The sequence below is a fragment of the Magnetococcales bacterium genome, assembly GCA_015228935.1.
In the GTDB taxonomy this organism is placed as follows: domain Bacteria; phylum Pseudomonadota; class Magnetococcia; order Magnetococcales; family DC0425bin3; genus HA3dbin3.
Map to the genome: position 1 here is coordinate 1 of JADGCO010000036.1, position 41,012 is coordinate 41,012.

The window sequence follows — 41,012 nt, forward strand, 5'->3', positions numbered from 1 at the left end:
TGAAAAGTAGCTTATCCGCGATGGTCGTTTGTCGGATTCACGCTGAACCAGTACAATCCGTTCCCAGGGCATCGTTGATCATGGCATGAGAGTCGTCATCATTGGCTGCCAGTTGCCATTTCAGGATGGGGTCTATCTGGTCGCGATTGTGCCACCGAGTCAGGATATCTTGCAAACGGGCATCATCAATGTGTTCCACGCGCAACGCAATCTGATCACCAAATTTTGCCAAGGCATCCATGCATTGCTGCCAATTCAACAGCCAATTCTGGTGACCAGATCCGATCAAGAGTGACTTGCCTTGTCGCAACAGCACCAGTGAGTCGATTCCGGTATCCGGCAACCCGGAAGACAAATCATGAAGATGCAGGAAATCGAACAAAGCCTCTTCTTGTTGTTGTTGATTCGGAGAGTTTCTGTTTTCTCGCCAATGACGTTCCACACAAGCCTGGAATTGACCCGGATGTGTCGGCATCTTCTCACGATGAAAGTTGAAAATCGCCGGATAGTCCTGTTCACAAGTCAAATAAGGCCATGCCACTGAAAGATGGCGCAGAAAACCAATCCAGTCCCATTCCAGATAATGGAGATCGGTGCCATCAATTTCACCCCAGATCAGGGTTTTTTTTATGTAAAGCAAAACTCCACCCCAAGAGGCATCAGAAACGTTCGTACAGGACGCCGGATTGGGCTTTTTCCACCTGACATGGATATGCAAACCATCCGCATGGCCAAAAATCTGATCGTGACCCGAAAGATCAAAACTCGCGATATCTTTCTGACGAACTGGCATTATTTTTTATCCAATTTCTGCTTGAACCAATTTGAATTGGGATTCCGTGAATCCGTGCTTTTTGGCACGTGCGAGAAGCTCTTTTCTCAACAGCACCGCCCAGGTCGCCCTCCACGTCCTCCATAGCGGGCTTCCTGTCGTTCCTGGACAAAAGCCGCAAGGGTCATGACAGGTTGCTCTGGGTGGTGTTGCCGTTGGTGTTGCACATAATTTTCATAGTCTGGCATTCCGACGACAAGGCGGGCCGCCTTGCTGAACAGGGCCCAGTAGTGGCGCAGGCGTTGGCGCATTTCCCTGTTTATCCGCAAGCCAACTGTGGATTTTCCGGGAGTTCCCGGGTTGTTGGTTGGGCACTGCGGCGTGCCAGGATGCAAGACCGGATGCCAAAACCCAGGATGATCAAGACCACGGACATGAACAAAATGGCCAGGGAGACATCGACCCGGTCGTTGAAGATGATCTGGTGCATTTGATCCAGGGATTTGGCCGGGGCCAGAATTTCATTCCTGGCCAGATAATCCTGAAACCGTGCGGCATGGGCCAGGAAACCGATTCTGGGATTGGGATGGAAAATTTTTTGCCAGGCGGCGGTCAGGGTACTGATCAGGAGCCAGAGGGTGGGCAGGGCGGTCACCCAGGCATAACGATCCTGTTTCATCTTGAAAAGCACCACCGTGGCGAAAATCAGGGCAATACTGGCGAGCATTTGATTGGCAATCCCGAACAGGGGCCACAAGGTGTTGATGCCGCCGAAGGGATCCACCACCCCCTGATGGAGAAAATATCCCCAGGCACTCACACAAAGGAACGTGGCCAGCAGGTTGCCGGTCCAGGAGCCGGTCTGTTTGAGGGGCTTGAAAAAAAATCCAAGCAAGTCCTGCAACATGAAACGGCCTGCCCGGGTTCCGGCATCGACCGCAGTCAGGATGAACAGGGCCTCGAAAAGGATGGCAAAGTGGTACCAGAATCCCATCATCTCCTTGCCGCCAAAAAGCTGGGAGAAGATGGCGGCCATGCCCACGGCCAGGGTGGGGGCACCGCCGGTTCGGGAGAGAATGGTTGTTTCGCCGACATCGGTGGCGGTTTGCTGGATCATTTCGGGAGTGACGACAAATCCCCATTGACCGATGGCCTGGGCGGCATTCTGGACGGTGGGTCCCAGGATGGCGGTGGGGCTGTTCATGGAAAAATAGATGCCGGGTTCGATACAGCCGGCGGCCACCAGGGCCATGATGGCGACAAAGGCTTCCATGAGCATGCCGCCATAACCGATAAAACGGGCGTGGAGTTCATTTTCCAACATTTTGGGGGTGGTGCCCGAGGCAATGAGTGAATGAAAACCGGAAACCGCCCCGCAAGCGATGGTGATGAATAAAAACGGAAAGAGGGTACCGGACCAGACCGGGCCGGTGCCATCGGTAAATTGGGTGAAGGCCGGCATTTTCATGGGGGGAGCCACCAGGATGATGGCGATGGCCAAGCCGAAGATGGTGCCGATTTTGAGAAAGGTGGAGAGGTAATCCCGGGGTGCCAGGAGCAGCCAGACCGGCAACACCGAGGCAAAAAAGCCGTAGGCAATCAGCATCCAGGTCAAATCCTGGGCACTGAAGGTAAAGAGCGGTGCCCAGGTTGGACTCTGCATGACCCAGCCTCCGATCACGATGGAGGCCATGAGCAACACGAAACCCAGGAGGGAAACCTCGCCGATGCAACCGGGGCGCAGGAAACGCAGATAGACGCCCATGAACAGGGCGATGGGGATGGTGGCGGCGACTGTGAAGGTTCCCCAGGGACTTTCGGCCAGCGCCTTGACCACAATCAGGGCCAGGACCGCCAGCAGGATCACCATGATCATGAAGGTGCCAAACAGGGCGATGATCCCCGGCACTTCACCCATTTCCGTTTTGATCAATTCCCCGAGGGAACGCCCGTCCCGGCGCATGGAGATGAAGAGAATCATGAAATCCTGGACCGCACCGGCCAGAACGACACCGAAAAGCAGCCACATCATGCCCGGATAGTAGCCCATTTGTGACGCGAGAACCGGACCAACCAGGGGACCGGCCCCGGCAATGGCGGCAAAATGATGGCCGAAAAGGACATATTTGTTGGTGGGGACAAAATCCAGGCCGTCATTTTTACGGATGGCAGGGGTCAGGCGCAGAGGATCGAGGCGCATGACCCGATTGGCGATGAAAAGACTGTAATATCGATAGCTGACCAGATAGACCGCCAGGGCGGCGACGACGATCCAGAGTGCATTGATGGTTTCGCCGCGATGCAGGGCGATGGTGCCCAGGGCAAAGGCACCTGCCAGTCCCAACAAAATCCAGGGCAACTGCCCCAGTACACGCATGGACATGGATCTATTCATGACAGGAATCGGTTCATGGAAAGGACTACTTTCCAACGATACCAAGCTGTTTGATGGCAGCCGTGGTGATGGTCAGATTGTAGAGAATACTGGAGACCTCTTTCAGGAATTGCATGATTTCGACCTGATCGGTCTTGAGTGGCACGACGACAGTATCTCCAGGTGTCACGTCCGGACTGCCCATGTTGAACCACGCTGAACCAAAAATGCTGTTATCGTTTTTGGGAATGACCTGACCGTTGGCCTTGACGATATACAGGCCATCCTTGTCGGCATTGCTGCTGAAACCACCACTCAGGCTGATGTAATCTTCGGGTGACTTGCCTTGGCGGTATTGGTGGGAGGTGGGATAGTTGACCTCACCCAATACGGTCACTTCGCTGCTTCTCGGGGGCAGCAAAATCTGGTCACCATCCCGCAATCGGATGGAGACATTGGCTTTTTTATTAAAATCCCAGAAGAAGGAGTCGGCCACGGGTGCCTTGTCATCGGCCGCTCCCTCCAGGATGGCTGGCAGGTCAATGGCCAATCGACCCTGGGGATGGGTCTCTTTCAATTGTGCCATCATGATACCCAGAACAGCCGGATCGACGGCCATGCCTTGATTTTTTTCGGTATTGAAGTTGGATCTGGCGTGGATCATGGTAAATTTGACAATTTCCATTTCCAGACGATTGGCCAGGGCTTCCATCTCTTTGCGTTCTCTTTCTTTCAGGTCTTCCCGCAGGAATATGGCCCCTTCCGGGAACGCAAACTCGGTCAGGTTGCCGGCACGTTCGATCAATTGCTTGAGTGTTTCCCCTTTTTTGACTGGATAGGTACCGGGGAAACGAACCTCTCCCTGGATGGAGACACGCATGGTTCCTGACCAGTTGGGGACCGGCTTGATGGTCAGGGTATCGAAAGGATGCAATTCCAGGTCGGCGGCAGGATTTCCTGACAAAACATCGTTCAGGACGACGCGCAAATGTTCCATTTCCCGGTTTTTGTTATCGACGACGTAGAAGCGTGTGATTTCTGCTTCCAGGGTATAGGCCGGTTCAGCCATCCAGCCACCGGCCCGAATCAGGTCGCTGATGCGCATGTTTTCTTCCAGGGGATAGCGACCGGGAAAGCGGACCATGCCCGAGACGCCGACGATTCGGGAGGGTTGGGAAAAGGTGGCTTGGGCCTGGAGTTGTTCGAGGACGGGCTTCAGCAATCCTTCGCGGGTGCGCCGCGACCAACTGTAAAAGTGGTCGGCCAATTCCGGGGAGTTGGTGGGCACTTTGAGGAAAGAAAATTTTTCCTTGGCATCTTCTTTTGGCATGCCACCGGTCATGAAGGCTGGCAGGTCTGTGACGGTCTGGCGGAACTGCTTGAAGCGTTCACGTTGGTTGAATTGACCAAAAATGGCGTTCTGGGGCAGTTCTTCCTTTGCTGCGTCCGAGGCGGTTGCTGCCGAACCGGTTCCTCCACCCTGGAGAACATTGGCTGGAGAGCTGGTGGATTCCTGGGTACCGGGCTGCTGGAGTTGTCGATTGTTGATCATGCCTTGGCGGCCAAAATATCCTCCGGCATTGCGACCCGAAAAATCGGCACCACCGGCCATCAGTGCTTGCGAAAGGGATTTTTCATCGTCACTCGTATTGCTTTCCTTTGGATAAAAACTGTTACCGGAACCGCGCATTTTTTTGGCCGAGTTGGCATTGAAGAACTCTTCGGCGCGGGTGGGAGGGGCATTGGCCGGGGCAGTGAAAGGATTGTTTTTTTGTTCTTTTTCAGGGATGCGATCCGGGCCGCCTCCCTGGCCGGGTATTTTCAGGTCACGAAAGAACAATCCTTTTCGGCTTTGACCGGGCGCATATTCTTCAAAATAGTTGCTGCTGGCAAACACGATGAGTTTGTCTTCGGCGCGCACGAGAATGTCGCTGGGTGAACCTTCATTGCCAAGAATATCCCGCAACCGGATTGAAATCGGGGCGATACGGCCATCCTTGTCCAGGACCCGGACCAGGAGGGCATAATCGAGATCGGTTCCTGGCAAGGTTTCGGCGGCTGAGCGGAGCAATTCTGAAACATGCATGCCTTGGGCATGGGGATAGATACCGGGGAAGCGGACGTTGCCTTCGATGGCGACGACGGGTTCCAATTGATCGGATGCCGTTTGGCGGCGCAGTTCGGTGATCCAGGGTTCCAGGGTTTTGGCCCGATCTTCATTCAACCCCAGGACCAGGATTTCATCCCGGGATTGGAGAGGGATATTATAGGTGGATTTGGGGTCGGCGAGGGCTTGGTCCAACCGGGTGGAGAAAATTTTCCAGCGATGACTGCCGCCAACTTCGCGGCGAATGAGGACGTACCCGAGGTCGGGATTTTCCTGGAGGAGACGGGGGGAGGGGATGATGTCGGTCAGGCGCACGCCTGCTCGCCATTCGTAGGGACCTGAACGTTCGACATGACCGGTCAAAGTGACCACATCATCCATTTTTTCAAGAACGGACTGGATGCGGATGGTATCGCCATTTTGGACCCGGGTTTTGGTCAACCCGTTTTGGCCGAGATCCAGGGCCAGCACGCGGCGTCCTTTGCCTTCTTGAATACGTTCCAGTTGCACGCCTTTTTTATGGGCTGATGGGAGAAAGCCACCGGCAATTTTCAAGACATCCTGGACGGTTTTTTCATTTTTCAGTTCGAAGATTCCAGGCCGGTGAACCTCGCCTTCGATTCCGACCGTGGGACCGATGGATGGTACGAAGATGACATCGCCATCCACCAATCGAGTATCATGACTGGCATCGCCCCGCATGAGCAGGTCGTACAAGTCCAGTGTTGTCACGACCTGGTCACCACGTTTCAGTTGGATGTTACGCAACGATCCCATGGGCGTGACACCACCGCTGGCGAACAAGGCGTTGATCATGGTGGAGAGGGCATTGACGGTGAAGGAACCGGGGCGTCGGACATCACCCAGGACAAACACACGCATGGAACGCAAGGTTCCCATGGAGACATGGCTCAATTCGTACCCGATCAGTTGGGATTTGATGCGTTCGGCAAACAAACTGTTGAGTTCAAGAAAAGTGACCCCTGCCACGGGTATGAGGCCGATTCCAGGAAAGTTGACCATCCCTTCGCGATTGACCTTGAGGTTATGGCTCTGAAATGCTTTCCCCGACATCTGAATCTGGATTGAATCGCCTGGTCCGACCACGTAGTTGGTTGGAATGGGAATACTTGTTACCGGGGCAAAGGACGACGGTGTTCCATCGAAGAGATCGTAGCCAAACTGCCTGAGTGCCTGGGGGGTGGAAGGACGAGATTCTCGGAAAGCATGTGTGGACTCAGGGTGGATTTCTGCACCTTTGTTTCTTCCGGATCTGATGACAGGTCCCGGCTCAGGGATTGGCAGACGAGCTGGGTGAACCCTGTTCAGAGCGCTTTCTTGAGGAATGGGAATCTTGTCAGTTTTTGTTTCCTTGCCTTGGTCACCGCTGGTTGGTTGACCCGGATCCATGTCACCGTCCATATTGGACGACCCACCACCACCACCTTCTGCTCCAGTGGAGGGAAAATCAAGCAAACCGCCGGAGGATTTTTTTCCTCCTCCTCGCAGAATGTTCAGCAAGCCTGCGCCCACATCCCTATCATCCTCGGCCATCATTTCCCGCGGAGGAAAAAGCGTGACCAGGGCCACAATCATCAGGATGATTCCATAAAGTCTGCTGTGCATGTCGGACCATTTTCTTTGTCAGGACGAAACCCTGGACGCTACCAGAATTTAACCTGCCTGCCAAGGTTTCTTTTCCTGCCAGGATCAAAACCCTCCCTGAATGCCCATGCTGATCAGACCATACTGGCGATTGAATCGGGAGGATGTGTATTTGTTGTAGGAAAACGGCACTTCGCTGAGGAGCTGATGCTCCATCATTTGGGTCCTGAGAAAGAAGCCGATACTTTTGAAAGGTTTATAGCCAAATTCCGTTGAGATGATCGTGTTGGAGTCATAATAGGGAATGCCGGAATTTTTCAGGTCTTCATCCATTTGGCGGTTGACTCTTTCGTATCGGGCACCGGCGCGAAATCTCCATCTGTCGGTAAACCACAGATATGTTCCGCCAAAATGGTGGTAGGTAGCTTTGTAACGCATGTTCAACATGTCAGGTCCCGGATATTTGGGTTCCAGGTCCACGATATGAAAGCCGATCAGTTGACAAATGCCGGCATCGCCGGAGACCAACTGGCCGGTGAGTTCATATTTGGAGGGGGAATCCAGGCTGTATTCGCAATCCCTGCCCATGTTGGCAACAAATTTTTTGAATCCAATCTGACTGGTGCCACCGCCGATAAACAGGGAAAATGAATCTCTGGGGCCGATATTCCAGGTTCCGATCAGGTCCAGTTGAGTTTGCTCATCACCCGGTTTTTCCAGGCGGACATTACGCACGGACGTTCCTTCCATGGCTGTTCCGTCCAAGGTGATGGAGGATGTTTTCCGGTTGACTTCCTTGGCCCAGTTTCCCCATTGCGTGAAGCGGATGCCCAGGGCTGGTAATTTTCCCAGGTTGATGGTCATCTGATACTGAATAGACCTTTGCCAACTGAGACCGTCCAGTGGATCCTGGGGCGTCTGTAATACGCGACTCCAGATCGAACCATCGATCCAGAGACGGCGTGTCAAAGCCAGACCGGCTGAGAGATGCCCTCCTTTGTAATCTCCCACATTGGTATTGGCATATTCCAGATCCTTGTCGCGCAGGTTGGCAAAATCGACCTTATTGTTCATCATATCCAGTGAAAGTTCAAATTCGCCATGCAGGGGAGGGTATCCACGTTGGGCCGTGAGGAATTCATCAAGCGGCGCTCCAATGGCCTGTAACGAACATTCGGTGCTTCCCCAGGCAAATATCAAGAAAGCGATACACCATCTTCCGGTCTTTCGTTCTGAAACAAATTTGGAGCGCAAAATCAACTGTCCCCTCTCTGGTGACATGTGGCGACGCCGTTCGCGGTCTTGATCAGGTTTTCGTCAAACAGCCCATCGGGGGGATATCATAATATTTTTATTCATGTATGGCACCCTCTTGTGGACACGAGGAGACCGGGCACCGAGAGCGTTGTCGATTGGCGATGGATCATGAAGAAAGTGTGGGACATGATGCTGCGCAGTTGCTTCAAAGAAAAAAGGAGTGTGCAAGATGCACACTCCTTTGCAAGAACAAACAGCAACTCGATGCAGTTTACTTCACAGTGAAGGAACCCTGAATCGTGTCAAACTTGCCGTCGCCGGTATCCGTCAATGAGCCGTTGCCAGTGGCATCGAACCCCATGGGGAGGCCAGCCAACTTGATCTGGTAGAAGTAGGAGCCTTGGGTAACGGCCGCATTCAGGACCGAAGCCAGGGTTGAGTTTGCATTATAGAGGCTGAAAATCTTGGCCTCCATTTTGGCTTCGTTGGTGCTGCCGGTGGCACCTGTCTCTGTTCCAGTGGTCACCGTTGCGCCTGACTGGTTGGTGAAACCATTGGAGCCAACGAGTACGCTGTCAAAGGCTGCGTTGGTTACGGTGAGGGTCGAAGCCGCCGTGGAATTTTGTTGGTAGTAGGTGACCGTAGCGGTACCGTTGGCAGGCAGGGTCAGCTTCAGGTTTTTGCCATCTGCTTCGTACTGCATGTCATAGGTAGCACTGATATAGCGTTCGGAAGCAGCTCTGGTTGCCGTCGTGCCATCTTTCAGCAGCAACGAAACCGTTGCAGTACCTCTGACGACAGGAATGTTGGTCAGGGCAAAGTTGATCGAGGGCGGAACGGCCTGTGCGCCTGGATCGCGCTGGTCACCCGGATATTTGACGGTGGTCAACTTGGCCAGGTTTTGGCCGTTGATCGTCGAGGTGGATGGAATGTTGACGGTAACCGTCGAGCCGCTGAATGTCGGCGCATCGGTGGACAACACAACGGTGCTGCCACCTGAGTTGACATCCCGGACGGACAACTTACCGGAGGCACCGTTCAGGAACACGGTGCTGCCTTTGACAGCCACATCACCCGCTGCGGCAGCGGCGGTGGCTGCTGCTGTTGAGGACTGTGTGGCTGTGCTGGCCAACACGGTCGAGTTGATGGCCGTGGTGGAGAGATTTTTGATCTGCGTCATCAGATCGGTGAGTGTTGAAGTTGCGGTCAGGGCTGCGGCTGCACTCAGATACTTGGCACCCTCGGTGCTTGTCGAGCCGAGCAGGGCACCGGCGGTTTGCCAGAGGATTTTTGCAGCACCTACCAGCTTCAAGGAAGTCGATGCCAACGTTGAGGTCAGATTCGGAGCGCTGGTACCGAGCGTCGTGCCGTAGGCCGTCGCGACGGAGGTGAGCGGGATGGCATTGACGCCAACGGTCAGATTCCGATTGATCACCTGATTGGCCACATCAGCCGCAGCCAGATACAGGGTATTCATCAAAGCCGGATTGGTTGGCACGGTGGGCAATGAACCCAGTTTGAGTTCCGTTCCAATGTCGGCGATGACCTTGGCCATGCTGCCAAAAGAGGCACTGGCGGCCTGGACCCGGCGCAACATTTCACCGGCGGCTTCCAGACCCAGGGCATATTCACCGGCTTGTTGTGCAGTCAGGCCCGTCACGGGTGTGGAGAAGGGATCGAAAGTGGCTGGGTTGGCAGCGACACCATCGACACCGAACCCGAAGTAGTCCAGTACCGCATCATCGACGGTTGTAATGGTTTGTTGGGTGATTGTTCCGCCGGTTCCCACGTTGGCAGCGGCAGCGGCAGCAATCAAGGAGGTGATGGCGTTGGCATTGACGGTCGCGCTGACGCTGGTCACCAGGGTGGTCAGATCCATGATCGGTGTATTACCGGTCACATCGTCGGTACCGCCGCTGAAGGCCAGCGTATAAGCGGTTGTTCCAGACGGAAGGGTTGTTTTAAAGCTGTACGTACCATGGCTCGGGGTCCCGCTGACCTTGCCGCCATTGTAGGTGATTGTCGAGCCATGCAGAGGCCCTTTGGCTGCGAAGCCGGACACTGTGGAATTTCCGGCAGCGGCGTCTCCCACCACCGGTGCAGCGGCTGACGTACTGCCACTGCTACCACCACCACACGCTGCGATTCCGACGGTCAGGATACCTGCCAGGGCGAGCAGAGTGCTCTTGTTGGCCAATGTTTTCATCCCCCACTGCTTCATGTCTTAAACTCCTCACAATCTTTTAATCAGGTTGATCCCATCCTTAGAGGGTTGTGTTTCCTAAGGGAAAGGGTAGAAGCCCATGTGGTCAACGTTGACCTTTTTTTGTGACGGCTCCTAAATGCGGACCAGTATACACCAATTTCCTAAAAAAACAATCCTGCCATTCCATTCTCTCCATCAGTTCCGCAGCAAGGTCGCACATTGCCAAAGTTGCCACTCCGTGTCAATCCAAAACAATTTCATGATGCGATAAATATATTTCAGGTCTCCTCCTCAAGGCCAAGATCACCGGTATGACCCTTTCCGGCAAGGTCAGGAGACGACCCGCTCCCCTGAAATACGGCCCCGCTCAAGAATCCGTGCGGCAACATGGTCCCGCGATTGCCTCTCGGGGCGACCCATTTTTCCAGATCGGGAAAATGGCGGGTACGTTTCCCCGAGTCAAGAGTGATTCCTTCCTCGGGCTTGAAAGTCATGACATCCACCAGTTGCTCGTCTCTTTGCAGACGCTGGATACGGACACCCTTGCCGCGCGACAGGAGCGGAAACTCATTGATGTCACAAATCAGCAGTCGCCGTCCGTGGGTGATGGATCCGACAAGGCTGCCGCGCACGGGGTGGATGGAGAGGAGTTCATCCCCATCACTGAATGACAAAACCTGCTTGCCGGTTTTTTGATTGGCGACAAAGTCGTTTCCCTTGATCCGGAATCCCTGTCCCAACCGCGTCGCAACAAAATACTCCTTTTCACTCTCAATCACGAGGACCCATCGTATGGCATCTCCGCCTTCAATATCAAAAATCACGGTCAACGGATCCCCAAACCCTTTTCCCGAAGGCAACCGGTCCACCAGGGTGGAGTAGATCTTGCCTGATCTGGCCACAAAGGTGACGGTATCATTCGAGAAGGCATTCACCTGCATCAACAAGTCGTCGTCGCCTTTGAACCTTTGTTTGTCAAGATCGGCATCGTGGCCTTTCAGGGTCTTTACCCAACCCATGAGTGACAAAACGACCGTTTGGGGTTCACGCTGAATCAAATCTTCTGGTCGCAGGTCGATTTCCGGGGGTACGCCACCGAGTTCGGTCCGGCGGGGATCGGCAAACTCCTTGCGGGTTTTCTGTACCTCCTGCTGCACGGCACCCCACATGCGCTGGTCATCGGTCAGCAGGGATCGCAGATGATTGGCGCGTTCTTCTTTTTCAGTGATCTCCTTGCGGATCGCCATCTCTTCAAGTCGGCGCAGAGAGCGCAACCTCAAATTGAGAATGGCCTCGGCCTGTTCCGCGTCCAGATGAAAACGGCGCATGAGAACCGGGGCGGGATCGTCATGCTCCTTGATGATGGCGATGACAGCGTCAATGTTCAGATGGACTGTCAAAAAAGCGGCCAGTTGATGCAGACGTTGCTGGATGCGCTCCAGTTCGTGTCGGCTGCGGCGGGTGATCACCTCAAACCGGTGATTCAACCAGGCCTGCAATACCCTTTTTAGATCAAGAACTTCTGGACGGGCCTCGGCGGTGATCACATTCAGGTTGACGGAGACCCGTACCTCAAGATCCGTGTTTTTGAACAGGTAGGCCATCACCTTTTCCGGTTCAATATTACGGACTTTCGGTTCCAGGACGATGCGCAACTGCGTGTCGGACTCGTCACGCACGTCGGCCAGAAACGGCGACTTTTTTTCGACGATCAACTGGGCAATACGCTCGATCAAGCGTGCCTTGGGAATCTGGTATGGAATTTCGCTGATCACGAGTCGCCAACCACCTCGTTGCAGTTTTTCCACGCTCCAGCGTGCCCGCAACCGCAAGGTACCTCGGCCTGTACGGTAGGTTTCGAGAATTTCCAACTGATCCGAAACCAGTACGCCACCAGTGGGAAAATCGGGACCCGGAACAAGCGCCACCAACTCTTCGATGGTGGCCTCGGGCTTGCGGATCAACAACAGGGCTGCCGCAAGAATTTCCCCAACGTTATGCGGGGGGATCGACGTGGACATACCCACGGCGATGCCTGTGGAACCATTGGCCAGCAGATTTGGAAACCGCGCTGGCAAGACGGTCGGTTCTTCCAGGGAGCCGTCGTAGGTGGGAACCAGGTTGACGGTCTCCTGGTCCAGATCTTCAAGCAAAGCTTGTGCCACTTTTGTCAGGCGCGCCTCGGTATAACGCATGGCCGCCGCGCCATCGCCATCGATATTGCCGAAATTTCCCTGCCCATCCACAAGTGGATAGCGGACTGCGAACTCCTGTGCCAGGCGTACCATGGCCTCATAGGCGGCCTGGTCTCCGTGGGGGTGAAACTTGCCGATCACGTCGCCCACCACCCGCGCCGACTTTTTGAATCCCGATCCCGGATCCAGATGCAGGGCACGCATGGCAAACAAAATCCGCCGATGAACCGGCTTCAGTCCATCCCGAACGTCCGGCAGAGAGCGGCTGATGATCGTGGAGAGGGCATAGGCGAGATAACGGTCCTCCAGTTCCGTCCGGATGGGGGTTTCCCTGATGATGCCGACTGGAGAGGACATGAAAGGAATCAATCTCCCTGTTTCATTCGATTTGCCGGATTATGACTCTGTGGCTTTGGAGCCGTTCTTGGCGGTTGCCCTATCGGCACCCTCTGTGGCTTTGGGTCCATTCTTGGCGGTTGCCTTGTCGGCACTCTCGCCGCCGCCGAAACGGGGTTGGAGAGCATGCTTTATGCGCAAAAGATCTTCCAATTCGTGGCAGAGCGGTTCATTGTCGCGCAGGTAACGTTTGGCGTTTTCCCTCCCCTGACCAATGCGTTCGCCCTTGTAGGCATACCAGGCACCGGATTTTTCCAGAATGTTTTCTTCCACGGCCATGTCCAGGACCTCCCCGGTCAGGGAAATTCCTTCGCCATAGGTGATGTCAAACTCTGCGGATCGGAAAGGGGGGGCCATTTTATTCTTGACCACCTTGACCTTGCAGCGGCTGCCGATCACATCCTCTTTTTCCTTGATTGAATTGATGCGCCGAATATCCAGGCGCACCGAAGCATAAAATTTAAGCGCATTGCCGCCGGTCGTGGTTTCGGGGCTGCCGAACATGACGCCGATTTTCATGCGAATCTGGTTGATGAATAAAACGATGGAGTTGGACCGGGAGATGCTGCCCGTCAACTTGCGGAGGGCCTGGGACATGAGCCTGGCCTGCAAGCCCATGTGGGAATCTCCCATATCCCCTTCCAGCTCGGCTTTGGGCGTCAGGGCAGCCACCGAATCCACCACCACCAGATCCACGGCCCCGGAGCGCACGAGCATGTCGGTGATTTCCAGGGCCTGTTCGCCGGTATCCGGCTGGGAGATCAACAACTCTTCCACTTTCACCCCCAGTTTCCGGGTATAGCCCGGGTCCAGGGCATGTTCAGCATCAACAAAGGCGGCCACCCCCCCCTTTTTCTGGATTTCTGCCACCACATGCAAGGCCAGGGTCGTCTTGCCGGAGGCCTCCGGTCCATACACCTCCACCACCCGGCCCCGTGGCAATCCTCCAACTCCAAGCGCAATATCCAAACCGAGGGAACCGGTGGAAATGACCGGCACATGGTCCTGGATCGCACCATCCATACGCATGATGGAGCCTTTGCCGAATTGCCGTTCAATCTGGGTCATGGCCGCTTCCAGCGCCTGGGCCTTGTTACCATCCAGAGTCATTCTCGTTCCCCTTGGTTGCCAGTCGGTGACAGCTTCATGTCTGCTGCCTGCGGTTTCCCACAAAGCCAGTCAGTATAGCATGATTCACGGCATCGTGAACAAGAAAATGCAGCAAGAAGCAATTTTTCAGGCTGGAAGGGAGGAGGGGGACAGGAAGGGAGCAGGGAGGCAGGAAAGGATCGGTTGCCCGAACATATTCTTTACGTGTACGATAATAGAATCAGGTGTAGCAGAAAGCCGGGATTTTGTTTCAAGCAGAGCGTCACCCCAGGTGATGTATCCTTGGCCTTGTCAGCCCGTTTCAATGTAATTTCAGTCGCGGGGATCATGAATCATGGAAATATCCGAACTGTTGGCCTTCAGTGTCAAAAACAAAGCTTCCGACCTTCATCTGTCGGCAGGCATGCCGCCCCTCATCCGGGTTGATGGCGATATCCGCCGTATCGATGTCCCGGTTCTGGAGCATGAACAGGTTCATGACATGATCTATGACATCATGAATGATCGGCAACGCAAAGAATATGAAGAACATTTGGAGGCCGATTTTTCTTTTGAAATTCCTGGCCTGGCTCGTTTTCGTGTCAATGCCTTCGTCCAGAACCGGGGTGCCGGCGGTGTGTTCCGGACCATTCCTTCCGAGATTCTCTCGCTGGAACAGTTGAATGCTCCGGCCATTTTCAAGGAGTTTGCCCAGACGCCCCGGGGCATGGTTCTGGTCACCGGTCCCACCGGCTCGGGTAAATCGACCACCCTGGCGGCCATCATCGACAACAAAAACAAAACCGAATACGGCCACATCCTCACCATCGAGGATCCCATCGAATTTGTCCACCAGTCCAACAAATGCCTGATCAATCAACGCGAGGTGCATCGGGATACCCAGAGTTTCACCAATGCTCTGCGTTCTGCTCTGCGTGAGGATCCGGATGTCATCCTGGTTGGCGAAATGCGCGATCTGGAAACCATTCGTCTCGCCCTGACTGCCGCCGAGACTGGTCACCTGGTCTTCGGTACCCTGCATACCACTTCGGCGGCCAAAACCATCGACCGTATCGTCGATGTCTTCCCGGCAGCAGAAAAAGACATGATCCGCACCATGCTTTCCGAATCCCTGCGGGCCGTCATTTCACAAAACCTGCTCAAGAAAAAAGGGGGCGGGCGGGTCGCCGTGCATGAAATCATGGTCGCCACCAGTGCCATCCGCAACCTGATCCGGGAAAACAAGGTTGCACAAATGTATTCAGCCATCCAGACCGGCAAGGCCGTCGGCATGCAAACATTGGAACAAGGTTTGCAAGACCTGTTGCAGAAGGGTCTCATCACCAAGGAAGCGGCCCGTGACAAGGCCAACGTCAAGGATGCGTTTAAATAGCCAGGATTGCAAACCCATGCGCAAAATGTACCCCGGTGTTCGACTTCTCCCTTTATTGATTGCAGCCAGCCTGGCTGGCTGCAATCAGACTTGGTTGTCATCGGCACCACCGCCACCACCGCCCATGCCGGTGGCGCAGCCCATGCCACCGGCATTCCAGGAGGTCGATCTGATCGACATGAGTCACAAGATTGCCGACTCCCTGGTCGGGGAACTGCGCAAAAACCACCCCTCGTTTCACCGCCAGAAACCCATTCTGGTCGCCAGTTTTGTGGACCGGGCCAATGTGGACAGCACCTCGGAACTGGGTCTCCTGGTCGCCGACCACATCTCCTCCCGCCTGACCCAACAGGGTTACGCTGTGGTGGAGCCGAAACTGCGCGAAGACATTTCCATCCGGGTCATGGAAGGGGAGTTTGTCCTCTCGCGGGATGTTGACAAGCTTTCCAATGAATACAGGGCTTTCGCTGTCGTGGTAGGCAGTTATACCCGCAGCCGGGATACCCTGGATTTTACGACCCGCATGATCCAGGTCAAAAACAAGCAGGTTCTGGCCTCCATCGATGCCAAAATGCCTCTGGGAACCACCTCCCGGGATCTCCTGGTTGAAACGGGCGGACCTGCCCTGAAAGTGGTGGATCGATGAAGCGCCCTGGCACCACGGTTGTGGTGGCTGGCATCCTGACCGGCACGCTGTTGGCAGGAGCCGGGTGTGCGTCGCGCCCGCCGCCGGAAACCATGCCCCTGGTCTCCCAGCCCATGACACAGCCCATGCCCCAGGATTTGACCGAGTCGGCCTATGCCGCTGTTGACATCATGGTCCAGGAACTGGAAGAGCGCATGATGCCTCAACAAACCATCCTGCCCGTCACCTTTGTCAATCTGGACAACCTGGAAGAGACCTCCTCCCTGGGGCGGCTCATTGCCAGGCAGATGGCCTCCCGGTTTACCCAGAGAGGGTACTCCATGATGGAGGTCAAGGTGCGCAAGGATCTTGTCATTCGCAAGGATGAGGGGGAGTTCATCCTCTCGCGTGAGATTGAAAAAATCGGCCAGGAACACAAAGCCAAGGCCCTGCTGGTCGGCAGCTATACGGTTGCCCAGAACCGGATTTTCGTGAATGCCCAGATCATTCGCCTCAAGGACAAGGTGGCCCTGGCATCCAGGGATTTCAGTCTGGGCATGGGATCGGATATTCGGCATTTGTTGGGAAAGCCACTTTAACCCATCGTTGCAAGGGATGATGATCGTGGAACGTGACAATGCGAATCGCTTCATGCTGGATGCCCTGAAAACCATGATGGAACAGGGTGGGTCGGATCTGTTCATCACCGTGGGCTTTCCCCCCGCCATCAAAAAACACGGGAAAATGACACCCATGGCTGACAAGGCTTTGACAGCCTCGCAGACCCAGGAGCTGGCACGTTCCATCATGACCGAAAAACAGATCAAGGAGTTCGATCTGTCCCGGGAGTGCAACTTTGCCATTCATCCCCAGGGAATCGGGCGGTTTCGGGTCAATGCCTTTGTCCAGCAGGGGCGGGTCGGCATGGTGTTGCGGACCATCACGACGGATATTCCAGATTTCGACAAGCTGGGTTTGCCTCCGGTGTTGAAGGAGGTTGTCCTGACCAAGACGGGGCTGGTTTTGATGGTGGGGGGAACGGGTTCGGGCAAATCCACTTCGCTGGCTGCCATGCTCGGGCATCGCAATGCCATGACCCATGGTCACATCATCACCATCGAGGATCCCATCGAATATGTCCATCCCCACCACAACTGCCTGATCACCCAGCGGGAAGTCGGTGTGGACACCGAGGATTGGCACGCCGCCTTGAAAAACACCCTGCGTCAGGCCCCGGATGTCATCCTGATCGGAGAAATCCGTGACAGCGAAACCATGGAACATGCCATCAATTTTGCCGAGACCGGCCATCTGGCCCTTTCGACCCTGCATGCCAACAGCGCCAACCAGGCCCTGGACCGCATCATCAACATGTTTCCCTCCGACAAACGCCAACAACTCCTGATGGATTTGTCTCTCAACCTCAAGGCGGTGGTTTCGCAGCGCCTGATCCCCAAAATAGGTGGGGGGCGTGTGGCGGCCATCGAAATTCTGCTCAAATCTCCCCTCATCTCCGATTTGATCTTCAAGGGGGAGGTCCATGGCATCAAGGAAATCATGTCCAAATCCAACGAACTGGGCATGATCACCTTTGACCAGTCCCTCTTCAACCTCTATGAAAAGGGGTTGATTACCTACGAAGACGCCTTGCGCTTCTCGGATTCGGCCAACGAACTGCGCCTCAAGATCAAGCTGGAGAGCAAAACAGCCAAAAACAAGGACCTCGGAGCCAACCTGGGCGGGTTGAGCCTCAAGCCCAAAGAAGAGGGGTGAGTGGATAGACGCTCATGGCCACAATCCTGATCGTGGATGATGATGGTCAAACAGTCGAGCAGGTCAGTCGCCTCATTGCCGACGCCGGGCATCAGCCCGATTTTTTGCTCGAAGCCCAGTATTTATTGCCCAAGCTGGAAGCCGAGCCGGTCGATCTGATCCTGCTTGATGTCAACATGCCGGAGGTGGATGGTCTGACCGTGTTGGAACGGCTTCGGGCGTGGTCCAGTCCGGATCGGGTTCCGGTGATCATGATCACCGGTGAGACTGAAGAGGATCTCATTGCCCGTTGTTTTGACCTTGGGGCCATCGACTTCGTTCACAAACCCGTCCAACCCATTGAGCTGCTCTCCCGCATCAAGATTGCCCTGAACACCAAGGCCTACATCAACGAAATTTCCGCCCGCAAGGCCGCCCTGCAACAGGCCAATGAGTTCAACGAGGCAGTCCTCGACAGCATCGAGGATGGACTTTGTGTCATCAATGGCAAGGATTTTCTCCTGCATCACTCCAACCGGGTCTTTGCCGAACGGGCTGCGCTGCCCACAGCGCGCATTACGGGACGCAAATGTCAGGAAGTCATGGCAGGGAAAGGTTCCCTGTGTCCCATCTGTCAGGGACCCACGGCAGAGCGGTGTCCGGTCCGCTTGGCCATCCATGCCACCACCACCCAGACGGATGAGCATCTCCACTATGCCCCTGACGGCAAGCGCATCTATACCAAGATCATCACCACCCTCATTCAAGGCACCCACCAGAATCCGGAACGGATTCTTTATATTTCCCGGGATGTGACGGCGCGTCGCGAAGGCGAGGAACGTCTCAAACACATGGCTTTCCATGATCCGCTGACCGGTTTGCCGAATCGGCAGTTGTTTCTGGATCGCCTGGAGCAGGCCATCATCCAGGGACGGCGGCATCGGCAATGGGTGGCTGTTCTCTACTTCGACCTGGATCGTTTCAAGGCTATCAACGACACCCTCGGGCATGCCATTGGCGATCTGCTTTTGCAACAGGTGGCCCGGCGGCTGGTCTCCTGTGTCCGGGAGAGTGACACCGTGGCCCGGCTCGGTGGTGATGAATTCACCGCCATCCTGACCAATGTGACCCGATCCGCCGACATTCTGCAAATTTCCCAGAACATGCTGAATTCACTCAGCCAGAAATTTATTCTGGAAGAACACGAACTGACCGTGACCACGAGTATCGGCATCAGTTTCTTTCCCATGGACGGAGAAGAACCCAGCGAGTTGGTCAAAAAAGCGGATGCCGCGCTGTACAAGGCCAAACACGCTGGACGCAACAATATCCAGTTTGCCTCCAAACGCCCGACTGCCGAGCAGCTCAGCGCCTCTTGAATATCAAAATTTGATGCTTCCTTCCCGCAACATGCGCCCGCAGATCGATAACGCGCACTTGCAGATCGATCATTTCTTCTCTTTTGAAGTTGCAAAAATGTCGTCAATTGATTTGGCATCCAGGATTTTGTCACTCCATTGCTTCAGGGTGGTGAGATTGGCGGTTTTCATTGTGTCATGAAGAGATTTGGGCAATGGACCAAACCGTTGTTGGAGCAACCGAAGTAAAACCTCCGCAATACCGTCCTTGCGACCTTTCTTGCGGCCTGTCTCTTCACCAATGCGTTCCACACTTGAGATATAGGGCATTTTCTGGTTCTCCTCGAATTCAAGAATCTCATGCCGAAATTGCTTGTCAATGTTTTTCGGCAAGTTGAGTACCCAGTCGATGAAGCGAAAAATATCAATAACTTGTTGACGACTGAACCCCCGTTTGTACAAACTCCGGACCAGTGTTAATTTTGCCTGATAGCGATCCGTCGGTCGATTTCTGGTTTTTTTGGCATGCAGATGTGCCAGCGTGACGACAGAAAACGGGTTGTCGGAATTTTCCAATTCGGTTTGATGTTCCAGATAATCGAGCAGTTTGACCGTGAAAAACTGGTAAGTCAGGCTTTTTCCCCACAGTGTACGGCTGTACTCCGAGGGACGCCAGCCGATTTCTTCATCGGCCAGAATGGCCAAGCCAACCACGGGTTTTTGTTGCAAATCATAAGCCCGATACTGGCAGGTATACATCCTGGCCGCAAATTCGGGTACCCGGTCTCCTTGCACTTCGATATGGATCAAAACCCAATGTTCGCTGCCATTGCGTTGCCATACCTTGACCAGCTTGTCCATGTGCCGATTGCCAATTATTGCCTCACGGGTAATCCTGGCCAACTCCGTATCCAAAAATTCGTAGCCGCGATCCCAATCAATGTCGTCATGCGCAATCGGCAAAAAAAAGGCCAGGAAATCCTTGAAATAGGCCTCAAGAATGTCTTTCCATGGGGTGTCAAAGGAGTCTTTGGGGGGCTTTGACTGGCGTTTTGGCATGACAAGCGATTCTGTGATCACCCCATGGTTTCGCACAGGTTGCCGTGTTGCTGGAATGCTTCCAGATCCAGGACCCGGATGCAGCGGCGATCCACTTCGATGATGCCTTTGTCACTCAGATCCCGCAGGATGCGGGAGAGGGTTTCGGGTTTGATGGAAATGTGTGATGCCAATAAATGTTTCGGGATATCGAGACGGATTTCGGGGAGTTTGCCCGGGTTGGCGGGCAGGGAGTCGAGCAGAAACCGGATCAACCGGCAGGGTGCGGATTGCAGACAGAGACCATCGATACTGGTCACATGACAGCTCAGTTGCCGACTCAGGTGACCCATGATCTTGAAGCAGGTTTCGGGCGACTCCCGCAATATTTCCAGAAACAGGCTGGCCTTGACGGAGAGGACATCGCTGGTACGCACGGCCTCGGCGTTGACGGGGTAGCATTTTTTGTCGAGAAACATCAGGGCCGTGCCGAATGTATCCCCGGGTTTCACGAGGCGCAGGACTTTTTCGTCCCCGGAAGGGGAGATGCGGTTCAGTTTGATCATGCCGCTGGCCACCTGATAAAAGTGGACAAAATCCTGACCACACTGTACAAGGGACTGTTTTTCCTCAACACGGACTTTGGCTATTCCCTTGTGGAGGCGGTCCAGTTGCTGTTCCGAGAGGGAAGTGAAAAGGGGCGTTCCCCGGATCAGTTCTTTTGACAGGATGGGTTTATGGTTTTTTGGGTGCATTTCCTGACTTCCGTGGTTCTTACAAGGCATGGAATTTTGGCTTAAAAAATGATGGAAAACAAGGAAAATTGACGAACATGCCACTTTGGCTCAAATACCATCTTGGGGGGGTGGCCAACCCTTTGACCCTGGGCCTGTTGGCACTTGTCGTCATCTTGCATGCGAGCCGGCGAAGGCCGGTTGCTGCCCGACGATGGGGATTGGGAGTGATTCTTTCGTTGTGGATGGTTGCCACGCCCCAGATGGTCAACCTGCTTGCCCTGCCTTTGGAGAGCCAATATCCCCCGATTCCGGTCACGGCCCTGCCCCAGAGGGATGTCATCATTGTTCTGGGTGGTGCTGTCAAGATGCCTGATTTTCCCCGTCTGGAAGTGGAACTCGGCGAGGCATCGGACCGGGTATTGTACGCCTTGCGTTTATACCAGGCCGGCAGGGCACCGCGCATATTGCTCAGTGGTGGAGGGTTTCCGGAACCGGAGGCAGCGGCCATGGCGTCCCTGTTGCAGACCTGGGGCGTCCCTGCCGAAGCCTTGATGCTGGAGACCAAAAGCCTGAGTACCCGGGAAAATGCCCTGCAATCCCAACAGATCATGAACCGGTTCGGCCTGCACAAGGCCATCCTGGTCACCTCGGCATTGCATATGCCGCGTGCCTTGGCAACCTTTCGCACGGCGGGATTGGATGTGATTCCTGCCACCACCGATGTCAATATTTCCATCAAAGCCGAACCTTTTCTGGTCCGTTACCTGCCTGATCCCGGTGCCATGGCGGGTGTGACGCAAGCGGTACGGGAGCGGGCGGCCTTCTGGCTTTATCGCTCAAGAGGCTGGATCCGATCTCCATGATGAACAGGGAGTACCGGAAAAACTTCAACCAGGAGATCCCGGCCACATCTCCTCGATCTTGCTCAAGGGAAAGCGGCGGGTTACGTAGACTTCCGTTTCGCCACCGTCGTAGACCTCCACCTCGATCATGTGGAGGTCATCATCGTCGGCCAGGAGGTAGAAATCCAGACCTTCCCCTTCCTGGGGCCGGGGAAAGAAGGCGTTGCCCCGATAATCCCCCTTGTGATAAATCCCTTTCAAAGCATCCACCTGCAAATGATAGAGCGGGGCGGTCCACCCGGTCATGGTCTTCGGTTCCTCAGCGCGGTGCAGGCTCAGGATGCCCTCCTTGTCCTCAAAAAGGCGTGCAAACTCTTCAAGCTTGAAAAGACGGGCCACTTCGCTCCGCTTGAGGCGACCGCTGACCGAAAAATGGGGAGGGTCTTCGCTGTCATCCACGGCCAGATAGACAATGGCACCATCATCACCGGTCAGGGTGAATTCGGGTTGACGCTCGTTGCCGAAGAGGTAGGTATTGACATCGGTGACCTGAAAACGCCCGCCACTCAGGGCCTGGGTGTCCAGAAACCCGAAACGCAGAATGTCGGATTTGCGCAGGTCACGGGGATGCGACAAGGAACGTTCCACCGTGTCTGGTCGGGATCCGAAAATTTTTTTGAAAAAGCCCGCCATGGGTTTGTTTCCTTGATGAAAGAGAAAATCATGCCGGTTGTTGGCGGGATTTGATCCGGGCCAGAATGTCGGCAGCGGAGCCGGAGTTGGCCCCGATGCCGGCCTGTTTCAGGCGCTCCTGGAGACCTTCGCCGGTTGTTTCCATGCGCAGGGTTTCACCGGCCTTGAGGCGATCATCCAGCTCCTGTTGCCGGTTGCGGATGCGATCCAGGGACTCCTTGGCCGTCGAGATGCGGGAGGTGGTCGAGGCATAATTGTCGGTGATGGCCTGGGTGGCTTTCTGGACGCTTTCGGTGGTCTTGACCATGACCAGTTGCCGGCGCAGATCGACCAGGGAACGTTCGGTTTGCAGGACCATCTCCTTGAGCCGTTTGGCGTGCGCGACAAAATTCTCGCCACTCTTTTTTTGGTCGGCAAGTTGCACTTGCAGGTCCGCAATGCGTTGGGCCACTTCCAGAGCCAGGGTTTCATTGCCCTTGGCCAAAGCCTGGGCGACATACCCCTCATGTTCGGTAATTTCCTTTTCCAGGCGGGCCGACTCCCGATTGGCTTCCATCTCCTTGGCCATTACTTGGGTCAGGTCGCGTCTGGCCTGTTGCAAGTGATTTTCGGCATCGTGAATTTCCTGTTCAAAAATGCGGACGCTGTTGGCATCGACAATGGATTCACCGACTTCCCGCGCACCACCGCGCACGGCGGTGACAATTTTGGCAAAGAGTCCCATACATATCTCCCACTGGTGGTTTTGTATGACTGCTCTAAAAAAATTCGTTCCCATTCAGTACCCGGTTTCCGGGCCGTATTCCCGGTTTCCGGAGTATATTTCAGGTTTCCGGGCCGTATTCCCGATTTCCGGAGTGTATTTCCGGTTTCCGGACCGTATTCCCGATTTCCGGGCCGTATTCCCGGTTTCCGGGCAGTACTCCTGGTTTCCGAAGTGTATTCCCGGTTTCCGAGCCGTATCCCCGATTTTCGGTTCCATGATGTTGCCACCACGTTTGCTGCGGTCGGGGGGATTATTTCAGATAGGTGGCCATCGCTTCCAGGGCTTCCAGGGCATTGGCACCCAAAGCGTGGATATCCTGGAGAATTATCTCGACACTGGAATCGACGGAGAGGGCACCGAACAGGACAAAATGGCGGTCGAATTTGCCAAACGACGACAGATGCATGGGAATGTTCATTCCCAGCATGGCCTCCAGCATCTGGCAGCGACTTTCCGGTTTGACTTCGTCTTCCTGCATCAGGTAGGTGACGCAGAGCAGCTCTTGACCCGTGACCCAGAGAAAGATGGGCATGGCCGCCGGATCGTCGAGGATCAACCGGGCCACGCCACTCTCTCCCGACAGCATGTCAATATGATATCCCTGTCCGGCGGGTTGCTTCTGGCTGGCCGCCTGCAACTGGCGAAAGATGGTTTCGATTCCTGACATGTCATTTCCTCCCTGGCTGGTCATTGAGGTGCGGTGTTGGCCGTGGGTTGCCTGGTACCTGCCCTGCTGGTCATTGAGGCGCGGTGCTGGCCGTGGGTTGTGCCTGGTTCCGCCCTGCTGGTCATTGAGGCGCGGTGCTGGCCGTGGGTTGCCTGGTACCTGCCCTGTGCGGGTCATTGATGCGCGGTGCTGGCCGTGGGTTGCTGGTATCTGCCCTGTTCCCGTACCCAGGCCTCGTGATGATACCGGTACATGTGTTGGGATCCAAGGCGGTTGACCTGAATATTCTCCAACCCGGAAAAAAATCCCTGCCCGAAGGCAAAGGCTCCCACCATGATTTCCCGGGTCAGCCAGGGATCGCGCAGGCTTGCGGGATCCAGGTTGCGCAGGCGCTGGCTGGCGGGCAATTCCTGTTGGGTGGCCAGGGTCCAACCCCACTCCCCAAAACTGGGTACGTTCTGATGGTAGGGTTCGACATGCTTGAACCCTGCATGGCGCAACGTCACCCCCACACACAAAAAGGCCTCCCGCGCATGATAGGGGGAAGTGGATTGCACTGCCAATGTTCCATCGTGCGTCAGGAGATTTTTCAGTTTGGCATAGAAATAGGCGGAGTAGAGCTTGTCCAGGTCCGGATGGCCCGGATCGGGCAGATCCACCAGGATGACATCGAACGCTTGCTTGTCGGCCAGCAGGGCGTCCACCGTCACAAAGGCATCTCCATAGCGGATCCGGACCCTTGGGTCGGCGAACGAACCGCCATTGAGTTGCAAAAACGGGGCGTTGATCGGGCGGCCCGCAACCTGAACGGGATGCGAAAAGAGCGCCACCACCTCCGGATCCAGTTCCAGAAGTGTCACCGAATCCGGATTCCAGCGCAGGACATTGCGCAGGGCCAGACCGTCACCGCCGCCGATGATCAGGATTTGTTTCTGGCGTGCGGCGGCGGCCATGGCCGGTTCCACGAGCATGGCATGGTAGATGTGTTCGTCGTTGCTGGAAAATTGCAGGCGACCGTCGATATAGAATCGATATACCGGTTGCCGCTGCGGGGAGCCGGCCCGCCGGGTCAGCGTGAGTCGCTGGTAGGGGGTGTTGGTGCGATGAATGACCTGGTCCTGGTAGAGGGTGTCTTCCAGCCTTTCCGACCAGGATTGGCCATGATGCATGACCACGAGGGTGAGTGTCAGGACCAGAAAAAGGATCATGAGCAGCCATTTTCCACCCTGGATGAATCGCCAGTAAAGGATCAGAAACAGCAGGCCGGCCAGAACGTTGACCAGGGCCGTGGCGGCGGCGGCCCGGGTGATCTCCATGCCGAGCATGGCCAGAATCCAGCAGGCGGCCCCGATCCCGGCCCCGATATAATCGGCTCCATAGATTGCCCCCGTATTGTGGATCAAATGCTGCTCGTGCAACAGTTCCCGTACCCGTGCTATCAGGGGAATTTCCATGCCGATCATGAATCCCATGATGATGCTCATCAGGTAGGGAGCCAGGCGGACCAGGGCGAGCAGATCGGCAAAAAAATTGCCCTGGGGTGCCAGTTCTTCGGGCAGGCCGAAGGTTTCGGCGATGATCTGTGGAAACAGATGGGCAAAGGAAAAGACCGTGGCCAGAAACAACACCATGCCGGCTCCCAGCAGGGCTATGAGGGCCTCCAGCCAGGCAAAACCGGTAAAAGGGGCGCGTACCAGCCGGGCTGCGAATGACCCGGCACCCATGGAGACGATCATCAAACCGATGATGGCGTAGATCACGGTCTCTACCGCACCGAGGATCCGTCCGGCATAATGGGCCAGGAGATATTCGTAGATCAGACCGCAACCGGCAGTCAGGGCCGTGATGACGATCAAAAACAGATCGTGGCCCAGCAGGGCGGTTTGTTTCGAGCTGAAATGAATTTTCATGGGAGCGATCCGGAGGACGAGGATGAAACAACTGTTGCAGGAAATCCAGAAACACCTGGCCAAGGGATCCTATCGTACCCTTGTGCAGGTTCGATTTTCCCTGGTTGGTGGTCTGCTGGTCAAACTGGGCTGGCAGATTCACGATCCTCTGGAAGTGAATGTGGCTTTCGAAGCGGTGGACGGTCGTCTGGCACCAACCATACCCCTGGCACTCATGGTTCCGGGTGAGTCGGCACCGGCGGTCATTTTTGAATTTCATCCTCCTGGCAGCATCACCAAGGATTTGTTGCCGCGTTCCCGACCTGGAACCTCATTTTACATCATGACGGACGGTCCTGTCTGGCGGTGTTACTATCAGGAGATGCAAAAATCCCAGCCGGAACTCTGTATCAAAACCTTCGATCTGGTCCAGGCCGATCTGGATGATGTGGGAAATTTTCTGATCAGCATTCTGGGGCGTGAGGCGCAGGTCAATGGTTCGGCCCGTCAGCGTCTGGAGAAAAAACTGGCCCTTGGGGTGAAGAAAAAACTGGAGCCATTGCGTCGCATGTTGCCCAAGGCGCAAGCCGTCGCCAGCAATCCGCCGCATCCGGAACTTTCCACGGTCCTCCAGGTCATGGCCAAAAATGCGGGGGTTGCCGTGACTGCGGAGGAGGTTGCCATGTTTCTCCAGGAGGTGAAGGAGACCAGGGTGCAGGAGGTAACGACCCGGATTGCCGTCGCCACCCAGGAAAAAAAGGAGTGGATCGAACCTGTCACCGGCATGCCTTTCCTCTGGGTACCGGGGGGGCGTTTCATGATGGGCAGCCTGGATGACGAGGCCGGACGCCTGCCCAACGAGGGGCCGGTCCATGAAGTGACTTTGGATGGGTATTGGTTGGCCAAATATCCGGTCACCTTTGCCCAGTGGAAAAAGGTGACCGATGCCGAATCCCGCAACTCTCCCTGGGCGCGTGACCGCAAAAAAACCAAGGAAGAGCTGGAGCGGGAAGAGAACGAAAAAAAATTGCTCAAGGTGAAGGGGGATTTTCCCGTGGAGACGGTCTTGCGCCAGGAGGCTTTGGAGTTTATCGACAAGCTGGGACTGCTGGGTGGCGAGGGGTCCAAATTGCGCCTGCCGACCGAGGCGGAGTGGGAGTATGCGGCCCGTGCCGGTTTTTCTTCCACCTATCCGTTTGAAGGCGATCCGCGCAAGGAGTTGGAAAATCATGCCTGGATCAACACCAACTCCAAGGGTGTGGTCCAGAAGATTGGCACCAGGAAACCCAATGCCTGGGGTTTTCACGACATGCTGGGCAATGTCTGGGAGTGGGTTGCCAATGCCTATTATGTTTATGGGGAAAGCCCGGTCACCAATCCCACCGGACCGGAGAGGGGCAATGTCTGGGTGCGGCGCGGCGGCAGTTGTCGCAGCAACGCCAAGGCCTGTCGCCCGGCCCGGCGCAACAATATTCAGGTGGATGAGGCCGAAGCCAAAAACAGCGGCGGACTTGGTTTTCGCCTGGCCAAGAGTGGTTGAGAGGCAAAATTTTTGTAGACTTTTTGGTCCTGTTGTGGAATATTTTCCGGCAAAGGAGGCAAGAAGCCATGACAACGATTACCTATGATACGTTGAAATTCGTGCGTCGTCTCAAGGATGCCGGAATTCCGGAAAACCACGCCGAAGCCATATCCGAAGCTTTCAAAGAGGCTCAGACCTCTCAGATGGAAGATTTGGCGACCAAAAAGGATTTGTTGGAACTGGATGGACAGGTGTCCAGCAAGGCCGACGTGGCCAAGGTGGATTTTCGCATTCAGGATCTGAATACGAAAATAGAAACCTTGAACGCAAAAATTGAAACCACCAGGATGGAGCTGCGTCGGGACATCGAAACGGCCAAACTGGAGGTCATCAAATGGTTGGTCGGTGCATCGGGAGCCATCGTTGCCTTGGTCAAACTCCTTCCCGGGGGACATTGATTTCGATGATGATGGTGTTCAATCTCCGGAGGAGGTTCCATGACTATCGCTGCTTTTGATACGCTTGAATTTGTTGAAACTCTTGAATCTTCCGGATTTACCAAGGAACAATCCAAGGGAATGGTTGATGCCTTCAAAAAGGCCCAGGATGCCCAGCTCAAGGAGTTGGCTACCCCGCTTCCGGCTTTGAAGACGTTGCTGGGATAAAGCTTGACGGTGGACTTGGCTTTCGTCTGGCCAAAAGCGGTTGAGAGGTTGGCCGCATCATGGTTGGTCATGAGTTCGATGTCCATGCAATGCTGAGGCATTTTGCCTTGGACGGGGGGATGATAAAGGAGTAGAGTCCTTTGGATGGTCGCGCAGCAAAGACCTGCTGGCACTGTCTGGTCGGTGAAACGCTGAAAGTGCTGCTGGGACCCGTTGGCGTTGAAGTGCGTTCGGAAGTCCAGGTCGTTTCTCTTCCGCCCAAGGCTGACCTGATTCTGATCCAGCGCCAGGGAGGCGGTTGGACAGAAGAACAGCGTTTGTTCCTGGTCGATGGATTGCGGGATCTCGATGCAGATCATATTCTGATCGAAATCAAGGTTACCGAAAGCCTGCATGAAGGTGTTCTGTCCCAGATCACGGTATATGATACCTTGTATCTGGAAACCGCCTGTTTGGAGCGGCGGCAGTTGCGGAGCGTCATTATCAGTTCCACAACCCCCCAACCTGGCTTCCTTGAGCGGTTTGCCTTTGAACCCGTCGGACCATGTGGTGTGTATGAAAGTAAACCGCGTTGGGGAGGTTCTGTCCGCCTGATTCTGCTGAACGAACTGACGGATGAAGCCCAAAACGCACCTTTGAAGTGTTTTTCAAGTAGGCGTGAGGAGCGAAAAAAGGCGTTCGAAACGATCAAACATGCAGGGTTGCTCAAACTCTCAATTGCATTTGAGCGAATCATGGTCGGCCTGTGGAGGTTGCTGATGAAAGGTGCATTGGATATAGATATTCCAGAAATAGAGGGGATTACACCCGAATATGTCTCCGGGCTTGGAAAGGAATGGCTTGACTGGTTGGTAGACGCGACACCCGATGAGGATCTTGCGGCTATGCCAAAATTTGGGCGTCTCTTGGTGCAAAGTCGTCAGGAAGACAAGGCATCCACCCTGCTTCGAATCCTGCGGCGTCGTTTTTCCGACCTGCCTGTCTGGGTTGAGTCCAGGGTTCATGCTGCCAATCTGGACACCCTGGATGCATGGATAGATCGGGCAATCGATGCGCGTTCGTTGCAGGATGTTTTTGGCGACGAAACAACCGGCAGAACGATGTAAATGCAACATATTGAATCTTGCATGTAATTATAAGACAGGATCCGGCTCCCGGGATCGGTTCAATTGACGGTCCTTGATGCGCCGAGGTGAGAATGCCAGAACGGTATCAAACGGTTTGCAACATGAATAAAATTATATATAAATATACTCCAAAAATTTTCATCAGCTATTGCACCCGTTCCGCAATCTCCGTGGCACTTGGCGATCAGTTGAAAGAACGCCTGGAAGCAAACGGATTTGACACATTCCTGGACCGGTATGATGTGCAAGTTGGGGGGAGTTTTGTCGAGCAAATCGGTGCTTCCCTTCATGACTGCCATGGAGCCGTTCTGCTTCTTGCCGAAGAGGCCAAAAAATCTGTCTGGGTTGCCGATGAAGCGGCCTTCCTGATGACCAGGAAGCAACAGTTTGAAAATTTCAAGATTGTTCCGGTTGTGATTCCGCCGGTCAAATCTGTTGAGGCGTTTTTTGGCGAGCGGAGCGAACTTTGGAAAGTTTCCAAGATTCAGGGAGTTGTTGTTGATTCCGACAATCTGGCACGGTCTGTTGACAAGATTGTTGAAGCATTCGAACCGCTCAAAAAAATACGGGATTTTTGGGGGAAACAACTGCCTCTTTCCTCCTTTGGTACCCTTGTTGATACCCAGGGTGTGCAACGTCTGGATCCCCGGGCGCGATTTTTGCCGCTGATCGGGCGGGAAGGGGAGTTGGATGAGTTGTATGGCTGGTTGAATGGGGGTAAACCGGTTTCGGTGCGTGCCTTGATTGGTGGTGCCGGGCGCGGCAAGACCCGTCTGGCCATGGAGTTGGTTCTTGCTGTGGAGGCATGGGGATGGCATGCCGGATTTTTGTCGGGTGAGGCTTTGACAAAGCTGGTGGCCCAGGCAGAGTGCGGGTGGTCCTGTCCGACGCTGGCCGTGATTGACTATGCTGCTCCCCAGGCTGCGATCCTTCACCAATGGCTGAAGCAGTTGTCGGAGCGCCAAAAAAAGCAGCGTCCGGTGTCCGGAAAAGTCGTTCCCTTGCGGATTTTATTGTTGGAACGGATGGCCGAGGAGGGGTCTGGCTGGTGGCAGACTTTGCTGGGTTCTGGCAGTTGGAAGGATGCGGATGTGCGGGATTTGTTGGATCCGCCCAAGCCGGTGCATTTGGACAGGCTCTCTTCTGCACAGGGAGAGGAAATTTTAATCCAGATGCTGCGACAATCGGGTGTGCGACACCCCACGGCACCGCAGATGCCGCCAAAAGAGCCGGAGTGGCGTGGGGAGCCGTTGTTTGCCATGATGGCTGGGCAGTTGTTGGCGGAGAGGGAGGAGCTTCCTGCCACCCGGGATGCGTTAGCGCTTATTCTGGCCGGGCGGGAGAAGGGCCGCATCGCTGGTTTTGCGCGTCGTGGAGAGCATCAGGAAGAGCAGGGGATCATGCTCAACCATTTGGCGGCGTTTGCAACTTTGTGTGGTGGCCTGGACGGATCCGCCGTTTTTCGGTTAGCGCAAACGGAGAAAGATGCCTTGGGCCTCTCTTCGGCAGGGGATCCCTGGATCCTGGCTGACCTGTTGCACCAGGCCTTGCCTGGCCCGCAAAACGGCGTGGAGGCCTTGCGCCCGGATATCATTGGCGAGGCGTTTTTCTTGTTGGCCCTGGGTGGCGGTCGGCAAGCGGCAAGTCTGGCAGCTGTGCAGCGGGCCTTTTTGGTGGCAGATAAAAAATGTATTGCGTCCCTGGTTCGCTGTGGGCAGGATTTTGTTTATGCCGGGCACCAGGAACCCCTCGCTTGGCTCGGTGCATTGGTTGAGAATCCGGATGTTTCCCTGGATATGCTGTGGAGCATCGAACAAGAGTTGCCCCACAACAGCCTTGGCCTGGATGCCTTTGCGGCGAGATTGCGGCAGAGTTTACTGGATCGTTACAGAGCATTGGTTTCGGATGACAAAACCAACGGAACCTTTATTGCCATGCAAGCAATAGCAGCAAACAACCTGTCTATTTCCTTGGGTAATCTTGGCTGGCACGAGGCGGCGCTTGCGACGATTGAGGAAACGGTTCGGATACAGCGTGAATTGTCTGCGAATCGAACTGACGTATTTATGCTGGAATTGGCTAGGTCGCTCAACAACCTGTCCAACAGATTGAGTGCCCTTGGCCGTCGCGAGGGAGCGCTTGATGCGATTGAGGAAGCTGTGCGGATATATCGTGAATTGTCTGTGGTTCGGCCTGACGCATTTATGCCGGATTTGGCTTCTTTGCTAAACAACCTGTCCTACAGATTGCGTGACCTTGGCCGTCGCGAGGAAGGTCTTGCGGCGATTGAGGAAGCTGTGCGGATGTTTCGTGAATTGTCTGTGGATCGACCTGGCGCATTTATGCCGGATTTGGCTTTATCGCTCAACAACCTGTCCGTTTTGTTGAGTGACCTTGGCCGTCGCGAGGGAGCGCTTGCTGCGATTGAGGAAGCAGTACGGATACGGCGTGAATTGTCTGCGGATCGACCGGACGCATTTATGCCGGATTTGGCCCAGTCGCTCAACAACCTGTCCCTCGGATTGAGTGACCTTGGCCGTCGCGAGGAAGCGCTTGCGGCGATTGAGGGAGCTGAGCGGATCTATCGTGAATTGTCTGAGGTTCGACCTGACGCATTTATGCCGGATTTGGCCATGTCGCTCAACAACCTGTCCCTCAGATTGAGTGCCCTTGGCCGTCGCGAGGAAGCGCTGGCGGCTGCCGAGGAGGCGGTGACGACGCTGGCACCGTATTTCATGAAGCTGCCGGAGGCCTTTGGGCAGTGGATGGGGACGTTTGTAGGTGTTTATGAAAAGAGGTTACGCGAGTTGGAAGGTGAAGCAAAAATTATGCCAATATTAGAAGAAATCAAAAAACTCCTGCCGGGCACGTAAGATTCCGAGTCAATTTCCTTGCGTAGAACAGGGATGGCATCTCCCGGAATGATGCGCTAAAATACTCCTTTTTTGGTCACCAATCCGCGCCAATATAAAGAGTATGCCCATGTCCTGGATCTGGATTTTGCCCGCATTGCTGGGAATCACCCTGGGGGTGACATTCTACCCCCTCTTTTCCCGTCGCGGCAGTATGCCCCTGCCCGTGGGACTGGAAGGCAATCCCCGCGTGGTCCTCGAAGACCGACGGGATATGCTGCTCCGGCAGATCAGGGAACTGGAACTGACCGGGGGGGAGACAACCCCACCCTCCGGAAATGACCCGGGTGCCGGGACGATACGCGCCGACCTGGAAGAGGAACTCGGCTCCATCCTGGATCAACTGCAAACCGCCGACCGGACAACATCCCCCGCCAAAACCGCCGACAATCCCCGCAATGCCGTGGATATCGCCGCCGGAATATCGGTCCTGCTGGTGATTACGGTGTTGAGCGGCGGCCTGTACCTGTTTCTGGGTACCCCTTTTCCCCCACAAGCATCGGCCATGCGCCAAGCCTCGCCGCATGGCGCGGGCGGCAATGCACCGGATATCAATACCATGGTGACCAATCTGGCCGCCAAAATGCGGCAGAATCCGGATGATCTGGTCGGCCATATCCGCATGGGACGCGCCTATGCCGTCCTGGAACGCTACACCGAAGCCATCACGGCATACACCCACGTCCTGACCCGCGATCCCCAGAATACGGATGCCGCCGCCGGCCTGGCCAGAATTCTCGTGGAAAGCGACCAGGAAGATCAATTCAAACGCGGTGTCGAACTGTTCCAGGGTGTCCTGCAACAACAGCCAAACCACCTCGAAGCCCTGTGGGTCATGGGATCCATCGCCTTTCAAACCGGGGATCGCGACATGGCCCTGACCCAGTGGCGAAAACTCCTCAAACAGGCCCCAGCCGATTCACCCATGCGCCAGGAAGTGGAACAGGCAATCCGCCAGGCCGAAGCCTTGCCCCCCAGGGCACAGAAATCCGCTCCGGAAACCAGGAGTTCCCCGTGAGCCAACCAGGCCAACTGGCGCACCTTGCTCTCTTTTGTTAGGATAGGCTCCAGGAGTGCGGGTTTCTCTTTTCGCCTCACACTTTTTTTCCCTTTTACCTGAATACAAAGGAAAACCGACCATGTTAAGCACGTGGCACATTTTCATCGTTCTGCTGATCGTCCTGGTCGTCTTTGGTGCCGGCAAACTGCCCAAGGTGATGGAAGACATTGGCCGTGGCGTCAAGGGGTTCAAGAGGGTCATGGAGAGCGACGACGAACCGGCAACCGCCAAACCTCAACAAATCCAGCCCCAGGCCCAGCCCCAGCCCCAGCCGTCCCACCCTCAACCAGCCCAGACCGCAGCCACCATCGAGGGCGAAGTCAAAAAAGAGACCAAAACCTGATTCGATAGAACGGGGTACCCCTCATGTTGGGATTCGACTGGTCAGAGGTTCTGGTCATCATGGTGGTTGCCCTGATTGTGATCGGGCCGGACAAACTTCCCGAAGTGGCCCGTGGTCTCTCCAAAGCCATGCGCCAGATCCGGCGGCTGACAAATGAAATTCGGAACAGCATCAATCTGGAAGAAATCACTCACCAGGGACGCGAGTATATCGGTGCGGAAGGCATGCCGCCTTTCACCCCCGCATCCACATACACACCACCGCCATCAGTCGATTTTGACAGGGAATTTTCAACCTCGGAACCCCCACCAAAAGATATCGTCGCAGAATCAGCCAAAACATCCCCGGTCTCCGAACCGGCTCCCAAAAGTGTCGCAGAATCAGCCAAAACATCCCCGGTCTCCGAACCGGCTCCCAAAAGTGGCGCAGAATCGACCAAGGAAGGTGGGGAAACACGCCCCAGTCCCCAATCATGATGCAGGAAGATGAAAAAGCCCCTTTTCTCGATCATTTGATCGAGCTGCGCCACCGTCTGGTGGTCTCCGCCGCAACCATCATCGGCTCTTTCCTGCTCTGCTGGGGACTCTTTTCCCAGGAGCTGTTCGCCTTTCTGTCCCAACCGTTGCGTGACATTCTCGGACCGACCGGCAAGATGGTCATGACCGCCCCGCATGAGGCTTTTTTCACCTATGCCAAAATTTCCTTTTTCACCGGCCTGTTTCTGTCAATCCCGGTGGTTTTGACCCAGCTTTGGCTCTTTGTCGCGCCCGGCCTGTACAAAAATGAAAAAAAGGCCTTCCTGCCCTTTCTCATCGCGGCCCCGGTGCTGTTCTTCGTCGGTGGTGCTGCGGCGTATTACGTGGTTTTTCCAACGGCTTTCCGCTATTTTCTCGGCCTGGTCACCGATCAATCGATTGAAACCATGATCACGATGCGCTCCTATCTGGACCTGGTGATCGCCTTGATCTTTGCCTTTGGCCTGACCTTTGAACTGCCCGTGGCCCTGCTGCTGCTGATCAAGTCGCGGATCCTCTCCACCGCCAGCCTGATCAACAAACGCCGCTACAACATCGTCCTGGTCTTCGTCATTGCCGCCTTCCTGACCCCGCCGGACCCGATTTCCCAAATATTGTTGGCAATTCCGATGCTTGCCATGTACGAAATTTCCATACTCCTGGGTCGCCGGATCGAGAAGAATCGCGCCCGGGAAGAGATGGACGAGGCACATGGCCAAGAGGAGGAATCCGGCTCTTGAAAGCAGCTCCCGCACAACCGATCCATATCGTCCCCCTGGGTGGTCTGGGCGAGATCGGCTTGAATCTCATGGTCTATGAATACGACGGTCACCTGTTGCTCGTCGATTGCGGTGTGACGTTTCCCGCTTCGGATACGCCAGGGGTGGATTTCATCATCCCGGATGTGCGCTATCTGCTGGAAAACCGGGAGCGCATCCTGGCCCTGGTCCTGACCCACGGTCACGAAGATCACCTGGGAGCCGTCCCGTTCATCCTGCCCGATCTGCCGCTGCCCATCTATGGCACGGCCATGACCCTGGCCATCCTGAGTGGCAAATTGAAGGAACATGGTCTGGCCGACCAGATTCAAACCATCCGCGTCCAGCAGCGGGATCGCGTCCAGATCGGTCCGTTTTCCGTGCATTTTCTGCCCGTGACCCACTCCATTGTGGACTCATCCGCCCTGGCCATCACCACCCCCCTGGGGACCATCATCCATACGGGTGACTTCAACTTTGACCACACCCCGGGAGATGCCCACACCACGGACATCTACCGTTTGGCGGAATACGGTCACAAAGGGGTCCTGGCCCTGCTTTCCGACTCCACCAATGTGGTGCGCAACGGCAGCACCGTTTCCGAGCAGAATGCCCGTGCCACCCTGGCGTCCCTGATTCCCAAGGCCAAAGGCCTGCTGGTCGTCTCCCTGTTCGCCTCGAATATACGCCGGATCCAGAATGTCCTGGAACTGGCAGCGGAGCATGGTCGAAGGGTGATTCTCAATGGTCGTTCCCTGGTCACCAACGTTCAGTTGGCCCGGGAACTCGGTTTTATCAATCCGTCGCCGGACCTGCTGCTGGACATCAGGTCATTCGGTTCCCTGCCGCGTGATCAACTGCTGATCCTCTCCACCGGCAGCCAGGGGGAGCCCAACTCCTCTCTGGCCCGCATCGCCAGCGGCGAACACAAGGAGATTCACATTCTCCCCGGGGATACCGTCATTTTGTCCTCGCGTTTCATTCCCGGCAACGAACGCACCATCTGGACCCTGATCAATCTTCTCTCCCATCGCGGGGCCGAGGTGATTCATGAAAAATCCCTGCCCGCCATCCATGTTTCGGGTCATGCCCCGCGTGATGACCTGAAATTGATGCTGGCCCTGACCCGCCCACGTTTTTTCATTCCGATCCACGGCGAACTTCGCCACCTCCATCTGCATCGGGAGCTGGCCATCGAGATGGGCGTCAAACCGGAAAATACCCTGGTGGCAACCAATGGGGACCGGGTAGAATTGACCGGAACTACCCTGCGTATCCTGGAGCAGGTCATCCATGGACGGGTCTTTGTGGACGGCAAGGGCATTGGCGATGTCCGGGATCTTGTCCTCCGGGATCGCCTGCATCTTTCCCAGGATGGTCTGGTCGTGGTCGTCCTGCTCGTGGAAAAAGATACGGGCCGCATCCTGGAAGGCCCGAAACTGCTGACCCATGGCGTGATCCGGGAGGAGGAACACCAGGATTTGTTGGAAAATGCCCGCCAGGCCGTGCAGGATGCCCTGGCGCTCGGCCCCAAGGGAATGGATTTCAGCGACGAAGAAGATGTGGGTATCAAGGATCTGGCCCTGCGTGCCCTGCGGCGGTTTTTCAAAAAAAGGTTGGGTCGCAGGCCAGTCGTTCTGCCGCTGATCATGGAGATGTAGAGTCGTGGCCCCACCGAAAAACGAGTTCATCCATAAGCGCAAGCTGGCCAAGGATAAAAGAGACTCCCTGCTGCGAGAGGTGTTTGGCGTCCTGCTGATCGGGGTCAATGCCTTTCTGGTGGTGAGTCTGGTCACCTTCAGTCGGGATGACGCCTCCTTCAACAATACGGGCGGCGAGGTCATTCACAACATGGCCGGTCTGTCCGGGGCTTATCTGGCGGATGTCATGTTCCAGGTTTTTGGTCTGGCTGTCGCCTGGGTGCCTCTGGTGCTGGCCATGATCAGCTTCCGTTTATTGCGGAAAAGCTCGCTTGCCCTGCTTCTGGAGCAGTTCATCTCCCTGCCCATGCTGACCCTGGTCTCTGCCCTGCTGGCCACGGTCCTGGTCCCCCCGGAAATGACGCCATGGCTCCCGGCCGGACCGGGTGGGGTCACGGGGCTTTTCGGTTCCAACGCCCTGACCTATACCCTCGGTACGCCGATCACTGTCCTGCTGTTGGGTGTTTTGGGTTTGATCTCCCTGTTCATTCTGACCCATTTTTCCCCAGGCCGGTTTATGGGGATTTTTGGCGGAGAGAGTTCCGGCAAAGGCAAAAAATCGGACTCCGGCAGGCATGACCCGGTCAAACAACATCCGCAGCACCAGGAATTGCCACACCATCAACCAGCGGCTGCCCGTACCTCGCCCGGCATTGTGCGGCGAGGTGTCAATCTGGTGGGAAACGGCATTCGCCTCACGGCGACCGGAACAAGTGCCCTGGTCGTGGGGGGGGTCGTCGGCAGTTTTGGCCTGCTTGGCAGGGGAGTCAAAAAAGGGTTTGGTTGGTTGGGAAACATGCGTGTTCCACTCCTGCCTAGACCTGGCCGCTCCTCGCCGGTCACGCCTCCGCTTCCCGCGCCTCCGCCTCTCCAGGAAGCCAAACCCGTACAGGACGCCGAGCCTGGACCAGCCGATATTTTCCAGGCTGATGCAGAACGTGTCGAGCCGTCTATCGATCCGGTTCCCGAGGTTATGCACCTGGAACCGGTTCTTGATATCGATCCGGTCGCCGAGAAGAGGCAGAGTGTTCCCCCTGCTGCGCCGGCCTCCCATGAGAACGAGCCTGTTTTCGATCCGGAACCGGAGTTGAGCCTGCCGCCGGTCGCTTCTGCAACCGGACCTGAAGCATCCCGGTCGCCATCCGAACCGGTTCCGCCGCCAATGGCTCCCGTCATCATGCCCGCCGCGCCCCGGATGCAACCTGAGCCGGATGCATCCCGGATCATTTCATCGCCATTTTCGCATCGGCAGCGGATGGCTCCCCCCGCGCCGACCCAGGAGGGATCTCCCGAGGAATTTTCCTTTCCTCCGACCGTGGTGCCCATCACCTCGCCGACATCCGCCGCCATTTCGCCGGCCATGCATGCGGAGAGTTCGGATGATGATCCCGATTTGCCGCCCCGGGAATTGTCGGTTGGGCCTTGGGGCTTGCGCCCGAGTGCGACTTCATCGCCGGATGCGGTTCCAGCGGAGAAAAATGTCTCCCAGACCCCTGCGGAGAAACATGTTCCCCATGCCTCTGACAAAACCTCCTCCGGCGGGGCGATCCATTCCCCTCCCCAGTGGATTACCCGGGTATTGGCCCGTTCGCATCCAGAGGCCGTATCCTCGTTGCCGGTGGTTGACAAGACCCCACCTGCATCTGGTGCCGCGCTGCCTGGTGTTTCCAAAAGCACCTTGTCTCGCGCCCAAGGTGTATTCGAACCGCGACACGCACCTCCTTCCGTCTCTCCGGAAAACACCCTGTCCCGGGAACAGGGTACCCCGCAGACGGGGCATGAATCTTCTCCCGACTCTTCCCCTGCCAGCGCGTCATCTCCGGTGCAGGATGCCCTGGAGTCACGGCATGAACCTTCTTTCGATTCTCCTGCGGCAGGCATGTTTTCTCCGGAACAAGCGGCCCCTGAGTCACGGCATGAACCCTCTCTCGATGTATCGGCAAAGAAGTTGATGTCGCCGGTACCAGGTGCCCCTGAGCCGCAGCGTGAACCCTCTCTCGATGTATCGGCAACAGGGGTGATGTCGCCGCTACAAAGTGCCCCTGAGCCGCAGCGTGAACCCTCGCTCGATGTATCGGCAACAGGGGTGATGTCGCCGCTACAAAGTGCCCCTGAGCCGCAGCGTGAACCCTTTCTGGATGGTGCGGAGAACGATGTATCCCAAGAGCATCTCTCTCCCGAGCCAGGGCATGCACCTCCTCTCAGACCGGTGATCCTGGAGGTCAAATCATCCCGAAAACCGGACGAGGATCCTTTTGGCGATGAACAGGAATCTGGCATGGCTGCCGCGCCGGATCCGTTACTGACATCCCCTCTGCCTTCCTTGCAACCATTTCTGGATACCGCTCCCCGGCCCATGCAGCCGGTAGCGGACACTGCCGGACCTGTTCGGACGGATCATGGACGGATGGCAAGTGACTTGGCCGGGGATATGCCTGCCGGTTCTCCAAGCGGCCATGACGGCAGTACCCATGCCGGAACAGGCGCAATGAGGGGCTTTCATTCCGGACTGGATCAGGTGGCAGAAGCGGATACGGCGGTTGGCGGCATTCATTCCGGACTGGATCAGGTGGCAGAAGCGGATACGGTGGTTACCGAATCGGATACGATGACCGAATCGGATATCCTGGAGGATTCTCTCGCCGGTCCCGAAGAGGATCTCCTTGCCCAGGCAAGGCGTGCCCAGATGCTGGATTCGGGAGATGTGGAAGAGTTTTTTCCGGGTCTGGACACGGCAGCCGACACCCCGGATGAGTCACCCGATGAAATTCCGGACGTGAATAAAACCCTTTTGCCGCCAATCTCCATTCTGGCACCCAAGCCACCCAACGTGCATCGCGAGGCGGACCGCCAGGTCCTGGAGATGAAGTCGCGCCTGATCGAACACAAACTGGCCGACTTCAAGGTCAAAGGCCAGGTGATCGATGCCCGGCCCGGCCCAGTGGTGACAACCTTCGAATTGGATCCGGCACCCGGTCTCAAGGCCTCCAAGGTGATCGGTCTGGCCGATGATCTGGCCCGTTCCATATCGGCCCTTTCGGTGCGGGTGGTCGGCAATATTCCCGGCAAGAGTGTCATTGGTATCGAAGTTCCGAACGACAACCGGGAAACCGTCTATCTGCGGGAAATTCTTGAATCGGAGACGTTCGTTTCCCAATCACAGAAAAATCCCTTGAGCGTGGCGCTCGGGTGTGACATCAACGGCAATCCGGTGGTGGCGGACCTGGCCCGCATGCCCCATCTTTTGGTGGCCGGGACCACAGGGTCCGGCAAGTCCGTGGCCCTCAATGCCATGATCTGTTCCATTCTGTACCGCAACACCCCCGAACATGTCCGGTTTTTGATGGTGGATCCGAAAATGTTGGAACTCTCCATTTATGAAGGGATTCCACATTTGCTGGCCCCGGTGGTTACCGAGGTCAAGAAAGCCGCGACCCTGATCAAGTGGGCCGTGGCGGAAATGGAACAGCGCTATCATCTCATGTCGGAATTGTCGGTGCGCAATCTGGCCGGCTACAACCGTCATATCCGCGAATTTCGCCGTACCGGCCAGGTTCCCACCCGCAAGGTGAAGGTGGGATTCGATCCGGAAACCGGTCTGCCGGTGGAGAAAGAGGTACCCCTGCCCCTGGAAACCAAACCCCTGATCGTCATTGTTGTGGACGAGCTGGCCGATTTGATGATGCAGGTCGGCAAGGAGGTGGAACCTGGTATTGCCCGGCTGGCCCAGATGGCCCGGGCTGCCGGACTCCATTTGATTCTTGCCACCCAACGTCCCTCGGTGGATGTCATCACCGGCTTGATCAAGGCCAATTTTCCCACCCGTCTGGCCTTTCAGGTGGCCACCCGGATTGACTCCCGCACCATTCTCGACGCCAGCGGTGCCGAACGTCTGTTGGGCATGGGCGACGGACTCTATCTTCCCCCCGGGACCTCCCACATGCAACGGGTCCATGCCCCCTTTGTGGCCGATGGGGAGGTTCAGGAGCTGGTTGAATTTCTCAAGACAACCGGTCAACCCCAATACGACGCCTCCGTTCTGGTGGAACGGGATGACGACGATGACGATGAATCCGCTTTCGGCGGCCCTGGTTTGCGTGCAGATGGCGACGATGGCGATTATGATGAACTCTATGACCAGGCCGTCGATATCGTCCTGCGTGCCCGCAAGGTGAGCGCCAGCATGATCCAGCGCTACTTCAAGATCGGCTACAACCGCGCCTCGCGCATTGTCGAACGCATGGAGAAAGATGGGTTGATTTCGGAGTCCAACTCCCAGGGAAAACGCGAGGTTCTGGTCCCGGCCCGGCCTGAATAAATACGAGTGGATCGATACCACGCCCCGGGCCAGACCCCGGTTCGCAACCGTCCGCTCTTCGTGGCAAACTCACTGGCACCCAACGTCCATGAAAAACTCAAGGAACAAGGCATCCATGGCAAACCGTTGCGCGCCATCACAGGCAGGGATCTGGCCTTGTTGATCATGCAAAGGCTGACAGATCCATGTTTTCATGTTGAGTTGGAGTTCAGACGGATTTTTATGTAATAATATTTAAATGACTTAGAAAATGTCTGATAACTTGTTCATTTCAAGAAAAACGAATGAAAAACTGGGATGGAGGTCCAGGAGGAAGGGCTGTGCCCTTCCT

At 55.7% G+C, this 41,012-nt stretch carries 32 protein-coding genes; 18 read left to right on the plus strand and 14 right to left on the minus strand.

Annotated elements, in window-relative coordinates:
- Positions 1–37: 37 nt before the first annotated feature.
- The 8 genes from HQL65_10300 to recA form a co-directional block, all read right to left on the minus strand.
- Entirely contained in the window at positions 38–640 is a 603-nt protein-coding gene (locus HQL65_10300) for a hypothetical protein (GenBank protein MBF0136620.1), read from the minus strand.
- Positions 641–879: 239 nt separating this feature from the next.
- Positions 880–1,083, minus strand: a complete 204-nt coding sequence (locus HQL65_10305) for a putative selenoprotein (protein MBF0136621.1) — start codon at positions 1,081–1,083, stop codon at positions 880–882.
- Positions 1,084–1,091: 8 nt separating this feature from the next.
- Positions 1,092–3,149, minus strand: coding sequence for a carbon starvation protein A (locus HQL65_10310; GenBank protein MBF0136622.1), 2,058 nt, complete (start codon positions 3,147–3,149; stop codon positions 1,092–1,094).
- Positions 3,150–3,192: 43 nt separating this feature from the next.
- The gene (locus tag HQL65_10315) at positions 3,193–6,879 is read right to left on the minus strand and encodes an SLBB domain-containing protein (protein ID MBF0136623.1); all 3,687 of its coding nucleotides are present in this window, start codon (positions 6,877–6,879) and stop codon (positions 3,193–3,195) included.
- Positions 6,880–6,963: 84 nt separating this feature from the next.
- Positions 6,964–7,935 carry a hypothetical protein gene (locus HQL65_10320; protein ID MBF0136624.1) on the minus strand — a complete coding sequence of 324 codons (972 nt, stop codon included), beginning with the start codon at positions 7,933–7,935 and terminating at the stop codon, positions 6,964–6,966.
- A 451-nt stretch (positions 7,936–8,386) separates the two neighbouring features.
- Positions 8,387–10,336 carry a hypothetical protein gene (locus HQL65_10325; GenBank protein ID MBF0136625.1) on the minus strand — a complete coding sequence of 650 codons (1,950 nt, stop codon included), beginning with the start codon at positions 10,334–10,336 and terminating at the stop codon, positions 8,387–8,389.
- Positions 10,337–10,599: 263 nt separating this feature from the next.
- Positions 10,600–12,873, minus strand: coding sequence for a DNA topoisomerase IV subunit A (parC, locus tag HQL65_10330; protein ID MBF0136626.1), 2,274 nt, complete (start codon positions 12,871–12,873; stop codon positions 10,600–10,602).
- A gap of 39 nt (positions 12,874–12,912) precedes the next feature.
- On the minus strand, positions 12,913–14,022 hold the full coding sequence (gene recA, locus HQL65_10335) for a recombinase RecA (protein MBF0136627.1): 1,110 nt from the start codon (positions 14,020–14,022) through the stop codon (positions 12,913–12,915).
- A gap of 334 nt (positions 14,023–14,356) precedes the next feature.
- Here recA and HQL65_10340 point away from each other — a divergent pair, with 334 nt between their 5' ends.
- Genes HQL65_10340 through HQL65_10360 form a run of 5 tightly spaced genes read left to right on the plus strand, consistent with a single transcriptional unit; the run spans position 14,357 to position 19,150 of the window.
- Positions 14,357–15,394, plus strand: a complete 1,038-nt coding sequence (locus tag HQL65_10340; GenBank protein ID MBF0136628.1) for a type IV pilus twitching motility protein PilT — start codon at positions 14,357–14,359, stop codon at positions 15,392–15,394.
- 16 nt (positions 15,395–15,410) lie between these two features.
- Positions 15,411–16,040, plus strand: coding sequence for a hypothetical protein (locus HQL65_10345; protein ID MBF0136629.1), 630 nt, complete (start codon positions 15,411–15,413; stop codon positions 16,038–16,040).
- Complete coding sequence (locus tag HQL65_10350; protein MBF0136630.1) at positions 16,037–16,618, plus strand: hypothetical protein; 582 nt, start codon at positions 16,037–16,039, stop codon at positions 16,616–16,618. The genes HQL65_10345 and HQL65_10350 overlap by 4 nt, the downstream gene beginning before the upstream one ends.
- A 52-nt stretch (positions 16,619–16,670) precedes the next feature.
- Positions 16,671–17,792: a PilT/PilU family type 4a pilus ATPase gene (locus HQL65_10355; GenBank protein ID MBF0136631.1), complete on the plus strand. Its 1,122-nt coding sequence runs from the start codon at positions 16,671–16,673 to the stop codon at positions 17,790–17,792.
- A 14-nt stretch (positions 17,793–17,806) separates the two neighbouring features.
- Entirely contained in the window at positions 17,807–19,150 is a 1,344-nt protein-coding gene (locus HQL65_10360) for a diguanylate cyclase (GenBank protein MBF0136632.1), read from the plus strand.
- Positions 19,151–19,219: 69 nt separating this feature from the next.
- Here the strand turns inward: HQL65_10360 and HQL65_10365 are convergent, their stop codons facing one another.
- Positions 19,220–20,188 (minus strand): DUF4351 domain-containing protein, encoded by a 969-nt coding sequence (locus HQL65_10365; GenBank protein MBF0136633.1) that lies wholly within the window; start codon positions 20,186–20,188, stop codon positions 19,220–19,222.
- 17 nt (positions 20,189–20,205) lie between these two features.
- Entirely contained in the window at positions 20,206–20,922 is a 717-nt protein-coding gene (locus HQL65_10370) for a Crp/Fnr family transcriptional regulator (GenBank protein ID MBF0136634.1), read from the minus strand.
- 77 nt (positions 20,923–20,999) lie between these two features.
- On the opposite strand from HQL65_10370, the gene HQL65_10375 reads away from it, so the two are divergent.
- Positions 21,000–21,767, plus strand: coding sequence for a YdcF family protein (locus tag HQL65_10375; GenBank protein ID MBF0136635.1), 768 nt, complete (start codon positions 21,000–21,002; stop codon positions 21,765–21,767).
- Between the two features lie 24 nt (positions 21,768–21,791).
- Here the strand turns inward: HQL65_10375 and HQL65_10380 are convergent, their stop codons facing one another.
- From HQL65_10380 to HQL65_10395, 4 genes are all read right to left on the minus strand, one after another.
- Positions 21,792–22,439, minus strand: coding sequence for a hypothetical protein (locus HQL65_10380; GenBank protein ID MBF0136636.1), 648 nt, complete (start codon positions 22,437–22,439; stop codon positions 21,792–21,794).
- A 28-nt stretch (positions 22,440–22,467) separates the two neighbouring features.
- Positions 22,468–23,163, minus strand: a complete 696-nt coding sequence (locus HQL65_10385; protein ID MBF0136637.1) for a PspA/IM30 family protein — start codon at positions 23,161–23,163, stop codon at positions 22,468–22,470.
- A gap of 292 nt (positions 23,164–23,455) precedes the next feature.
- Positions 23,456–23,872: a DUF2170 family protein gene (locus HQL65_10390; GenBank protein MBF0136638.1), complete on the minus strand. Its 417-nt coding sequence runs from the start codon at positions 23,870–23,872 to the stop codon at positions 23,456–23,458.
- Between the two features lie 173 nt (positions 23,873–24,045).
- Complete coding sequence (locus HQL65_10395; GenBank protein MBF0136639.1) at positions 24,046–25,782, minus strand: polyamine aminopropyltransferase; 1,737 nt, start codon at positions 25,780–25,782, stop codon at positions 24,046–24,048.
- Positions 25,783–25,804: 22 nt separating this feature from the next.
- On the opposite strand from HQL65_10395, the gene HQL65_10400 reads away from it, so the two are divergent.
- From HQL65_10400 to HQL65_10455, 12 genes are all read left to right on the plus strand, one after another.
- Positions 25,805–27,301 (plus strand): formylglycine-generating enzyme family protein, encoded by a 1,497-nt coding sequence (locus HQL65_10400; protein ID MBF0136640.1) that lies wholly within the window; start codon positions 25,805–25,807, stop codon positions 27,299–27,301.
- Positions 27,302–27,369: 68 nt separating this feature from the next.
- Positions 27,370–27,741, plus strand: coding sequence for a DUF1640 domain-containing protein (locus HQL65_10405; protein MBF0136641.1), 372 nt, complete (start codon positions 27,370–27,372; stop codon positions 27,739–27,741).
- Between the two features lie 39 nt (positions 27,742–27,780).
- Positions 27,781–27,948, plus strand: coding sequence for a DUF1640 domain-containing protein (locus tag HQL65_10410; protein MBF0136642.1), 168 nt, complete (start codon positions 27,781–27,783; stop codon positions 27,946–27,948).
- Positions 27,949–28,088: 140 nt separating this feature from the next.
- Positions 28,089–29,054: a hypothetical protein gene (locus tag HQL65_10415; GenBank protein ID MBF0136643.1), complete on the plus strand. Its 966-nt coding sequence runs from the start codon at positions 28,089–28,091 to the stop codon at positions 29,052–29,054.
- Between the two features lie 122 nt (positions 29,055–29,176).
- Positions 29,177–31,948, plus strand: a complete 2,772-nt coding sequence (locus tag HQL65_10420; GenBank protein ID MBF0136644.1) for a toll/interleukin-1 receptor domain-containing protein — start codon at positions 29,177–29,179, stop codon at positions 31,946–31,948.
- Between the two features lie 109 nt (positions 31,949–32,057).
- A complete protein-coding gene (locus HQL65_10425) occupies positions 32,058–33,005 on the plus strand; it encodes a tetratricopeptide repeat protein (protein ID MBF0136645.1) in 948 nt (315 codons plus the stop codon).
- Positions 33,006–33,126: 121 nt separating this feature from the next.
- On the plus strand, positions 33,127–33,390 hold the full coding sequence (tatA, locus tag HQL65_10430; GenBank protein ID MBF0136646.1) for a twin-arginine translocase TatA/TatE family subunit: 264 nt from the start codon (positions 33,127–33,129) through the stop codon (positions 33,388–33,390).
- Positions 33,391–33,413: 23 nt separating this feature from the next.
- On the plus strand, positions 33,414–33,866 hold the full coding sequence (locus tag HQL65_10435) for a twin-arginine translocase TatA/TatE family subunit (protein MBF0136647.1): 453 nt from the start codon (positions 33,414–33,416) through the stop codon (positions 33,864–33,866).
- On the plus strand, positions 33,863–34,645 hold the full coding sequence (gene tatC / locus HQL65_10440; protein MBF0136648.1) for a twin-arginine translocase subunit TatC: 783 nt from the start codon (positions 33,863–33,865) through the stop codon (positions 34,643–34,645). The genes HQL65_10435 and tatC overlap by 4 nt, the downstream gene beginning before the upstream one ends.
- Positions 34,642–36,324 carry a ribonuclease J gene (locus tag HQL65_10445; protein ID MBF0136649.1) on the plus strand — a complete coding sequence of 561 codons (1,683 nt, stop codon included), beginning with the start codon at positions 34,642–34,644 and terminating at the stop codon, positions 36,322–36,324. The genes tatC and HQL65_10445 overlap by 4 nt, the downstream gene beginning before the upstream one ends.
- 4 nt (positions 36,325–36,328) lie before the next feature.
- Positions 36,329–40,681: a DNA translocase FtsK 4TM domain-containing protein gene (locus HQL65_10450; protein MBF0136650.1), complete on the plus strand. Its 4,353-nt coding sequence runs from the start codon at positions 36,329–36,331 to the stop codon at positions 40,679–40,681.
- Positions 40,682–40,687: 6 nt separating this feature from the next.
- Positions 40,688–40,909, plus strand: coding sequence for a hypothetical protein (locus HQL65_10455; GenBank protein ID MBF0136651.1), 222 nt, complete (start codon positions 40,688–40,690; stop codon positions 40,907–40,909).
- The last annotated feature ends 103 nt before the right edge of the window (positions 40,910–41,012 follow it).

What these genes read in the sequence shown, in the direction of transcription:
- HQL65_10305 (MBF0136621.1), bottom strand. Translation starts at nt 1,083, where the DNA reads ATGCGCCAACGCCTGCGCCACTACTGGGCCCTGTTCAGCAAGGCGGCC.
- HQL65_10310 (MBF0136622.1), bottom strand. Translation starts at nt 3,149, where the DNA reads ATGCGTGTACTGGGGCAGTTGCCCTGGATTTTGTTGGGACTGGCAGGT.
- HQL65_10315 (MBF0136623.1), bottom strand. Translation starts at nt 6,879, where the DNA reads ATGCACAGCAGACTTTATGGAATCATCCTGATGATTGTGGCCCTGGTC.
- HQL65_10320 (MBF0136624.1), bottom strand. Translation starts at nt 7,935, where the DNA reads ATGATGAACAATAAGGTCGATTTTGCCAACCTGCGCGACAAGGATCTG.
- HQL65_10325 (MBF0136625.1), bottom strand. Translation starts at nt 10,336, where the DNA reads ATGAAGCAGTGGGGGATGAAAACATTGGCCAACAAGAGCACTCTGCTC.
- parC (MBF0136626.1), bottom strand. Translation starts at nt 12,873, where the DNA reads ATGTCCTCTCCAGTCGGCATCATCAGGGAAACCCCCATCCGGACGGAA.
- recA (MBF0136627.1), bottom strand. Translation starts at nt 14,022, where the DNA reads ATGACTCTGGATGGTAACAAGGCCCAGGCGCTGGAAGCGGCCATGACC.
- HQL65_10340 (MBF0136628.1), top strand. Translation starts at nt 14,357, where the DNA reads ATGGAAATATCCGAACTGTTGGCCTTCAGTGTCAAAAACAAAGCTTCC.
- HQL65_10345 (MBF0136629.1), top strand. Translation starts at nt 15,411, where the DNA reads ATGCGCAAAATGTACCCCGGTGTTCGACTTCTCCCTTTATTGATTGCA.
- HQL65_10350 (MBF0136630.1), top strand. Translation starts at nt 16,037, where the DNA reads ATGAAGCGCCCTGGCACCACGGTTGTGGTGGCTGGCATCCTGACCGGC.
- HQL65_10355 (MBF0136631.1), top strand. Translation starts at nt 16,671, where the DNA reads ATGCTGGATGCCCTGAAAACCATGATGGAACAGGGTGGGTCGGATCTG.
- HQL65_10360 (MBF0136632.1), top strand. Translation starts at nt 17,807, where the DNA reads ATGGCCACAATCCTGATCGTGGATGATGATGGTCAAACAGTCGAGCAG.
- HQL65_10365 (MBF0136633.1), bottom strand. Translation starts at nt 20,188, where the DNA reads ATGCCAAAACGCCAGTCAAAGCCCCCCAAAGACTCCTTTGACACCCCA.
- HQL65_10370 (MBF0136634.1), bottom strand. Translation starts at nt 20,922, where the DNA reads ATGCACCCAAAAAACCATAAACCCATCCTGTCAAAAGAACTGATCCGG.
- HQL65_10375 (MBF0136635.1), top strand. Translation starts at nt 21,000, where the DNA reads ATGCCACTTTGGCTCAAATACCATCTTGGGGGGGTGGCCAACCCTTTG.
- HQL65_10380 (MBF0136636.1), bottom strand. Translation starts at nt 22,439, where the DNA reads ATGGCGGGCTTTTTCAAAAAAATTTTCGGATCCCGACCAGACACGGTG.
- HQL65_10385 (MBF0136637.1), bottom strand. Translation starts at nt 23,163, where the DNA reads ATGGGACTCTTTGCCAAAATTGTCACCGCCGTGCGCGGTGGTGCGCGG.
- HQL65_10390 (MBF0136638.1), bottom strand. Translation starts at nt 23,872, where the DNA reads ATGTCAGGAATCGAAACCATCTTTCGCCAGTTGCAGGCGGCCAGCCAG.
- HQL65_10395 (MBF0136639.1), bottom strand. Translation starts at nt 25,782, where the DNA reads ATGAAAATTCATTTCAGCTCGAAACAAACCGCCCTGCTGGGCCACGAT.
- HQL65_10400 (MBF0136640.1), top strand. Translation starts at nt 25,805, where the DNA reads ATGAAACAACTGTTGCAGGAAATCCAGAAACACCTGGCCAAGGGATCC.
- HQL65_10405 (MBF0136641.1), top strand. Translation starts at nt 27,370, where the DNA reads ATGACAACGATTACCTATGATACGTTGAAATTCGTGCGTCGTCTCAAG.
- HQL65_10410 (MBF0136642.1), top strand. Translation starts at nt 27,781, where the DNA reads ATGACTATCGCTGCTTTTGATACGCTTGAATTTGTTGAAACTCTTGAA.
- HQL65_10420 (MBF0136644.1), top strand. Translation starts at nt 29,177, where the DNA reads ATGAATAAAATTATATATAAATATACTCCAAAAATTTTCATCAGCTAT.
- HQL65_10425 (MBF0136645.1), top strand. Translation starts at nt 32,058, where the DNA reads ATGTCCTGGATCTGGATTTTGCCCGCATTGCTGGGAATCACCCTGGGG.
- tatA (MBF0136646.1), top strand. Translation starts at nt 33,127, where the DNA reads ATGTTAAGCACGTGGCACATTTTCATCGTTCTGCTGATCGTCCTGGTC.
- HQL65_10435 (MBF0136647.1), top strand. Translation starts at nt 33,414, where the DNA reads ATGTTGGGATTCGACTGGTCAGAGGTTCTGGTCATCATGGTGGTTGCC.
- tatC (MBF0136648.1), top strand. Translation starts at nt 33,863, where the DNA reads ATGATGCAGGAAGATGAAAAAGCCCCTTTTCTCGATCATTTGATCGAG.